General features: G+C 68.4%; 56 protein-coding genes and 1 pseudogene (2 of these 57 running past the window's edge). 32 read left to right on the top strand and 25 right to left on the bottom strand.

What is annotated here, in order from left to right; translation table 11 throughout:
• A protein-coding gene (locus JHD63_RS01120; RefSeq protein WP_198968813.1) for a helix-turn-helix domain-containing protein crosses the window boundary here: on the bottom strand, positions 1-91 show its 5' portion. Its footprint begins 320 nt before the window's first position; only the first 91 of its 411 coding nucleotides appear in the window; it begins with the start codon at positions 89-91; its stop codon lies beyond the left edge, outside the window.
• 191 nt (positions 92-282) lie between these two features.
• On the opposite strand from JHD63_RS01120, the gene JHD63_RS01115 reads away from it, so the two are divergent.
• The 4 genes from JHD63_RS01115 to JHD63_RS01100 are packed head-to-tail and all read left to right on the top strand — an operon-like array spanning position 283 to position 3,724.
• Positions 283-867, top strand: a complete 585-nt coding sequence (locus tag JHD63_RS01115; RefSeq protein WP_198968812.1) for a GGDEF domain-containing protein — start codon at positions 283-285, stop codon at positions 865-867.
• A 7-nt stretch (positions 868-874) separates the two neighbouring features.
• Positions 875-1,168: a DUF4212 domain-containing protein gene (locus JHD63_RS01110; protein WP_198968811.1), complete on the top strand. Its 294-nt coding sequence runs from the start codon at positions 875-877 to the stop codon at positions 1,166-1,168.
• A gap of 4 nt (positions 1,169-1,172) precedes the next feature.
• Complete coding sequence (locus tag JHD63_RS01105) at positions 1,173-3,227, top strand: VC_2705 family sodium/solute symporter (protein WP_198968810.1); 2,055 nt, start codon at positions 1,173-1,175, stop codon at positions 3,225-3,227.
• 32 nt (positions 3,228-3,259) lie between these two features.
• Positions 3,260-3,724 (top strand): hypothetical protein, encoded by a 465-nt coding sequence (locus tag JHD63_RS01100; protein ID WP_198968809.1) that lies wholly within the window; start codon positions 3,260-3,262, stop codon positions 3,722-3,724.
• A gap of 114 nt (positions 3,725-3,838) precedes the next feature.
• On the opposite strand, the gene JHD63_RS01095 is transcribed toward JHD63_RS01100, so the two are convergent.
• From JHD63_RS01095 to JHD63_RS01065, 7 genes and pseudogenes are all read right to left on the bottom strand, one after another.
• A complete protein-coding gene (locus JHD63_RS01095; protein ID WP_198968808.1) occupies positions 3,839-4,195 on the bottom strand; it encodes an FKBP-type peptidyl-prolyl cis-trans isomerase in 357 nt (118 codons plus the stop codon).
• A 139-nt stretch (positions 4,196-4,334) separates the two neighbouring features.
• Positions 4,335-4,643, bottom strand: a complete 309-nt coding sequence (locus tag JHD63_RS01090; protein WP_198968807.1) for a winged helix-turn-helix transcriptional regulator — start codon at positions 4,641-4,643, stop codon at positions 4,335-4,337.
• 120 nt (positions 4,644-4,763) lie between these two features.
• The gene (locus JHD63_RS01085) at positions 4,764-5,228 is read right to left on the bottom strand and encodes a MarR family winged helix-turn-helix transcriptional regulator (protein WP_198968806.1); all 465 of its coding nucleotides are present in this window, start codon (positions 5,226-5,228) and stop codon (positions 4,764-4,766) included.
• A gap of 110 nt (positions 5,229-5,338) precedes the next feature.
• Entirely contained in the window at positions 5,339-6,328 is a 990-nt protein-coding gene (locus JHD63_RS01080) for a Bug family tripartite tricarboxylate transporter substrate binding protein (RefSeq protein ID WP_198968805.1), read from the bottom strand.
• A 106-nt stretch (positions 6,329-6,434) separates the two neighbouring features.
• Positions 6,435-6,539: pseudogene (locus JHD63_RS01075) on the bottom strand (SDR family NAD(P)-dependent oxidoreductase); the annotation flags it as partial.
• 22 nt (positions 6,540-6,561) lie between these two features.
• Entirely contained in the window at positions 6,562-8,454 is a 1,893-nt protein-coding gene (locus tag JHD63_RS01070; RefSeq protein ID WP_198968804.1) for a feruloyl-CoA synthase, read from the bottom strand.
• A 337-nt stretch (positions 8,455-8,791) separates the two neighbouring features.
• On the bottom strand, positions 8,792-9,580 hold the full coding sequence (locus JHD63_RS01065) for a crotonase/enoyl-CoA hydratase family protein (protein ID WP_198968803.1): 789 nt from the start codon (positions 9,578-9,580) through the stop codon (positions 8,792-8,794).
• Between the two features lie 113 nt (positions 9,581-9,693).
• Here JHD63_RS01065 and JHD63_RS01060 point away from each other — a divergent pair, with 113 nt between their 5' ends.
• Positions 9,694-10,584: an amidohydrolase family protein gene (locus JHD63_RS01060; protein WP_198968802.1), complete on the top strand. Its 891-nt coding sequence runs from the start codon at positions 9,694-9,696 to the stop codon at positions 10,582-10,584.
• 114 nt (positions 10,585-10,698) lie between these two features.
• Here JHD63_RS01060 and JHD63_RS01055 read toward each other — a convergent pair whose 3' ends face one another.
• The 17 genes from JHD63_RS01055 to JHD63_RS00975 all read right to left on the bottom strand — a co-directional run bounded on the left by JHD63_RS01055 (position 10,699) and on the right by JHD63_RS00975 (position 27,854).
• Complete coding sequence (locus tag JHD63_RS01055; protein WP_198968801.1) at positions 10,699-11,715, bottom strand: porin; 1,017 nt, start codon at positions 11,713-11,715, stop codon at positions 10,699-10,701.
• A gap of 88 nt (positions 11,716-11,803) precedes the next feature.
• Complete coding sequence (locus JHD63_RS01050) at positions 11,804-12,775, bottom strand: PDR/VanB family oxidoreductase (RefSeq protein WP_198968800.1); 972 nt, start codon at positions 12,773-12,775, stop codon at positions 11,804-11,806.
• Between the two features lie 17 nt (positions 12,776-12,792).
• A complete protein-coding gene (locus JHD63_RS01045; protein ID WP_198968799.1) occupies positions 12,793-13,815 on the bottom strand; it encodes an aromatic ring-hydroxylating oxygenase subunit alpha in 1,023 nt (340 codons plus the stop codon).
• A 12-nt stretch (positions 13,816-13,827) separates the two neighbouring features.
• A complete protein-coding gene (locus tag JHD63_RS01040) occupies positions 13,828-14,049 on the bottom strand; it encodes a recombinase-like helix-turn-helix domain-containing protein (protein WP_198968798.1) in 222 nt (73 codons plus the stop codon).
• A 32-nt stretch (positions 14,050-14,081) separates the two neighbouring features.
• Positions 14,082-15,239: an FAD-dependent monooxygenase gene (locus JHD63_RS01035; RefSeq protein WP_198968797.1), complete on the bottom strand. Its 1,158-nt coding sequence runs from the start codon at positions 15,237-15,239 to the stop codon at positions 14,082-14,084.
• A gap of 31 nt (positions 15,240-15,270) precedes the next feature.
• Positions 15,271-16,272, bottom strand: coding sequence for a Bug family tripartite tricarboxylate transporter substrate binding protein (locus JHD63_RS01030; RefSeq protein ID WP_233167473.1), 1,002 nt, complete (start codon positions 16,270-16,272; stop codon positions 15,271-15,273).
• Positions 16,269-17,240: a VOC family protein gene (locus tag JHD63_RS01025; RefSeq protein ID WP_198968796.1), complete on the bottom strand. Its 972-nt coding sequence runs from the start codon at positions 17,238-17,240 to the stop codon at positions 16,269-16,271. Before JHD63_RS01025 ends, JHD63_RS01030 begins: the two co-directional genes overlap by 4 nt.
• A 178-nt stretch (positions 17,241-17,418) precedes the next feature.
• Complete coding sequence (locus JHD63_RS01020; RefSeq protein WP_198968795.1) at positions 17,419-18,897, bottom strand: aldehyde dehydrogenase; 1,479 nt, start codon at positions 18,895-18,897, stop codon at positions 17,419-17,421.
• 7 nt (positions 18,898-18,904) lie between these two features.
• A complete protein-coding gene (locus tag JHD63_RS01015) occupies positions 18,905-19,693 on the bottom strand; it encodes an aspartate dehydrogenase (protein WP_198968794.1) in 789 nt (262 codons plus the stop codon).
• An 11-nt stretch (positions 19,694-19,704) separates the two neighbouring features.
• Positions 19,705-21,408 (bottom strand): thiamine pyrophosphate-binding protein, encoded by a 1,704-nt coding sequence (locus JHD63_RS01010; protein WP_198968793.1) that lies wholly within the window; start codon positions 21,406-21,408, stop codon positions 19,705-19,707.
• 147 nt (positions 21,409-21,555) lie between these two features.
• Positions 21,556-22,389: an SDR family oxidoreductase gene (locus JHD63_RS01005; RefSeq protein ID WP_198968792.1), complete on the bottom strand. Its 834-nt coding sequence runs from the start codon at positions 22,387-22,389 to the stop codon at positions 21,556-21,558.
• A 5-nt stretch (positions 22,390-22,394) separates the two neighbouring features.
• Positions 22,395-23,228, bottom strand: coding sequence for an IclR family transcriptional regulator (locus JHD63_RS01000; RefSeq protein WP_198968791.1), 834 nt, complete (start codon positions 23,226-23,228; stop codon positions 22,395-22,397).
• A gap of 39 nt (positions 23,229-23,267) precedes the next feature.
• Positions 23,268-24,140 (bottom strand): alpha/beta fold hydrolase, encoded by an 873-nt coding sequence (locus tag JHD63_RS00995; protein WP_198968790.1) that lies wholly within the window; start codon positions 24,138-24,140, stop codon positions 23,268-23,270.
• A gap of 10 nt (positions 24,141-24,150) precedes the next feature.
• Positions 24,151-24,696, bottom strand: a complete 546-nt coding sequence (locus tag JHD63_RS00990; RefSeq protein WP_198968789.1) for a cupin domain-containing protein — start codon at positions 24,694-24,696, stop codon at positions 24,151-24,153.
• A gap of 24 nt (positions 24,697-24,720) precedes the next feature.
• Positions 24,721-25,536: an SDR family oxidoreductase gene (locus JHD63_RS00985; protein ID WP_198968788.1), complete on the bottom strand. Its 816-nt coding sequence runs from the start codon at positions 25,534-25,536 to the stop codon at positions 24,721-24,723.
• Between the two features lie 169 nt (positions 25,537-25,705).
• On the bottom strand, positions 25,706-26,692 hold the full coding sequence (locus tag JHD63_RS00980) for a Bug family tripartite tricarboxylate transporter substrate binding protein (protein ID WP_198968787.1): 987 nt from the start codon (positions 26,690-26,692) through the stop codon (positions 25,706-25,708).
• Positions 26,693-26,924: 232 nt separating this feature from the next.
• Positions 26,925-27,854 (bottom strand): LysR family transcriptional regulator, encoded by a 930-nt coding sequence (locus JHD63_RS00975; RefSeq protein WP_198968786.1) that lies wholly within the window; start codon positions 27,852-27,854, stop codon positions 26,925-26,927.
• A gap of 120 nt (positions 27,855-27,974) precedes the next feature.
• On the opposite strand from JHD63_RS00975, the gene JHD63_RS00970 reads away from it, so the two are divergent.
• The 27 genes from JHD63_RS00970 to JHD63_RS00840 form a co-directional block, all read left to right on the top strand.
• Positions 27,975-28,943, top strand: coding sequence for a Bug family tripartite tricarboxylate transporter substrate binding protein (locus tag JHD63_RS00970; RefSeq protein ID WP_198968785.1), 969 nt, complete (start codon positions 27,975-27,977; stop codon positions 28,941-28,943).
• Positions 28,944-28,948: 5 nt separating this feature from the next.
• A complete protein-coding gene (locus tag JHD63_RS00965; protein WP_198968784.1) occupies positions 28,949-29,995 on the top strand; it encodes a 4-hydroxythreonine-4-phosphate dehydrogenase PdxA in 1,047 nt (348 codons plus the stop codon).
• Positions 29,996-30,027: 32 nt separating this feature from the next.
• A complete protein-coding gene (locus JHD63_RS00960; RefSeq protein ID WP_198968783.1) occupies positions 30,028-31,200 on the top strand; it encodes an L-rhamnonate dehydratase in 1,173 nt (390 codons plus the stop codon).
• Positions 31,201-31,338: 138 nt separating this feature from the next.
• A complete protein-coding gene (locus JHD63_RS00955; RefSeq protein ID WP_198968782.1) occupies positions 31,339-32,271 on the top strand; it encodes a dihydrodipicolinate synthase family protein in 933 nt (310 codons plus the stop codon).
• Between the two features lie 69 nt (positions 32,272-32,340).
• A complete protein-coding gene (locus tag JHD63_RS00950) occupies positions 32,341-33,333 on the top strand; it encodes a Bug family tripartite tricarboxylate transporter substrate binding protein (RefSeq protein WP_233167472.1) in 993 nt (330 codons plus the stop codon).
• On the top strand, positions 33,333-34,784 hold the full coding sequence (locus tag JHD63_RS00945) for a sulfatase-like hydrolase/transferase (protein ID WP_370590360.1): 1,452 nt from the start codon (positions 33,333-33,335) through the stop codon (positions 34,782-34,784). The genes JHD63_RS00950 and JHD63_RS00945 overlap by 1 nt, the downstream gene beginning before the upstream one ends.
• 223 nt (positions 34,785-35,007) lie before the next feature.
• Positions 35,008-36,465: an aldehyde dehydrogenase family protein gene (locus JHD63_RS00940; RefSeq protein ID WP_198968781.1), complete on the top strand. Its 1,458-nt coding sequence runs from the start codon at positions 35,008-35,010 to the stop codon at positions 36,463-36,465.
• Between the two features lie 12 nt (positions 36,466-36,477).
• Positions 36,478-37,248 (top strand): cytochrome b561 domain-containing protein, encoded by a 771-nt coding sequence (locus JHD63_RS00935; RefSeq protein WP_233167471.1) that lies wholly within the window; start codon positions 36,478-36,480, stop codon positions 37,246-37,248.
• A gap of 22 nt (positions 37,249-37,270) precedes the next feature.
• On the top strand, positions 37,271-38,368 hold the full coding sequence (locus JHD63_RS00930; RefSeq protein ID WP_198968780.1) for an ABC transporter ATP-binding protein: 1,098 nt from the start codon (positions 37,271-37,273) through the stop codon (positions 38,366-38,368).
• Between the two features lie 53 nt (positions 38,369-38,421).
• The gene (locus JHD63_RS00925; protein ID WP_198968779.1) at positions 38,422-39,756 is read left to right on the top strand and encodes an ABC transporter substrate-binding protein; all 1,335 of its coding nucleotides are present in this window, start codon (positions 38,422-38,424) and stop codon (positions 39,754-39,756) included.
• A 10-nt stretch (positions 39,757-39,766) separates the two neighbouring features.
• Positions 39,767-40,660 (top strand): carbohydrate ABC transporter permease, encoded by an 894-nt coding sequence (locus JHD63_RS00920; protein WP_198968778.1) that lies wholly within the window; start codon positions 39,767-39,769, stop codon positions 40,658-40,660.
• A complete protein-coding gene (locus JHD63_RS00915) occupies positions 40,657-41,505 on the top strand; it encodes a carbohydrate ABC transporter permease (RefSeq protein ID WP_233167470.1) in 849 nt (282 codons plus the stop codon). The genes JHD63_RS00920 and JHD63_RS00915 overlap by 4 nt, the downstream gene beginning before the upstream one ends.
• Before the next feature lie 5 nt (positions 41,506-41,510).
• The gene (locus tag JHD63_RS00910) at positions 41,511-42,434 is read left to right on the top strand and encodes an SMP-30/gluconolactonase/LRE family protein (RefSeq protein ID WP_198968777.1); all 924 of its coding nucleotides are present in this window, start codon (positions 41,511-41,513) and stop codon (positions 42,432-42,434) included.
• Complete coding sequence (locus JHD63_RS00905) at positions 42,431-43,366, top strand: YncE family protein (RefSeq protein ID WP_198968776.1); 936 nt, start codon at positions 42,431-42,433, stop codon at positions 43,364-43,366. Before JHD63_RS00910 ends, JHD63_RS00905 begins: the two co-directional genes overlap by 4 nt.
• Before the next feature lie 209 nt (positions 43,367-43,575).
• A complete protein-coding gene (locus JHD63_RS00900; protein WP_198968775.1) occupies positions 43,576-44,190 on the top strand; it encodes a TetR/AcrR family transcriptional regulator in 615 nt (204 codons plus the stop codon).
• Between the two features lie 199 nt (positions 44,191-44,389).
• Entirely contained in the window at positions 44,390-45,277 is an 888-nt protein-coding gene (locus tag JHD63_RS00895) for an HpcH/HpaI aldolase/citrate lyase family protein (RefSeq protein ID WP_198968774.1), read from the top strand.
• Positions 45,278-45,303: 26 nt separating this feature from the next.
• Positions 45,304-45,765 (top strand): MaoC family dehydratase, encoded by a 462-nt coding sequence (locus JHD63_RS00890; protein WP_198968773.1) that lies wholly within the window; start codon positions 45,304-45,306, stop codon positions 45,763-45,765.
• Positions 45,766-45,775: 10 nt separating this feature from the next.
• Positions 45,776-46,942: an acyl-CoA dehydrogenase family protein gene (locus tag JHD63_RS00885; protein ID WP_198968772.1), complete on the top strand. Its 1,167-nt coding sequence runs from the start codon at positions 45,776-45,778 to the stop codon at positions 46,940-46,942.
• Between the two features lie 110 nt (positions 46,943-47,052).
• Positions 47,053-48,291, top strand: coding sequence for a CaiB/BaiF CoA transferase family protein (locus JHD63_RS00880; RefSeq protein WP_198968771.1), 1,239 nt, complete (start codon positions 47,053-47,055; stop codon positions 48,289-48,291).
• A 2-nt stretch (positions 48,292-48,293) separates the two neighbouring features.
• On the top strand, positions 48,294-49,460 hold the full coding sequence (locus JHD63_RS00875; RefSeq protein ID WP_198968770.1) for a CaiB/BaiF CoA transferase family protein: 1,167 nt from the start codon (positions 48,294-48,296) through the stop codon (positions 49,458-49,460).
• 14 nt (positions 49,461-49,474) lie between these two features.
• Complete coding sequence (locus JHD63_RS00870) at positions 49,475-50,437, top strand: Bug family tripartite tricarboxylate transporter substrate binding protein (protein WP_198968769.1); 963 nt, start codon at positions 49,475-49,477, stop codon at positions 50,435-50,437.
• Positions 50,437-50,856 (top strand): YybH family protein, encoded by a 420-nt coding sequence (locus JHD63_RS00865; RefSeq protein WP_198968768.1) that lies wholly within the window; start codon positions 50,437-50,439, stop codon positions 50,854-50,856. The genes JHD63_RS00870 and JHD63_RS00865 overlap by 1 nt, the downstream gene beginning before the upstream one ends.
• A gap of 4 nt (positions 50,857-50,860) precedes the next feature.
• Entirely contained in the window at positions 50,861-51,544 is a 684-nt protein-coding gene (locus tag JHD63_RS00860; protein ID WP_198968767.1) for a nitroreductase, read from the top strand.
• 4 nt (positions 51,545-51,548) lie between these two features.
• Positions 51,549-52,319 (top strand): enoyl-CoA hydratase/isomerase family protein, encoded by a 771-nt coding sequence (locus JHD63_RS00855; protein ID WP_198968766.1) that lies wholly within the window; start codon positions 51,549-51,551, stop codon positions 52,317-52,319.
• 144 nt (positions 52,320-52,463) lie between these two features.
• Entirely contained in the window at positions 52,464-53,633 is a 1,170-nt protein-coding gene (locus tag JHD63_RS00850) for an ABC transporter substrate-binding protein (protein ID WP_198968765.1), read from the top strand.
• A 6-nt stretch (positions 53,634-53,639) separates the two neighbouring features.
• Positions 53,640-54,515 carry a branched-chain amino acid ABC transporter permease gene (locus JHD63_RS00845; RefSeq protein WP_198968764.1) on the top strand — a complete coding sequence of 292 codons (876 nt, stop codon included), beginning with the start codon at positions 53,640-53,642 and terminating at the stop codon, positions 54,513-54,515.
• A protein-coding gene (locus JHD63_RS00840) for a branched-chain amino acid ABC transporter permease (RefSeq protein WP_198968763.1) crosses the window boundary here: on the top strand, positions 54,508-54,563 show its 5' end (the start). It continues 862 nt past the right edge of the window; only the first 56 of its 918 coding nucleotides appear in the window; it begins with the start codon at positions 54,508-54,510; its stop codon lies beyond the right edge, outside the window. Before JHD63_RS00845 ends, JHD63_RS00840 begins: the two co-directional genes overlap by 8 nt.

The raw sequence follows: 54,563 nt of genomic DNA, 5'->3' as shown, positions 1-54,563 counted from the left end.
TAGGTGAGAGCGGGATACCGGCGGAGGTGAGGGCTTGGCGCAGGCGCTTCGCAAAGACCTCTGCCTCCGGGTGCGGAGTCTTTTCGGGCATCTGGCGACCGTAGGTGGTCGGTACCTCCGGGTGTGATAGTCTGCATCACGTTTGAGTGATGGTGGGTAACGCATTGACCTGAAAACACGCCAGGGGAGGCGCCGGACATGGGACGAGTTCCAAGCGATGGGGTAACGGCGGACGCGGCATCGGCCATGCCGGCGGCGGCCCGGCTGCGCTGAGGCTGGGCCATGCGAGTGTCACACTCCTGCGGCCTCGAGCCGAACCTGCGCGCCTTCGAGGACACGCTGCCGCCATGCCTGCCGGAGGGACAAGGGCTCTGCGATCCGCTGACCGGCCTCTACCTGCGCGAACACTGGGAATGGCTGCTGCAGGCCAACTTCGCGCTCGCCCGCAAGACGGGCGGCGGCGCCACGCTGCTCTCGGCGGCGCTGGACCCTGCAGGCGCGGCAGGCGACGAGGCACTGCGGCACTTCGGGCACCTGCTGCGCACCCACCTGCGCGCAACCGACATCCGGGGACGCCGCGGCACGCACACCTTCGGCATCCTGCTGCCCGACGCCGGCATGGACGCGGCACTGCGCCTGGTCGAGCGCTTGCACTGGCTGCTGGACGTCCAGCCGCTGCACCCGGATCGCCGCCTGGGCGCGACTTTCGGCGCCTGCTCGCTCGGGCCGGGCATCCGCAGCCCCGACGCCTGGCTGCGGCGGGCCGACCAGCTCCTGCTGCAGGCGCGGCGCAGCGGCGGCGATTGTGTGCGCAGCGAACCGCTTGCTCGCAAACACCGAGGCGTCCAGGGGGCGGCACTGCGATGATCGGGGAATGGCCTTCCCCGCATTCCCGACCGCCCCGCCTCCCGAGGAAACCGCGCCGGCACCCGTCATGTTCAACCAGCCGCCGCCAGGCCACTGGCCGCTGCGCGCCGCGCTGCTGCTGGTCTGGGGCGCGGTGTCCTTCGGCGTCTGCTACCACGCGCGCACGCTGCAGTTCAGCGTCGCCGGCTGGCCCTTCGGCTACTGGATGGCGGCGCAGGGCGCGCTGCTGGTCTTCATCGTGCTGGTGGTCATCTACGCAGTGGTCCTGAACCGGGCCGAGCGCAAGGCCCAGGCGGCCTGAGCGCATGGCGGAGGAAGGGTATTCGCCCGCTGGCAAGCGGCGCCTGCACGGCATCTTCGTCGCCTACGTCTTCGGCGTGCTCGCGTTCCTGCTGCTGCTGGGCTGGGCAGAGAGCCTGGGGCTGTCGCGCCACTGGATCGGGCCGGTCTTTCTGTTCGTCACCGTGATGGCATATGCCGCGATCGGCATCTGGGGCCGCACCACCGACCCGGAGGAGTACTACGTCGCCGGCCGGCGCATCCCGCCGATGTACAACGGAATGGCCGCGGCGGCCGACTGGATGAGCGCCGCCTCCTTCCTGAGCCTGGCCGGGGCCCTGTATCTGCAGGGCTTCTCCGGCAGCCAGGGGCAGAGCGGGGGGCTGGCCTATCTGCTGGGCTGGACCGGCGGCTTCTGCCTGGTGGCCATGCTGATCGCGCCGCAACTGCGCGCCATGGGGCTCTATACCGTGCCGGATTTCTTCCTGGTGCGCTACGGCGGGCGCTGGCCCCGGCGCATCGCGGCGCTGTCGGCGGTGCTGTGCTCCTTCACCTACCTGGTGGCGCAGATCTACGGCGTGGGCCTGATCGCCTCGCGCCTGACCGGCGTGCAGTTCGAGATCGGCATCATGCTCGGCCTGGGCGGCGTGCTGCTGTGCTCTTTCCTGGGCGGCATGCGCGCCATCACCTGGACCCAGGTCGCGCAGTACGTGGTGCTGCTGCTGGCCTTCCTGATCCCGGTGTCCTGGCTGGCCTACAAGCAGGTGGGCAATCCGCTCGCGCCCCTGGTCTATGGCACCCAGCTGGAGAAGATCGGCGGTTTGGAAGACGCGCTGCGCGCATCGCCCGCCGAGCGCGAAGTGGCCGCGCTCTACCTGGGGCGAGCCCAGGACTACGAGGCCCGGCTGCGCGACGTCGACGCCGCGCTGGCGGCCGAGCGCGAGCGCCTGCAGCAGCGCCTGCACCTGCTGCGCCACGGCAATGCCGAGGTCGGCGAACTGATGGCCGCCAGCCGCGAGCTGTCGGCCTTGCCGGCCAACGCCGAACAGGCACGCGCGCGCTGGAGCCGCGCCATGCGCGAGGACTACGAGCGCGCACGCCCGCTCGCAGGGCTGCCGCCGCACCTGCAGCCCTTCGCGGGCGACCCGGACGGTACGCCCGCGGAGCGCGAGGCCTTCGAGGTCTCGCGGCGCAACTTCCTGGCGCTGATGTTCTGCCTGATGGTCGGTACCGCCGGCCTGCCGCACCTGCTCACGCGCTACTACACCGTGCCCTCGGTGGCCGCCGCGCGCACCTCGGTGGCCTGGTCGCTGTTCTTCATCACGCTGCTCTACATCAGCGCGCCGGCGCTGGCGGTGCTGGTGAAGTTCGAGGTCATGCAGAACCTGGTGGGCATACGCTTCGACGCGCTGCCGGGCTGGATCATGCAGTGGACGCGGCTCGACTCCTCGCTGCTGTCCATCGAGGACATCAACGGCGACGGCGTGCTGCAGTTCGGCGAGATCCGCCTGGGCGCTGACATGATCATGCTCGCCACGCCAGAACTGGGCGGCCTGCCCTACGTCGTGTCCGGGCTGGTGGCCGCCGGCGGCCTGGCGGCGGCGCTGTCCACCGCGGACGGCCTGCTGCTCACCATCAGCAATGCGCTGGTGCGCGACATGGCGCTGCAGGAAATCCGCCGCATGCCTTCGCCCGAGCAGCGCGTGATCCTGACCAAGTTCGTGCTGCTGGTCGTGGCCATGCTCGCGGCCTTCGTGGCGGCGCTCAAGTCTTCCGAGATCCTGTCGCTGGTGACGGCGTCGTTCTCGCTGGCGGCATCGGCCTTCGTGCCGGCGATGGTGCTGGGCATCTTCTGGCGCGGCGCCAGCCGCGCCGGCGCCGTGGCCGGCATGCTGGCCGGGCTGGCGACCACGCTCTACTACATGCTGGTGCATGCGCCCATGCTGCGTGGCTGGTTCGGCGTGGACGGGCTCGGTGCGCTGTGGTGGGACATCCAGCCTGGATTGGCCGGCGTGTTCGGCGTGCCCGTGGGCCTGTGCGTGACCTGGCTGGCAAGCCGGGTCCTGCCGCGGGATCGGTGAGTTCGGCCTGTTGCACGTTGAGGAGGCAACCGATGATTCTGGCCAAGACCGCACTCGGGCAACGCGTGCTCAAGGACCGCTCGGTACCGCTGGCGCCGCGCCAGCGCTCGGCCTTCATCCTGTTCGACGGCAAACGTTCGCTGGCCGACGTGCTGCAGGCCACGGCCAGCATGGGCGTGGTGGAGCAGGACGTGGTCTCCATGCTCGATGCCGGCCTGCTGGAGCACGTGGTCGCGGACCAGCCGGCCTCGCCCGCCCAGGCGGCGGCCGCGGCAACCGCAGAACCAGCGGCCAGCCGCACGCCCCAGCAGCGCTACCGCGATGCCTACGCGGTCGCCACGGCGCTCACCGCCGAACTGGGCTTGCGCGGGTTCCGCCTCAATCTGGCGGTGGAGGCCGCCAGCGGCCTGGAAGAGCTGCGCCAGCTCGCCCCCCGGATCCGTGACGCGGTCGGGGAGGCCAGGTACCAGTCCCTGGAGCAGGCGCTCAACGGCTGACGCAAGGCGCCGCCGGTCCGCGCCGGGAACACCGCGGAGCCGGCGCCGCCGGTCCGCAGGTGTTGCCCCCGGAAGGGGCTGGCGAAGACACGAAGTGCGCAGCCTGGGGGCGAACTAATTGACCCCGAGCAGTTCCACGTCGAACTTGAGCGTGGCATTGGGCGGAATCACGCCGCCGGCGCCGCGCGCGCCGTAGCCCAGGTTCGCCGGGATGATGAGCGTGCGCTTGCCGCCCACCTTCATGCCCTGCACGCCTTCGTCCCAGCCCTTGATCACCATGCCCGCGCCCAGCCCGAATCGGAAGGCGCTGTTGCGGTCGCGGCTGGAGTCGAACTTGGCGCCCTGCGCGCCATCCTGGTAGAGCCAGCCGGTGTAGTGCACGCTGACCTGCTGCCCGGCCGCGGCCTCGGCGCCGTCGCCCAACTGAGTGTCCTCGTACTGCAGGCCGGAGGCGGTGGTGGTGAGTGCCATGGGAGTTCCTTCGTGATGATTGCTATATAAATAATAGCAATAGACCTAGGCCAGGCATGGGCCTCGGCCATGAAATAGATGAAATCTGGGGGTGGCCGCCGGCAGGAGGCCAACTGGCCGCGTGGCCTGCTGTCGCCGCTCAGGCCTTCTTCGGCAGGGTCTGCACCCAGCGGCCGGCAAAGGCATGGAGGTCGCTCAGGCGCTTGAGCAGGTCCTTTCCGGCTTCGGTGGTGGCGTAGCCCTCACCGCCATGCTGTACCAGGCCGGCGTCGCGCAGTTCCTTCAGCCGGGTGTTGAGCGTGTTGGGCGTGATGCCGCCCACGCTGTCCTGCAGCAGGCGGAACGTCTGGTGGTGGCCATCTTTCAAGGCCCAGAGCACGCGCATCGCGTAGCGGGATTCGAGCAGGTCGAAAAGCTGGTAGACGGATGCGTTCTCTTTGGGGCTCATGCGCGGTTTCTCCTGTGGCGCGAAGGGACGTAACGTGAAGGGGCAATATAGCCCACATCGGCAAATGCTACAAGTTTAATAGCTGATGGCCGGCGTCCGGTATGGCGCTGCAACGCATGCTCAGCGGTAGATCTTCTGCAGCAGGCGGATCAGGGTCTTGCGCTCCGCGGCGCTGAGGTGCTGCGTGGCTTCGTCCTCCATCGCGTCGACCGTGGCCTCGGCCCGGGCTTGCAGCGCGGCGCCATCCTTGGTCAGGTGCAGGCCGACGGCGCGGCCGTCGGTAGGGTGCGGCAGGCGCTGCAGCAGGCCGCGCGCATCCAGCTCGTTGATGATGCCCACCAGATTGGGCGGCTGGATGGCGAGCGTTGCGCAGAGCTGGCGTGAGGTGATGCCCGGGTTGTGCGCGATCAGCGACAGCACTGAGTAGCTCGCGACCTTGAGATCGTGCTGCTGCATGTGCGTGGCGAAGCGGTCCATCACGGCGAGCGAGGCCCGCCGCACGTTGTAGCCCGCCAGCTTCTCGAGTTGCCGGGTGTCGACCTGCTCCACCGAGGGCGGGGGCGAATGGGTTGTGGGAGAGCGCATGCCGCCGATTGTGGCGTCTCAGGCCGCGGGCCTGGCGGCTCAACATCCAGCTGGAAACAGCGCCCGCACCCTGTGGCATGCGGACCCCGGAACGGTGCCCCGAGCGGCACTCACGATTCGGCGCTGAAGCCGATCTTCTTCACCAGCGGGCCCCAGCGCTCGTACTCGCTCTGCTGCGAGGCGGCCATGGCCTGCGGCGTGGAACCCTGCACGATCAGCCCGACCACGGCCAGGCTGTCCTGCACCGATCTCTCGCGCAGCGCCTGGTTGATCGCGGCGTTGGCCGCCTCCAGCGTGGCCGCCGGCGTGCGTGCCGGCGCGTAGAAGCCGAACCACTCCTCCGCCGTCAGGCCCGGCAGGCCCTGCTCGGCAAAGGTCTGCACGTCCGGCAGGAAGGGCGAGCGCTGGTGGCCCGAGGTGGCCAGAACGCGCAGCTTGCCGCCCTTGACGTGGGGCAGGTAGTCGCCGCTGGGCGTCACCATGGCGGCGATCTGCCCGCCCACGGCATCGGTCACGCCGGGAATCGAGCCACGGTAGGGCACGTGCTTGAGCTCGGTCTGCGTCTCGATGCCCAGCAGGGCCCCGAGGAAGTGCGGCAGCGATCCCGCGCCGGGTGAGCCGTAGCTTGCGTCCTTCGGGTTGGCCTTGGCCCAGCCGATGAAGTCCTGCACCGTGCGCACGTTGGCCGGCACCATGGGCCCTACCGCCAGGCCGTGGTGCATGACCGCGCCGATGGACACCGGCGCGAAGTCCTCGGCCTTGTAGGCCAGCCGGCCGTAGATGTGCGGATAGATCGATAGCGCCGACACCGGTGCCAGCGCCAGCGCCGAGCCGTCGGCGGGCGAGGCCTTGAGCGACTCCAGCGCGATGCGGCCGCCCGCGCCGGGCTTGTTGTCGACCACGGCCGCGTTGCGGGTGTAGGCGCTGCCTGCGAGCTTCTCGCCCACGCGGCGCGCCACGCTGTCGCCCGAGCTGCCGGGCGGGAAGCCGTAGAAAATGCGCACCTGCTCCAGCGCCTGGGCGCGCAGCGTGAGTGCAGACAGCGGGCCGAGCGCCGTGGCGGCGGCCAGTGCGCCAAGGGCATCACGGCGGGTGTTCATCTCTTGTCTCCTTGTCTTCGTTGCCCTAGCGTGGCGCCATGCGCAGCGCGCCATCGAGCCGGATCACCTCGCCATTGAGGTGTCCGTTCTGCACGATGTGCACGGCCAGCACCGCGACCCTGGCGCCCAGGCGGGCGAGTTCGCGCGCGGTGGCTTCCCCCAGGCCCGATGCCCCGCCGGTGACCAGGGCGGCTTGTCCTTGCAATTGCATGCTGCTTCCTTTCGTTGCGGATTCAGCGTGCCCCGGGCCGTGCGATGCCGGGCGCGGTGCCCTGGTGCAGTGCCTCGACCAGCGCGGCGCGGTGCCGGAGCACGGCGCGCTGGTTGATCGAGCCTTTGTCGGTGACCTCGCCCAGGTCGATGGAGGGCGGCGTGCTCAGGATCAGCGCGCGGGCGACGCGGTTGGCGCTGCCGGTGGCGCCGGCGGCCAGCGTGTCCAGCAGTTGCTGCAGCCATTGGCGCACCGGCGCGCTGGCGGCCACCTGCTCCATCGAGGCGCCGGCCGGCAGCCCCGACAGGGCGCGCAAGGCCGGCGTAGGGAACAGCAGGGCGCCGACCTCGTGCAGGTTGATGCCGGTCAGCACGGCGTCCTGTACGTAGGGCGCGCCGGCCGCGGCGATGCGCGCGCGCAGCGGGCCCACGCTCACGAAGGTGCCGCTGGCGAGTTTGAAGTCTTCCGCGATGCGGCCATCGAAGCGCAGCCCGCGGTGGTGATTGGCCGGGTCGATCCAGGCCACGGCGTCGCCGGTGCGGAAGAAGCCTTCCTCGTCGAAAGCCTCGCGCGTGGCCTCGTCGTTGCGCCAGTAGCCCGGGGTGATGTTGGGGCCGCTGTAGCGCACCTCGGTCTTGCCTCCCACCGCCGCCAGCTTGATGCGCATGCCGGCGGCGGGCAGGCCCAGGTCGCCCGAGCGGACCTCGGGCCCGGTCACGTAGAGCGCGAAGGGCGCGGACTCGGTCATGCCCAGGCCCGTGCCCATGACGATGCGCTCGCCCACCTCGGCCTCCTGGGTGCGGTGCAGGCTGTCCCACACCGGCTGCGCCAGCGCGGCGCCGGCATAGAAGAACATCTTCACGCGCGACAGCAGGGTGCGGCGCAGCAGCGCGTCGTCCTGCATGGCCTGCGCGATGGCCTCGAATCCGGTGGGCACGTTGAAGTACGCCGTGGGCGCGATCTCGCGCAGGTTGCGCAGCGTTTCGGCCATGCCGGCGGGCGTGGGCCGGCCGTCGTCGATGTAGAGCGTGCCGCCGTTGTAGAGCACGATGCCCACGTTGTGGTTGCCGCCGAAGGTGTGGTTCCATGGCAGCCAGTCGACCAGCACCGGCGGCTCCGCTGCCAGCGCGGGGATGGACTGCAGCAGCTGCTGCTGGTTGGCGCACCACATGCGGTGCGTGTTGATCACCGCCTTGGGGTTCTTGGTGGAGCCCGAGGTGAACAGGAACTTGGTGATGGTGCCGGGATGGGTCGCGTGCAGCGCCGCGTCCACCGCCGGCGTGGCGGGCGTGGCCAGCAGTTCGGCCCAGGGCGTGCTCGCGCGGCCGGGCAGGCTGCCGTCGGCCAGCACCACCTCCACGTCGGCGCCCACCACCGCCTCGATGGCGCGGCCGTAGCGGCGGGCGTCGCTCGCGAACACCAGGCCGGGGGTGAGCGTGCCCAGCACGTGGCGCAGCTTGTCGAAGTCCTGGCTCACGGTGGAGTAGGCCGGCGACACCGGGCAGTGCGCAATGCCCGCATACAGGCAGCCCAGCGCCAGCAGCGCATGCTCGATGCCGTTCTCGCTCAGGATGGCCACCGGCCGCTCGGCCGACAGGCCGCGCGCCAGCAGGGCCTGGCCGATGCTGCGCGCGTGCCGCAGCGCCTGTGCATAGCTGACGTGCTCCCAGTCGCCTGTGCTGCCGTCGGCATGGCGGCGGCGTGCCACGTAGGTGCGCTCCTGCGCGGTGGCGGCCCAGTGCAGCAGGCGCTCGGTCATGCGGTGCGGGTAGGGCGCCAGCGGCTGCTCGGCCTCCAGGTACTGCACGCCCGGGGCGCCCTGGTGCAGCCTGGCGCGCGTGATGCCGAACTCGACGTGGCGGTAGCGCGGGGCCGCTTGCGTGGCGGGGGGCTCCTGGGTGTTTGTCTCGCTCATGTTCCTCATTCTTCCGGTCGGTTATCCACGGCGCTGCGCGTCACCCGCGGCGCATGAAACCCAGAGGAGCAGGCCATGCGCAGACATCCGCGGAACCGGCTCTGCCAGGCCGCAGGATGTGCCCCCTCGCAGGGGGAAGGCGAAGACGCGAAGCGCGTAGCCTGGGGGTGGTCCCATTCCAGCAACACCCGCAGCGAATAAAACCCAAAGGCCCAGAAGGCCGCGGAGCAGGCCATGCGCAGACATCCGCGGAACCGGCTCTGCCGGGCCGCAGGATGTGCCCCCTCGCAGGGGGAAGGCGAAGACACGAAGCGCGTAGCCTGGGGGTGCTTTCATTTCATCTCTTGCCGACCTTGGCGGCCTTGCCGTCGAGGAAGGCACGCACGCGCTGCTTGGCCTCGGGGGCACTCTGGGCGATGGCGGCCATCAGCGCCTCGGTGAAGAAGCCCTGGTCGGCCGGCTGCTCGGCGATGCGCGGCAGGGCGTGCATCAGCGCGTAGTTGGTGAGCGGCGCGTTCTGCGCCACGCGCGCGGCCAGCTCCAGCGCCTTGTCCAGGGCGGTGCCTTCGGGTACCAGGTACTGCGCGAAGCCGGCGCGCTCGCCGTCTTCGGCGTTGTAGACGCGGCCGGTCAGCATCATGTCGGCCATGCGTGCCGCGCCGATCAGCTTCGGTATGCGCACCGAGCCGCCGCCGCCGACGAAGATGCCGCGCGAGCCTTCGGGCAGCGCATAGAAGGTGCTGCTGTCGGCCACGCGGATGTGGCAGGCGCTGGCCAGTTCCAGCCCGCCGCCGACCACCGCGCCATGCAGCGCCGCGATCACCGGTACCGGGCCGAACTGCACCCGCTCCAGCGCCGCATGCCACATGCGCGAGTGGTGCAGGCCGGCGCCGGCGTCGCGCTCCTGCAGCTCCGACAGGTCCAGCCCGGCGCAGAAGTGCGGGCCCTCGCCGTCGAGCACGGCCGCGCGCACCGTGTCCGGCAGGTTCTCGAAGGTGTCGCGCAGTGCCAGGACCACGGCGTCGGACAGCGCATTGCGCTTGGACGGCCGCGCCAGCCGCACGAGCGCGACCGGGCCGCGCAGCTCCAGCTGCACGAAGGAGGAAGAAGCCTTGGGAGATGCCATTTCGATGTTTGCCAAATGGGCGGATTATTGTTATAAAAAATAACCAATTCAATCGGGGCAAACCGCCTCGCCGCCCGGATTTACCCTGAGCAAGCCGCACGTCGGAAACCTCCATGGACCACGAGAACCTGATCGCCATCGACATCCACACCCATGCCGAGGTGAGCTGCTGGAACCCTTTCGACAACTACGGCGAGGAGTACGACCGCGCGGCCGACAGGTACTTCAAGAACGGCCGCCGCCCGACCATCCAGGAAACCATTGACTACTACCGCAGGATCAGGATCGGCCTGGTCATGTTCACCGTGGACAGCGAGTCCCGACTGGGCCGCCGCCGCATCCCGAACGAGGAAATCGCCGAGGCCGCGCAGAAGAACGGCGACATGATGATGGCCTTCGCCAGCATCGACCCGCACAAGGGCCGGATGGGCGCGCGCGAGGCCGAGCGGCTCATCGAGGAGCACGGCGTCAAGGGCTTCAAGTTCCACCCCACGGTGCAGGGCTACCACCCCTACGACCGCATGGCTTGGCCGATCTACGAGGTGATCAATGCGCACAAGCTGCCGGCCATCTTCCACACCGGCCACAGCGGCATCGGCAGCGGCATGCGCTGCGGCGGCGGCCTGCGGCTGGAGTACAGCAACCCGATGCACCTGGACGACGTGGCGATCGACTTTCCCGACATGCAGATCGTCATGGCGCACCCGAGCTTTCCGTGGCAGGACGAGGCCCTGAGCGTGGCCACGCACAAGCCCAACGTCTGGATCGACCTGTCGGGCTGGAGCCCCAGGTACTTCCCGAAGCAACTGGTGCAGTACGCCAACACGCTGCTGAAGGACCGCGTGCTGTTCGGCAGCGACTACCCGCTGATCACGCCCGAGCGCTGGATGAAGGACTTCGAGGACGCCGGCTTCAAGCCTGAGGTGATGCCCGGCATCCTCAAGGGCAACGCAGTGCGCCTGCTGGGCCTGGACCAGAAGCCGGCCGCGCCGGCAGCCGCGTGAATGCTATCCAAATGATAGCTTGAAGCCTTGGATTCATCTTGTTTTTAGATGGTTTATTACCTGAAATGAAGATGGTTCCATGGCTTGCTGCTACAGTTTTTGTATGGCGCAGGCTCAGAAGAAGTGGCGCACGCCCACTTCGTAGCCGTTGGAGTGGCCGCCCGGCACGTTGGTGGGCGCCGCCACGCCCAGCACGCCGATGGCGCGCTGCGAGCCGCCCGAGTTGTTCAGGCGCGCGTAGGTGGCGTAGAGCTGCGTGCGCTTGGACAGGTTGTGGCCATAGCCGATGGCGAACTTGCGCCAGTCGGCTTCGGTCCCGCGGGTGTCGTAGCGGCCGACCGAGGCACGGATCTCACCCGCGCCCACCGGCACCTTCACGCCCAGTTGCAGGCCGCGCACGTCCACGCTGCCGCGCTTGTGGCCGGCCCACAGCAGCATCGGCTGCGCCACGCCGAAGTCGTAGCTCACGCCGAGGTTGCGGAAACGCTCGTCCTGCGCCTGCGTGGTGCCCTTGAGGTTGGCTGCCGACACCGAGACGTGCAGGGCAGCCTGGCGATAGCCCAGGCGCGTCCCCGTGTACTCGCCACCTGACGATGGGTCGGTGCTCAGGCGCTCGCTGAAGGCATGCTGCACCTGGCCGTAGAAGCCGCCGAGCTTGGATGGCGCGAAGTAGCTGACGGCGTTGCTGATCTGGATCGTGGGCGGGCCATTCATCACGAAGGTGTTGGTGCCGCCCACGCCGTTGGTCAGGAAGGGGTCGAATACCAGCGTGTTGAGGAAGGTCGCCGAATCGTCGCGGCCCAGGCGCACCTCGCCCCAGCGCCCGGTCAGGCTGACGGTGGCGCGGCGGTTGAAGCCCGCGCCCATTTCGCCGGTGTCCGGCGAGAAGCCGGCTTCGAGCCAGAAGCCGGCCGACAGGCCGCCGCCCAGATCCTCCACGCCACGCAAGCCGTAGCGGCTGATGTTGGCGCCGCTGTTGGACAGCCCGGTGCGCGAGCCGCCCGCGCCCGTGACGCGGGCGACGCCGACGTCGACGGTGCCGAACAGCGTGACCGAGGACTGCGCCTGGGCGCCCGCCGCGGCGGCGGCCAGCGCGGCGGCGGCCATGAGGGAGGGGGTGAGGTTGTGCATGGCGTGGGTCTCCTTGTGAAAAAAACGAAGGGCTGCCCGTTCCGCACTCGCGGAACATGGTCGAAGAACCTGGGGGAGGGAGAGGGCGCTAGATGTCGAGCACCAGCCTCTTGCCGGTGCAGCGCGAGACGCAGATCATCATCGTCCTGCCCGACTGGCGTTCGATCTTGCTCAGGATGCCGTCCTGGTGGTCCAGCTCGCCGTCGAAGTCCAGCACCGCCGTCTCGCACGCGCCGCACACCCCTTCCTTGCAGCTGTGGCCCGGGTTCAGCCCGGCGTCGATCAGCGCATCCAGGATCGACTTGCCCGCCGGCACCTCCAGCGTCTGGCCGCTGCGCTCGCACGACACCTCGAAGCCGTGCCGCTCGCTGGCCGACTCCGCCACCACCGCCGCGAAGCGCTCGATGTGCGCATGGGCGTAGCCCCACTGCTCGCACGCCTTCTCGAAGGCATCGAGCATCGGAGCCGGGCCGCAGCAGTAGTAATGGCTGTCGGCGCCGCGCCCGGCCAGCAGGCGGGCCAGGGCGGGGGGCGCGCCCTGCTCATCGTCGAAGTGCCAGGTGATGGATGCGGTCTTGTCCGCGAGCGCCTCGATGCCCTCGATGAAGGCCGCCTCCCTGCGGGTTCGCGCGCAATACACCACTTCCACCGGCCGGCCCAGCGCCACCAGGCGCTGCAGCATGCACCAGATCGGCGTCACGCCGATGCCGCCGGCCACCAGCACCGAACGCGCGGCGTCCTCGTGCAGGCGGAAGTTGTTGCGCGGCGCGGAGATCGGCAGCGTCATGCCCACGCGCAACTGCTGGTGCACGTAGCGCGAGCCGCCGCGGCTCCTGCGGTCATGCAGCACGCCGACCACGTAGCGCTGGCGCTCGCCGGCCGGGTTGCACAGTGAATAGCTGCGCACCAGGCCGTTGGGCAGGTGCAGGTCGATGTGGGAGCCGGCCTCGAAGGCGGGGAAGTCCACGTCCGGCGTGGCCGGGCGCAACTCGACGCTCACGATGCCCTCGGCCTCGTAGCGCATGGTGTGCACGAGGGCGTTCAGTGTGGGAGAAGACATGGCGGGCAGGCCTGGGGTCAGCCAATCTGCGCCTGCGCCAGGTTGCGCATGTGGCGGCGCAGCCGGACGATGCCCAGGTCGTGCTGGTACAGGTTCTCGTGCTGGTTGGCGTCGGGCTCCATGTCTTCGAGCATCACGCGGTCCTGCTCCAGCACGTGCCAGTGGCGCGCCTCCAGCCGGTTCTTGTAGAGAAAGCGCCAGGTGTCGCGCTGCCAGCCCGGCGGCAGTTTGCGCACGCGCCAGAAGAAGGTGGCGGTCATGCCCTTCACGATGGGTGAGAACGCGCCGATGATGATGAAGTTGCCGCCGGGGCCGCCGGTCTTGGGGTAGGGGATCTCCAGCCGCATCCAGTGGATGCCGGTGTCGGCCCACTCGGTCCAGTCGAAGTTGACGTTGCGCTGGCCCTCCTTCTCGAACACGAAGCCGGTGTCGGTCGGGCGGATGACGAACCTGGCGCTGGAATCGCCTTCGGCCATCGAATGCGACTGCTTGTGCAGGAAGGTGCCGTGCATCGGGTCCATCACGTTGTCGAGCACGTAGCGGTAGTCGCCCTTCCACTCGGTGTAGCAGAGGAAGCTGCTGTACTCGGCCTCGTCGTTGAGTTGCTCGGGCAGCACCAGCGGCGGCGGCGTGTCGACCGGGTCCTTCGAGTTGTAGAGGAACACCGCGCCCGCGCGCTCCTGCACGTGGAAGTGGCGCGTGGCCCGCGAGCCTTCGAGCTTGCAGCCCGGGCTGCCGGGCACGCGCGTGACCACGCCGTCATGCCGGACTTCGACGCCGTGGTACGGGCAGGAGAGCCGGTCGCCCAGGATCACGCCCTGCGACAGCGGCGCGCCGCGGTGCGGGCAGCGGTCTTCCAGCGCATGCAGCACGCCATCGCCGTCGCGCCACAGCGCGAGCTTGCGGCCCAGGCGGCGCAGCGAGACGGGGTTCTCCTTGATGAAGTGCGAGGGGCAGATCGGGTACCAGAGGTCCTTCAGGCCGATTTCGAGCAGATGGTCGATCGGGTCGGCGGCGATGGGCTGGGTGGCGGCATTCATGGTGGACTCCTCTCAGGCGGCCAGCGCGGCCATTTCCTTGCGGTACAGCGCCTCGGTCCAGCGCTGGCCGCCGGGCGTGGCCAGGCCGCTGTCGTTCAGGTGCTGGACCAGGCCGGGCAGATCGTGGATGCCGTCGGCGAAGGCGCGCTCGATCGCATCGCCGAGCAGGTCTTCATAAGTGGTCGCCGGGCGCTGGCGCGCCTGGTGCGCTTGCAGGTAGCGGTCTTGTTGCATCGTGGGCCTCCGTGGGAGTGAGGGGAAATGAATCAGGCCGTGGCCGCGACGGGTTCGCCCAGCGGCACGGACCAGGCGTCGTAGCCGTAGACCCAGTCGGCGTTGCCGCCTTCGCGCAGCCAGTTGTTGCCGCGCGAGCCGAGCTGCACCTGGCTGGCGCGTGCGATGCGGGCCTTTTCGTAGCCTTGCAGCGCGCGCGCCACATCGGCCATGGCCACGCCGTCGAGGTGGCGGGCGAGCACCACCGCATCCTCGATCGCCATGCCCGCGCCCTGCGCCATGAAGGGCAGCATCGGGTGCGCCGCATCGCCGAGCAGCGCCATGCGGCCGGCCGCCCAGGCGGGCATCGGGTCGCGCTCGTACAGCGCGGTCTTGAGCACGGTGTCGCAGGCGTCGAGCAGGGCCCGCGCCTCGGGGTGGTAGGCCACGTACTGCTCGCGTAGTTCGTCCACGCTGCCGGGCGCGGTCCAGGATTCGAGGTGCCAGGTGTCCTGCGGCGTGGTGGCGAAGATGAAGACGTCCTTGCCGCGGTTCAGCGGGAAGGTGACGATCTGGCTCTGCGGGTTCGGGCCCCACCACTTGGTGAAGGCGCCGAGGTTGGGCACGCCGGCCACGCGCTCGGCCGGCACCACGGCGCGGTATGCGACGATGCCGGTGAAGCGCGGGCTCTCGGCACCGAACATGGCCGTGCGCACGCAGGAATGGATGCCGTCGGCGCCCAGCAGCGCGCCGACGCGGGCGCTGCTGCCGTCGGTGAACGCGAGGCTCACGCCCTCGCCGTCCGCGGCGATGGTCTCGGCGCGCTTGCCGAGCGCGACCTGCCCGATCGGAAACATGTCGGCCAGCGCCGCCAGCAGGTCGGCGCGGTGGATGGTGAGCTGCGGCGCGCCGTAGCGCTGCTCGGCGGTGTCGGCCATCTCCAGGCGCGAGGTCTCCTCGCCGGTGTCGTAGGTGCGGCTGATGCGGTGCGACGGGCGCGCGGCCGTCACCCGGACCGCATCGCCCACGCCCAGGCCGTCGAGTGCGCGCACCGCATTGGGCGTGAGGTTGATGTCGGCGCCGACGCGGGCGAACTGCCGGGCCTGCTCGAACACGACCACGTCGTGGCCGGCGCGCCGCAGCGCGATGGCCGCGACCAGGCCGCCGATGCCGGCACCGACGATGCCGATGGTGGATTCACTTGTCTTCATGGGCTGTCTCCCCTCTTGTTGCTGATGGTGCCTACTCGGCGACGATGTTGCGGGCCTTGATGATCCTGGCCCACACCGCCGTCTCGTCGCGGATGTAGGTGCTGAACTCGGCGGGCGTCATGGCCGCGTCGGTCATGCCCTGCACCTTGAGGCGTTCGCGCACCTCGGGCTGCGCGAGCACTTCCGCCGCGTCCTTGGCGAGCTGCTCGACCACCGCGGCCGGCGTGCCCTTGGGCGCCATCAGGCCGTACCACGAGGTCACGGTCACGCCCTGGATGCCCTGCTCTGCGAGCGTGGGGATGTCGGGTGCGGCGGCACTGCGCCTGGCTTCCGTCACGCCGATGGCGACCAGCTTGCCCTGCTTGAGGAACGGCAGCGTGGCGGGCAGGTTGCTGAACATCAGCGGCACCGCGCCGCCGAGCACGTCGTTGAGCGCCGGTGCCGTGCCCTTGTAGGGCACGTGCAGCAGGTCGATGCCGGCCTGCTGCTTGAACAGCTCGCCCGCCAGATGCAGGCCGCTGCCCACGCCCGGCGAGGCATAGGACAGCGTGCCCGGCCTGGCCTTGGCCATCGCCACCAGCTCCTGCGCGCTCTTGATGCCCGACGAGGGCGCGGCCACCAGCACGTTGGGCGCCTTGGCCAGCATGGTGACCGGCACGAAGTCGCGCTCGATGTCGAACGGGAAGTTGCGCATCAGCGTCGGATTGATCGTGAGGTTGCCGGCCGGCACCACCAGCAGCGTGTGGCCGTCGCCCTTGGCGCGCCGGACTTTGTCGATGCCGATGTTGCCGGCCGCGCCAACCAGGTTCTCGACCACGGCGGGCTGTCCGTAGCGCTTGGACAGTCCATCGGACAGCATGCGCGCCAGCGTGTCCACCGGTCCGCCGGGCGGGAAGGGCGAGACGATGGTGAAACGCTCGCTGGCCAGTTGCTTCTGGGCATCGCTCTGCGCATGTGCGGGCGCGCAGGCAATGGCCAGCGCGGCCAGGGCGGAGACGGCGTTACGGCGGTGCATGGTGCTTGGGCGATTCATTTCTTCTCGGTCAGGAAGGCAGCTTTCGGGCCTTCGGCGTTCTTCTGGCGGCGGGTGTTGCCGTCGAGGCCGCCATCGACCGCCCATTCCGCGAACACCGTCGGGCCGGGCTCGAACTCGCGCGGCTGCCAGTCGGCGGTGAGCTGGTCCTCGTCGGCGTAGTACTCGATCAGGCCGCCGGCCGGGTTCTTGAAGTACCAGAAGTAGGCCGAGGACACCGGGTGCCGGCCCGGGCCGAGCTGCGTTTCCCAGCCGCGGCGCGAGAAGTGCAGGCCGCCGCCGAAGACTTCATGGATGTCGCGCACCGTGAAGGCCACGTGGTTGAGCCCGCGCTTGCCCGAGGGAATCTGCAGCAGGAACAGGTCGTGGTGCCCGCCCTCGGCCGCGCAGCGCATGAAGGCGCCGCGGTTGGGGTAGCTGTCGGACGCGACGAAGCCCAAGCGCTGCGCATAGAACGCGCTCGTGGCCGCCACGTCGCTCACGAAGAACACGACATGGCCGACTTCGATCGGCGTGGCGCGCTCGTAGATCGGCGCGGCCTGGTTGACGCGCGGTTTGGCGTTCCAGGTGTTCATGGCGCCGCATTCGACCTCGACCGCGTGCTTGCGGCTGACCTGCAGGCGCACCGCGAGGCCGTTGGGGTCGATGCAGCCGATGCGGCGCGCGCCGTCTACGGTGGCGTCGAAGAAACCCGGCTCCTGGGCGATGGCAGCGGCATAGCGGTCCAGGTCGGCATCGCCGTCCACGCCCCAGACCACTTCGCGCAGCGTCGGGCCTTCTTCCATCGCGGGCGGCAGGCCGGGCTTGTCCAGCGCCGCGACCACCACCTTGCAGCCGTTGAGGCACTCGAAAACGAGTTCGTCCGCCGCTTGCGACTTGAGCGCGAGGCCCCAGTCTTCGAAGAAGCGGCGGCAGGTGGGCAGGTCGTCCGCGCCATAGGTGATCTGGTCGATGCCAAGTACGCTCATGTCAGTTTCTCGCCGTGGTGTTCATGGGGCTGTGGCCTTTTTCGCTCTTGGCGCTTGTTCGAGGCGCGTGCAGTCGGGGCGCGTGCACAGGGATTCGCGGAGCAGAGCACGCCGCAGGCGTGAGCGTGCCCTGAACGGCGGCGCTGAGAACCACACAGAAAATGGGTAGCAAGAAGCGTCATCCCAGCGCCCAAGGCAGAGGTTGTTCGTTCGTTCCCCAGTACATGCTCTTCTGCTCCATGTACTGGAAGATCCCTTCGCGGCCCTTCTCGCGGCCCAGGCCGCTGTCGCGCCAGCCGCCGAAGGGCGTGGACACCGAGAACTGCTTGTAGGTGTTGATCCAGACCGTGCCGGCCTGTACTGCGCGCCCGAGCTTCCAGGCGCGCTTGAAGTCTCGGCTCCAGATGCCGGCGGCCAGCGCGTAGACGCTGTCGTTGGCCTGCGCGATCAGCGACGCCTCGTCGTCGAAAGGCATGGCGACCAGCACCGGGCCGAAGATCTCTTCCTGGCTGATGCGCGCGCGGTTGTCCAGGCCTTCCAGAATGGTCGGCCGGTAGAAATAGCCGCGGTCATAGCCGGCGCCATGCGGGCGCACGCCGCCGGTGCGGATGCGGCCGCCTTCGGACACGCCAAGCTCCACGTAGCGCTCGATGCCCTCGCGGTGCCTGGCGGTGATCAGCGGGCCCATCTGCGTCTGCTCCGAGGCCGGGTCGCCCACGCGCAGCGCGTTGGCGCCATCGACCAGCCGTGTCAGGAACTCGTCGTAGAGACAGCGCGCCACGAACAGGCGCGAGCCGGCAATGCAGGATTCGCCCGAGGAGCTGAAGATGCCGTAGAGCACGCCGCTCACCGCATGGTCCAGGTCGGCATCCTCGAGCACCATGGTCGGCGACTTGCCGCCCAGTTCGAGCGACACCGGCATCATCTTGTCGGCCGCGATGTGGGCGATGTGCCGGCCGGTGGTGGTGCCGCCCGTGAAAGACACGCGCTTGACCAGCGGGTGCTGCGTGATCGCGTCGCCAATGACCGAGCCCTTGCCCGGCAGCACGCTGACCATGCCCCTGGGCACGCCCGCCTTCTCGCAGATGCGCGCCAGCTCCAGCGCCATCAGGGGCGTGACCTCGGCGGGCTTGACCACCACCGCGTTGCCCGCGGCCAGCGCGGGCGCGAGCTTCTGCGCCTCGCTGGCAATGGGCGAATTCCACGGCGTGATGGCGGCGACCACCCCCATGGGCTCGTGCACGCTCATGGTGACGAAGGCACCGCGCGAAGGGGTGATGGTTTCCTCCAGCGTTTCCAGCGCGGCCGCGAAGAACTGGAAGGTGCCGGCGGCGCTGGCGACGAGGTTGCGCGTCTCGGCGATCGGCTTGCCGTTGTCCAGGCGCTGCCTCTGCGCCAGCGACTCGCTTTCTTCGCGGATCAACTGCGCGACGCGGTTCAGCACCGCCGCGCGTTCGTGCGGCAGCTTCTGCGCCCAGCCGCTGGTGCGGAAGGCGTGGTCGGCGCGGGTGATGGCCTCGTCCACGTCGGCCAGGCTCGCCGCGCGCAGGCGCGCGATCGGCTCGCCGGTGGCGGGATAGAGGCTTTCGTAGACGTCGCCGCCACCCAGGCGCCATTCGCCGGCGACGCAGATCGGAAGGAGTTCGGAGGAGATCATGGAGGCCTCAGATGGCAAGGGCCGCAGCCCGGTTGCGCAGCGCGCGCACGGCGCTGTAGACGGTCAGCGCGGAGGTCTTGGGGTTGGCCGCGAGCGGCTTGTTGCGCATGCTCAGCGCGAAGCTGCCGAAAGCGCCTTCCGCTTCGACGGTGTGCACGTTCTCGGCCGTGGCCGGATCGGCGATCAGGCGCACCAGCGTCCGGTCGAGCCCGAGGCCGGCGAGCGAGACGGTGGCCGCGACGTTGGCGTTCTTGGGGTAGAGCCGGGCGGCTTCGCGCGCGCTGCCCTCGAAGATCACGCTGGCCTGCGTCAGCGCGCCGAGGTCGCGGCCCTGCTCGGCCGGCGTGCCCTTCCAGGCCTGCGGCGGCTTGCGGCCGGTGTAGCGCACGCTGTCCAGGCCGCCGAGCCGGGCGGCGGCCAGCGCGTCGATGGCGCCGATGGCGCCGGCGATCAGCTGCACCTGCGTCCTGCCGGCGAGGGCGGCGGCTTCTAGCTTGTCGGCGCATCCGCCGGCCGACAGCGCGCCGACCGAGGCGACGATGCAGGGCGTGCCGCGCGCCAGAGCCGGCAGCACGTGCTCCTCGATGGCCGCATGGCCCGCGGTCTCGAGCACCAGGTCGATGCCGCTCGCAGGCACGCTGCTTGCCACCTGCACTCCCGGCGCCAGCGCCTGCGCCGCGGCCACGCCTTCGGCCGGCACGACGATGGCCGTCACGGCCAGGCCTGCATCGCCCTTGAGCAGCTCGTATACCGAGCCGCCGATGGCGCCGAAGCCGATGAGTGCGACGCGCAGCATGCCGATGTCCTTCATTGCACCGATGCGGCGGACTCGCCGAGCGCCGGGATCTGGGTGACGGTGTTGGTCGGCGGGCCGGCGAAGGCGCTCTTGAAACCGCCGATGGCCAGCATGTCGATTTCGAGCAGGAACGGGCCGGGCTTGGCCAGCGCCTCGCCAAGCCTGGCCTTCAACTCGTCCAGGCGCTGCACCCGCGCATGCGGCAGCGCCAGCGAGGCGCAGAGCATGGCGTAGTCGGGCGTGTGCAGATCGGCATAGCAGCGGCGGCCGCCGTACTGCGCGTCCTGGATGTTCTTGATGACGCCGTAGCCCTTGTCGTTCATGAGCACGATCAGCATGTCGGCCTTTTCCTGCACCGCGGTCGCGAGTTCGCCCAGGTTCAGGATGAAGCCACCGTCGCCCGCCAGGCAGAAGGTCTTGCGGCCCGAGCCGGTCACCGCCGCGCCGATGGCCGCGCCAATGGCCATGGGCATGCCCTGGCCGATGCCGCCGCCGGTGGCGTGCACGCCGGCGCTGGGCTCGAAGATGCGCAGCTCGCGATTGCCCCAGGTGCTGTTGGACACGGTCACGTCGCGCACCCAGTTGAACCTGCGGCCGGCCGCGGCCTGCAGCTCCTTGACCAGCGCCGCGTAGGGGCCGAGGCCGTCGGTCAGCGAGGCGACTGCCTGCTCATGCGCGGCGCGCAGCTCGGTGAGCAGTGCCGGGTCGGCCTGGTAGTGGGCGGCCTCGAGGCGGTCGGCCAGCCCTTCGAGGGCGAGCGCGGAGTCGCCGCAGACGAACAGGTCGGTCACGTAGCCGCGGCCTTCGGCGGCGGCGTCCGCGTCGATGCGCAGCAGCGGGCGCGGCAGCTTCAGCTCGTACTTGAGCGTTTCGTTGCCGCGCAAGCGCGAGCCGACGACCAGCATCGCGTCGCAGCGCTGGTACAGCGCCTCGACCGGCTTGTGGATGTTGTAGGAGCCGAGCGAACCGGCATCGTCCTCGGGCACGGTGCCGCGGCCCTGCGTGGTCGTGACCACGCCGAAACCGAGCTTCTGCAGGCGCCGGATGGCCGCGCCGGCATGGCGTGCGCCGCCGCCGACCCACAGCATCGGGCGCCTGGCGGCCGACAGGCGCGCGGCCAGCGCATCGAGCGCCGCGGCCGAAGGCACCGGCCGCTCGATGGGCAGCGGCGACAGGTCGGCCGGCATGGTGGTCAGTGCCGACTGGATGTCGATCGGGATCTCCACGCTGACCGGGCCGGTCGGCGCGGTCAGTGCGAGCTGCACCGCGCGCTTGAGCGTGCCCAGCACCGTCTCGACGCTGCGCACGCGCAGGGCCGCCTTCGACACCGCCTTGAGCATGGTGAGCTGGTCGGGCGCCTCGTGGATGTAGGACATGCCCTTGTCCAAGTACGGCGTCTCGATCTGCCCGGTGATGTGCAGCAGAGGCGCGCCGGCGGTCAGCGCCTCGACCATGCTGCCGGCGATGTTGCCGGCCGCCGGGCCGGTGCTCGTGAGGCACACGCCCAGGCTGGCGGTGGAGCGCGCATAGGCGTCGGCCATGTTGCCGGCGCCGGCTTCGCCGCGCGCGGGCACGAAGCGGATCGCGCCGCGCTGCGCGAAGGCGTCCAGGATCGGCATGTTGTGGATCGAGATCACGCCGAAGGCCGCCTTGACGCCGCACTGTTCGAGGAAGGCTGCGACGACTGCGCCGACCGTGACTTGCTTGGTTTTCATCTCAGATGTCCCTGGAACTTGATTGAATGACGGATACCGGCGCTGCCAAGGCGCGAAACACCGCGGAACCGGCGTTGCCGGGCCGCTGGTGCTGCCCCCTTGAAGGGGTGCGGAAGCCACACCAAGTGGGCAAGGCTGGGAGTGCGCTCATGCATGGCGAGAGAGGCCTCCGGAAATGTCGATGTGACTGCCCGTCGTATACGACGCGAGGGGCGACGCGAGGAAGAGAATCGCGCGCGCGGCTTCGGCCGGAAGCCCCAGGCGACCCAGCGGGATGTGCTTGTTCTGCGCGAGCTGGCCGCTCCAGGCGGACCAGTCCTGCGACATGTCATCGCGCGCCTCGAAGCGGCGGCGCCACTGGCCCGACTCGACCAGGCCGATCAGGATGCCGTTGACCCGCACGCCCTGCGGTGCGAACTCGGTGGCCATCGAGCGCACCAGGTTCAGCAGGCCGGCGCGCGCGGCCGAGGTGGCGACCATGTGCGGCTCGGGCTGGCGCGCCAGCAGCGAGTTGGCGCAGACGATGGACGCATCGCCCAGCACCGCGCGCTGCGCCGCGAGCTGCGGCAGGAAGGCGCGCGTGGGGTGGATGACGGAGAAGAATTTCAGGTTCAGCTCCTCGGTCCAGGCCGCGTCCCCGGTGTTGGCGAATGTGGAGACGCGCCCCTGTCCCGCGTTGTTGACCAGCATCGAGGCGGGCCCGAGCGCGGCCTCGCTGGCCGCGGCAAAGGCCCTGACCGAGGCGCCGTCGAGCACGTCGCAGGCTTGTGCGAAGAGCTTCGCGTCGGGGAACTGCCCGCGCAATCCGGCCACCGCGCGGCCGAGCCGCCCGGCGTCGCGCCCGCACAGGGCCACGGCGGCGCCGCAGCCGAGCAGCAGCTCGACGGTCGCCAGCCCAATGCCCGAGGAGCCGCCCGTGACCACGGCCACGCGCCCGGCCAGTGCATCGGCGGCGAAAAAGGAGGTCGCCTGTGTCGTCATGGCATTCACGCGCCGCGCAGCGGAACCACCTTGCTGGCACGCGCGGGGGAGTAGTTCAGGAGGCCCGAGATTTCATCGGCCGTGCTGCGCACGCGCTGCACCATCTCGTCCATGCGGCTCTCCTCGATGTGGCCCGAGGTGATGGTCACGCCCAGGGCGGCGACGATGTGGCCGCTGTGGTCGCGCACCGGCGCGGCGATGGTGGAGATGTGGGCCTCGAAGAAGCCTTCGCCCAGCACGTAGCCGCGCGTGCGGTCGGCCTGCACCATGTCGAAGAGCTGGTTCACGGTCTTGGGCGTGCTCGGCGAGAAGGTCTCGAGCCTGTCCTCGGGGTAGAGCGCGCGCAGTTGCGGCAGCGTCAGGTCTTCGAGCAGCACGCGGCCGAGCACCGTGGCATGGGCCGGCAGGCGCGTGCCCACGGTGACCGCGCTGGCGAACGGCGTGGGCGGCGCGACCTTGGCGACGTAGACGATCGAGCGGCCGTCGCGCACCACCAGGTTGCAGGGCGTGCGCAGCTCATCGCACAGGCGCTGGAGCAGCGGCGTGCCGAGCTGCGTCAGCTCCAGCGAAGCGAGGTATTCGAAGCCCAGGCGCAGCACCGCAAGGCCCAGGCGGTAGTCGCGCCCGCCTTCGGCGCGTTCCAGGAAGCCCATGTTCTCCAGCGTGGTGAGCAGGCGGAACACGGTGGAGCGCGGCAGGTCGAAGCGGCGCGCCAGCTCGGGCGCGGAAAGGCTGCGGTTCTCGCGGTTAAATTCGCACAGCATGCGCAGGCCGCGCTCGAGCGCGGGCACGTTGTAGCGGTCGGCGCCCTTGTCCATATCTTCGTTGTCGTTGGCCATGGTCGTTGCTTGTTTCCGTTGGTGGTTCCGGTGGCCCCGTCAGGCGGCGAGTGCCTCGCGCAGCAGCGTGGAGACGGCCTGCGGCTGTTCCACGTAGCTGGCGTGCCCCGCGCCTTCGATGGGTTCGAGTGCCACCCCGCACTGGCGCGCGACTTCGGCGCAGGCCTGCGGCGGGGTGACGACGTCGAGCGTGCCACAGGCCACGCGCACCGGCATGGCGGGCGGCAGGTCGGCCAGGAGATTTCCGTTGCACAGCAGCTCGATGGCCTGGCGGTAGCCGTGTTCGTTGAGCCGCGCCATGTTCCAGCGCACCCATTGGCGCGCGGATGCGCTGGCCGTGTCGGACACGAGGCGGCCGGAGCGATGCGCGGCCATGCCGGCGATGCCGAGTGCATCGAGCGTGGCGAGGCGCTCGGTGCGTACCCTGGCGCGGGCTTCGGCGCGCGACGGCGCGCCATAGCCGGCGGCGGGACTGATCAGCACGAGGCGGCGGATGCGCGAGGCCAGCGCCGAACCGCCGCGCGCGGCGGCCGCCGCGGCGAGTGCGCCGAGCGAATGGCCGACCAGCACGCAGGACGGGATTTCGAGCGCATCGAGCACGGCATGCAGCCGCCGCGCGTAGTCCGCCGCGCCGGGCGCGGCAGGCGCCAGCGGTGTCGATGCACCGTATCCCGGCGCGTCCCAGGCGATGAGGCGGGCCTGCGGTGCGAGCGTCAGCGCAACCTGGAGCCACGAGGCCGCCCCGGAGCCGATGCCGTGCAGGCAGACGATGGCCGGCCCTTGCCCGTGTTCGCGCACCGACACCACCGCGCCGCCGCCGACCGGCACCGAGCGGGCCGGGAAGCGGGCGTCGAGCAGCGCCAGCTCCGAAGCCGGCAGCGTCAGTGCGTCGGTGGCAAGTGCTTCCTGCATGGCGGGCCTGTCAGCGCTTGATCTTGGCGAGCGGGTGATCGGCGGGGTAGGTCGGCGTGACCGGCTTCTTGGCGCCCAGCATCACGCACATCAGCGCGTCTTCGTCGCCGATGTTGATCTCTTCGCGGTAGACGCCCGGGGGCACCGAGATCAGGTCGCGGTCGGTCATGATGGTCTCGAAGCGCTCGCCGTCCTTCTCGATGATCACCTTGAGCTTGCCGCGGATCAGGAAGAACACTTCCTCCACGTCGGTGTGCAGGTGCGGCGGGCCTTCATGGCCGGCCGGGATCACCATGGTCGAGAAGGTGAAGTGCTCGGCCGGCACGGTGTTGGCGTCCTTGGCCACGCCGGTGCCGCCGGTGCCCACGTAGCGCATCTGCGCGCGGCGGTACTTGGGGTCGAAGTCGGCCTGGAACTTCAGCGCGTCCCAGTCGTACTTGCGGGTGGCGTAGCGCGCGATGCGGGTGTTCATCCAATCGGCAAGGCTGCTGCCCGCGGGCTGCTGCCAGCTCGGCGCTTCGGCGTTGATGTTGGTTTGTTCGGACAGATCGCTCATGGGGTCACTCCTTGGTCGGAAAAATCAGTTCATCACGAAGCCGCCGTTGACGGCCAACACCTGGCCGGTCACGAAACGCGAAAGGCCGGACAGCAGGTACAGCGCGGCGCCGCACACGTCGGCGGCCTGCTGCTCGCGCGGGATGGCGCGGCCTTCGAGGTACTTCTGGTGGCGCGCCAGCGGCACGTACTCGGTGGCCTCGACCAGCGTGAGGCCCGGCGCCACGGCGTTGACCGTGATCTGGTCGCCGCCCCATTCGCGCGCCAGCGAGCGCGTCATGGAGATGACAGCGCCCTTGCTGGAGGCATAGGCCAGCAGCTTGGGCGCGCCCCAGAGCGCGGTGTCGGAGGCCAGGTTGACGACCGCGCCACGGCCGCTTGCCGCAAGCGCGGCATGGCAGGCGCGGCCCATGAGCCATGTGCCGCGCACGTTGACGTTCATCACGCGATCCCACAGGTCGACGTCGAGCTGGTGCGCGTCGCGGCCGCCCGAGTTGGTGATGGCGGCGTTGTTGACCAGGCCGTCGAGGCCGCCGAGCAGGCGGATCGCCTCGCCCGCGCAGGCCTCGATGGCCGCGGGGTCCGCCAGGTCGACGCCGAGCGCATGCGCCGCGTGGCCGGCGGCACGCAGCGCCTCGGCCTCGGACTCGGCCAGCTCGCCCAGGATGTCGGCTAGCACCACGCGCGCGCCCGCGGCGGCGATGCACTGCGCAAAGGCCAGGCCCAGGCCGCGCGCGCCGCCGGTCACCAGGACGCGGCGGCCCGCGAGCAGCCCGGAGGGCAGTTCGGCCAGCAGGACCTGCAGGCTCGAGGGATCGGCAGTGGCTGTGAGTTCGGACATGGAGTGCTCAGTGTTCAGTTCTTACGGCGCTCACGCGTCGCCACCGCACACGAATCCGGGGCGGCCATGCGCAGGCGTCCGCGGAGCCGGCTTTGCCGGGCCGCAGGATGTGTCCCCTCGCGGGGGGGGGGGCGAAGACGCGAAGCGCGTAGCCTGGGGGTGCTTCATTTCAGTCTGCCTGGATGCCGAGGTCCTGGATGACCTTGCCGAAGCGGGTGAAGTCGGCCGCGTTGGTCTTGGCGAGCACGTCGGCAGCGCCGCCCACGGGCTCGGTGCCGAGCACCGCCATGCGCGCGACGATGTCGGGCATCTTGAGGATCTCGTTGAAATGGCCGTTGAGCGTCTTCACGATCTCCTGCGGCAGGTTGCGCGGACCAAAAAGGCCGTGCCATGCCGTCACCTCGACGTCCTTGTAGCCCAGTTCGGCGAACGTCGGCACCTTGGGCGCGAGCGGCGAGCGCTCGCGGGAAGCCACGGCCAGCGGCAGCAGCTTGCCGCTGGCGAGATAGGGCTCCACCGGGCCGAGGGTGATGAAGGTCAGCGGCACGTGGCCGCCCAGCACGTCGTTGACGGCGGGCGCCACGCCTTTGTACGGAATGTGCACGAGCTTGGTGCCCGAGGCGCGGGCGAACATCTCGCCCAGGATGTGCATCGGCGAGCCGCTGCCCGGGCTGGCATAGGACAGCGACTTGCCGGCGCCCCGGGCGGCGCCGACGGCGTCCTTCAGGCTGGCAAGGCCACCGCCGCTGCCCGCCACGAGGAACAGCGGCAGGCTTCCGGTCTGCACGATCGGCGTGAAGCCGTTGAGCACGTCGTAGCCCGAGGTGCCTTGGGTCTTCAACACCAGTTGCGCGATCGAGAAGGTGCTGGGCGCGAGCAGCAGCGTGTAGCCATCGGGCGCGGCCTTCGACACGAAGCTGCTGCCGATGATGCCGCTGGCGCCCGGCCGGTTTTCGACCACCACCGGTTGTCCCACGCGCGCCGACAGCTTTTCGGCAAACACCCGCGCCAGCGCATCGGTGTCGCCACCGGCCGGGTAGGCGACGACCAGCGTGATCGGCTTGCTCGGGTAGCTGTCGGCCCAGGCAAGTCCGGCGGCGCAGCTTGCGGCCACGGAAATGGCAGCGGCGATGGCATGGCGGCGGGTGAGTTTCATCGGGGTTCCTAAGGTCTGGTTTGTTTCACTAAAGAGACATTGATTGATTAATGGAACGTGACGAAGAATACCGGGCAAGAGGAATTCTTCGCTAGGTGAAAACCCTAGGGTTTGCAGACCAACGACAACGGGGCGGGCCTTTCGGACCGCCCCGTCACAGGCTGCATCTGGCTGATTGCTATTAAATATGTAGCAATAAGCCCAGGTTATTCCTGGGTTTCAGGCCTTTTCTCTATTGAACGGGTGTGTGCAGCAGTTCCAGGAAATGCTGCAGCGCCGCCGAGGCCGGCCGGTCGCGCCGCACGATGCTGCCGTAGGCGGCCAGCCGGTGGCGCATGGCGTAGGGGAGTATGCGCAGCAGGCCATGCTGCTCGTAGCGCCCGGCGATGGAGGCCGGTATCACGGCGATCATCTCGGTGCGCGCGATCAGGTTGGTGGTGGTCAGGATGGAGGCGGTCTCGACCAGTCCGGGCGGCAGCGGGGTGTGCCGGGCGGTGAATTCCTGCTCGATCACGTCGCGCATCGGGCTGCCGGCGGGCTGCAGGATCCACGGAAAGCTCTGCATGTCGGCAAAGCGCACGGTCTTGCGCTGCGCCAGCGGGTGATCCTGCGCCACCACCACCGACAGCGCCTCGTCGCCGATCGGACGGAACGTGCAGTCGCCCCCGGTGCGCCCCGGCATGCGGCCGATGACGAGGTCGAGCGCGCCTTCGCGCAGCAGTTCCATGAGGCGGTCGCTGGTGCCCACCGCGATTTCCACCGTGAGCAGCGGGTAGCGCGTCTTCAGGCGCACCAGGGCGTTGGTCAGGTCTTCCGGCGACGCCGCCATGATGCTGCCGATGAACAGCTTGCCGGCGCTGCCCAGGCGCAGTTCCTGCAGCTCGCGCCGCATGGTCTCCAGCCCGCCGCGCATGCCGCGGAAATGCTGGGTCACGCAGATGCCCGCCGGGTTCAGGCGCAGCCCGCGCCCGACCCGGTCGAACAGCCGGTTGCCCAGCGTTTCTTCCAGCTCGTGGAGCATCTTGGTGGCCGCGGGCTGGGTCATGCCGACTTCGGCCGCGGCGGCGCGCAGCGTGCCGCGGTCTTCTATGGCCAGCAGCAGCGCCACCTGGCGCATGCGCATGCGGTTGAGCAACTGGGGCACGGCGTCGGTATGGGACATGGTGGCGGCGAGCGATAGCCTACAGATATCAATAGATCAGAGAAAGTCATTTTACGGAAATCAATCATCTCTCTACGATGCGCTCCGACACGTGCACCAACGCACATTCAGGAGACAAAGATGATTCGTCGTTCCGCCATGGCGGCCATGGCGTTCGCCATGCTCGCCCCGCTGGGAGCGCTGGCGCAGCCGGGTGACTGGCCCACGCGCAATGTGCGCATCCTGGTCGGTTCGGCCCCCGGCGGCGGCACCGACGCCATGGCGCGCGCCGTGGCCGACCGGCTCGGGCCGCTGCTCAAGCAGCCGGTGATCGTGGAGAACCGCCCTGGCGTCTCCAACACGCTCGCCGCCGATGCCACGGCCAAGGCCACCGACGGCCACACCATGGTGATGGGCGTGGTCACGGCGCATGCGATCGCGCCGCACCTGCTCAAGCTCAACTACGACGGCAACCGCGATCTGGTGCCGGTGGACTTCGTCGGTGCCGTGCCCAATGTGCTGGTGGTCACCGGCGGCCTGCCGGCCGACTCGGTGCAGGCGCTGGTGGCGCTGGCGAAGAAGGAGCCCGGCAAGATCAACTACGCCAGCAGCGGCGCGGGCAGCACGCAGCACATCGCGGCCGAGATGTTCAGGGACGCGGCCGGCATCGACATCGTCCACGTGCCCTACAAGGGCAGCAGCGCCGCGCTGGTGGACCTGGTCGGCGGCCAGGTGCAGATGAGCTTCGACACCATGCCCTCGGTCATCGGCCAGATCAAGAACGGCAAGATCCGCGCGCTGGCGGTCACCAGCCCCAAGCGCAACCCGCAACTGCCCAACGTACCCACCATGGCCGAGGCCGGCCTGCCGGCGGTGGAGGTGAGCGCCTGGTACGGCATCTACATGCCGGCGTCCACGCCCAAGGCGGTGCAGGACAGGGTGCATGACGAGGTCAACAAGGTGCTCGCCATGCCCGAGACCAGGACGCGCCTGGAGGCCGTGGGCGCCGAGATCACGCCGACGTCGCAGGCGCAGTTCATCGCCTTCCAGAACGCGGAGTACAAGCGCTACGGCGACATCATTCGCAAGAACCAGATCCGCATCGACTAGAACCCATGAGCATGCAAGACAAACCCGTGGTGGCCCTGACGCTGGGCGACCCCGCCGGCATCGGCGCCGAACTGATCGCGCGCCTGCTGGCCAGGCCCGAGGCCGCGCAGCGCGCCAACATCGTGCTGGTGGGCGACCGCTGGCTGTGGGAGGAAGGCCAGCAGATCGCCGGGCTGAACGTCGCGACCGACGCCATAGCCTCCCTCGCGGCGGTGCGCGGGCGCGCCAGCAGCGCGCGCCCGGCCTTCCTGCCCATGGACACCGTGGCGCAGGCCGAGGTGCACCGCAGCCGCGCCGAGGCGCCCGGTGGCCGATCGGTGCTCAAGGTGCTCGACCGCTGCATGGACGCGGCCTTGGCCGGCGAGATCGACGCCATCTGCTTCGCCCCGCTGAACAAGCAGGCGATGAAGATCGGCGGCATGCGGCACGAGGACGAGCTGCACCACTTCGCCGACTACCTGGGCGTGAACGGCTACTTCTGCGAGTTCAACACCCTGGGGGATCTGTGGACCTCGCGCATCTCCTCGCATGTGCCGCTGAAGGACGTGGCGAGCTACCTGAGCGTGGAGCGCATCGGCCAGGCGGCCGAGCTGATCTACCGCTCGCTGCTGGCCAGCGGCGTGGCCGCGCCCAAGGTGGCGGTGGCGGCCTTCAACCCGCACGGCGGCGACGGCGGCGTCTGCGGGCGCGAAGAGATCGACATCATCGCGCCGGCCGTCAAGGCGCTGCGGGCGCGCAGTTGGCCGACCGACGCGCCTTTCCACGGCCCATTCCCGGCCGACACCATCTTCCTGAAGGCGCAGGCGGGCGAGTATCAGGCCGTCGTCACCATGTACCACGACCAGGGCCAGATCGCCATCAAGCTGCTGGGCTTCAGCCGCGGCGTGACGGTGCAGGGTGGGCTGCCGATTCCCATCACCACGCCGGCCCACGGCACCGCCTACGACATCGCGGGCCAGGGCAGGGCGAGTGTCGAAGCCACTTGGCAGGCCTTCCAGATCGCCTGCCGCATGGGACGCGCGCATCGCGCCACGGCGGCTGCAGCCGCCTGATTTCTCCTTCACATTTCCTTGTCGAGACCTTTATGAAGATCAAGTCCGTCCGTGCCCGCGTTTTCCAATGGAAGGGCAAGACCGTTCCGCCGCAGGGCAACTTCTGCTCCAACGCCATGGACCTGGTGTACTCCAACACCGAAAGCATGAGCACCTTCCGCTTCCATTCGTGGACGGTGGTGGAGGTGGAGACCGACGACGGCATCGTCGGCCTGGGCAACGTGGCGCTGGCGCCGGCCATCGCCAAGGCCATCATCGACCAGTACCTGGCGCCGCTGGTGATCGGCCAGGACCCGTGGGACTACGAATACCTGTGGCAGCGCATGTACCGCAGCACCCATGCCTGGGGCCGCAAGGGCGTGACCATGGCCGCCATCTCGGCGGTGGACCTGGCGATCTGGGACATCCTGGGCAAGAGCGTGAACAAGCCGGTGTTCAAGCTGCTGGGCGGGCGCACCAAGGAGAAGATCCCCTGCTACTACAGCAAGCTGTACCGCACCGACCTCAAGGCCATGCAGGAGGAGGCGCAGAAGTTCGTCGACCAGGGCTTCACCGCCTTCAAGATGCGCTTCGGCTACGGCCCGGCGCACCTGCAGAGGGGCGTGGTGGAGAACCTCAAGTCGGTCGAGGCCGTGCGTGAGGTGATCGGCTACGACAAGGACCTGATGCTCGAGTGCTACATGGGCTGGAACCTGGAGTACGCCAAGCGCATGCTGCCCAAGCTCGCAAAATTCGAGCCGCGCTGGCTCGAAGAGCCGGTGATCGCCGACGACATCGACGGCTACGCCGAACTCAACGCCATGAACATCATCCCGATCTCGGGCGGCGAACATGAATTCAGCCTCTACGGCTTCAAGCAACTGCTCGACAAGAAGGCCGTGAGCGTGGTGCAGTACGACACCAACCGCGTGGGCGGCATCACCGCGGCGCACAAGATCAATGCGCTGTGCGAGGCCTACAGCGTGCCGGTCATCCCGCACGCCGGCCAGATGCACAACTACCACCTGACCATGAGCACGCTGGCCTCGCCCATGGCCGAGTACTTCCCCATCTTCGACGTGGAGGTCGGCAACGAGCTGTTCTGGTACATCTTCAATGGCGAGCCGATTGCCGACAACGGCTTCCTGCAACTCAGGGACGATGTGCCCGGCCTGGGCCTCACGCTCAAGACCGAGTACCTCGACCAGTTCGACATCATCGAATGAATCACTAGCCCGCCCCCAGGCTTCGCGCACTTCGTGTCGCTGCGCCAACCCCCTGCCGGGGGCTGTACCAGCGGCCCGGCAAAGCCGGTTCCGCGGTGCTCCGCGAAGCGACATCCACCTCCCGCCACTGTTCAACCCATGACGCCCAGCCTCTCCCACCCACGCTACCGCGGCATCTTCCCCGTCGTGCCTACCACCTTCCACGAGGACGGCACGCTGGACCTGGCCAGCCAGAAGCGCTGCGTCGATTTCATGATCGACTCCGGCGTCGACGGCCTGTGCATCCTGGCCAACTTCTCCGAGCAGTTCCTGCTGGCCGACGACGAGCGCGAACTGCTCACGCGCGCCGTGCTCGAACACGTGGCCGGCCGCCTGCCCGTGATCGTGACCACCACGCACACCAGCACCGCCATCTGCGCCGCGCGCAGCCGCCGCGCGCAGGAGATGGGCGCGGCCATGGTGATGGTGATGCCGCCCTACCACGGCGCCACCTTCCGCTTCAGCGAGGCGCAGATCCGCGCGTTCTACCAGGGGGTGTCGGATGCCATCGACATCCCCATCATGGTCCAGGACGCACCCGCCGCCGGCACGCCCTTGTCGCCCGCCTTCCTCGCGCGCATGGCGCAGGAGATCGAGCAGGTCAGCTACTTCAAGATGGAGACCGCCGGCGCCGCCAGCAAGCTGCGCGAACTCATCGCCTTGGGCGGCGACGCCATCGAAGGCCCCTGGGACGGCGAGGAGGCCATCACCCTGCTGGCCGACCTCGAGGCCGGCGCCACCGGCGCCATGACCGGCGGCGCCTTTGCCGACGGCATACGGCCGATCATCGAAGCCCACCGCAGCGGCGACAAGGACACGGCCTTCGCCCAGTACCAGCGCTGGCTGCCGCTGATCAACCACGAGAACCGCCAGGCCGGCTTTCTCGCGGCCAAGGCGCTGATGAAGGAGGGCGGCGTGATCGCCTGCGAGGCGCCGCGCTCGCCCTGGCCGCCACTGCACCCCGAGGTGCGCCGCCAACTGATCGACATCGCTCGCCGGCTCGATCCGCTGGTGCTGCGCTGGGGTCGATAGCGCCATTGTCAGCGTAGACCCGACCCCGCGGCCCGGTGTGACGCCCATTCCAATCCCCAGGAGACATTCATGTACGCTTCCATCCGCCCAGGGACACGCAGAAGTACGCTGCTGTCGATCTTCCTGTCGCTGAGCGCGACTGCTACCGTGGCCGAGGACAAGTTTCCCACGCGGCCCGTGCGCATCATCGTCGGCTCGGAAGCCGGCAGTGCGCCGGACCTGCTTGCGCGCGTGGTCGCCAGCGAGATGGGACCTCTTCTGGGCCAGGCGATCATTGTCGAGAACCGGGCGGGCGCTGCCGGCACCATCGGCGCCGGCTTTGTCGCAAGCTCGCCTGCCGACGGTTACTCGCTGCTGATGGGGACCGTGTCCAACGTCGCGCTGGCGCCGTCCTTCTATCCGATCCGCTACAACCCCAACACCAGCTTCACGCCTATCGGCATGGTTGCATCGGTGCCACTGGTCCTGGTGGCAACACCCGCGCTGGGCGTGCACAGCTTTCTGGAACTGCAAGCCAAGGCCAGGCAACTGAGCGCTTCGGATCGGTACGCCTATTCTTCGCCGGGTGTCGGCGGGCCCCAGCATCTGGCCGGCGTGCTACTGCAAGCGCCACTTGGCGTGGCGTTGCTGCATATCCCTTACAAGAGCGGCGGCGCCGCGACGACGGCTGTGGCGGCGGGCGATGTGCAGCTCGCATTCGCGGGCATCCCGGCGGCGCAGAGCCTGGCCCTTGGCAAGAAGGTGGTGTCGCTGTTCGTTACGTCGCCCAGGCGCTCTTCCGCCATGCCTGAAGTTCCCTCGGCCACCGAGGCGGGCCTGCCGTCGTTCGACATCGATAACTGGCATGCCCTGTTCGCGCCGGCTAATACTCCACCGGCGGTCCGGGCCACGCTGGAGGCGGCGCTGATCAAGGCGCTGGCGGTGCCGGCGGTGAAGGAGCAGTTCCAGAAAGCTGGCGCCGATGTGGCCTCGAGTACCAGCAGCGAACTGGCTGCCAAGGTCGCTTCGGAGGCTGCGCGCTGGAGCAAGATCGTGGCGGACAACAAATTGAAGGCTGAATAGTGGACGCGCAAAACCTGCTGATCATCATGGACGACGAGCACAACAAGAAGGTGCTCGGCTACAACGGACATTCCGTGGTGAAGACCCCCAACCTCGACCGCTTTGCGACCGGGGGCACGGTCTTCGACAACGCCTACTCCAGTTCGCCGATCTGTGTGCCCGCGCGGGCAGCATTCGCCACCGGGCAGTACGTGCACGACAACAGCTGCTGGGACAACGCGATTGCCTACGACGGCAGCACGCCGAGCTGGGCGCATGTGCTGCGGGATGCCGGGCACCTGGTCACCTCGATCGGCAAGCTGCACTACACCAACGAAGAGATCGACGGCGGGTTTTCCGAGCAGATCATTCCCATGCACATCGAGGCAGGCGTGGGCGATCTCTATGGCCTGATCCGGGAACCACTACCCACGCGCCACCAGTCCAAGGACCTGGCCCAGAGCATCGGCCCGGGTGAGAGCAGTTACACCCGCTACGACCGCGACATCACCGCCAAGACGGTCGAGTGGCTGCGCGGCACCGGTCGCGCGCAGCACGGCAAGCCCTGGGTACTGTATTCCTCCTTCATCGCGCCGCATTCGCCGCTGATTGCCCCGCCGGAGTTCTACGAGCTGTACTCCGCTCGCGAGATCGCGCTGCCGACGAAGCGGGTGCAGTACCACCCCTGGATCAAGGCCTGGAACGACTGCTACCAGTTCGATTCGTACTTCGAGAGCGACGAGCAGCGCCGCATCGCCATTGCCTCGTACTACGGGCTGTGCTCCTTCCTGGATTCGAACGTCGGCAAGATTCTTTCCGCGCTGGAGGAGACCGGGCTGGCGCACAACACCCGCGTGCTGTTTCTCTCGGACCACGGTGACAACCTGGGCGCCCGGGCGCTTTGGGGTAAGTCGACCATGTACGAGGAGTCGGTGGGCGTGCCGATGGTTGCGTCCGGCCCCGGCGTTGCGCGCGGGCGGCGTGTGCGCACGCCGGTGTCCCATGTCGATTGCTTCCCCTCGGTGATGCAGGCGGCGGGAGCGGAAGAGCTGACCCCTGCGGGGCTGCCGGGCCGTTCGCTGTTCGACGTCGCCGAGGAAGCCTATGACCCGGAACGGGCAGTGTTCAGCGAGTACCATGCCGCGGGTGCCGTCAGCGCAGCCTACATGCTGCGCAAGGGCCGCTATAAGTACATCCACTACACCGGCATGACCCCCGAGCTGTTCGACCTCGAATCCGACCCGGAGGAGGTCCAGGACCTCGCGGCTCGGCCGGCGATGAGCGACGTGCTCGAGGACTTCGGGCAGATTCTGGCCTCCATCTGCGATCCGGTCGCCACCGACCTGGCCGCCAAAAAGGACCAGCAGGCCCTGATTGCAGCGCATGGAGGCGTCGAGAAGATCCTTGCCCGTGGTGGAAGCAGCTACACACCGATCCCCGGCGAAGAAGTCAAGTTGCTGGGCAACGCTTGAACGGAGCCGCTTGCCGTGCTGTACGAGCTCATCGCTTCGCTTGCGAAGCCCACGGTGGCGGATCTTCTGGCCGCCTCTTCAAGGGCAGGCTGGGCCAGCGTCGGCTCGCCGAAAAAGCAGTGGTAGCCCCGTGTGTGCCATGCCGTTGTGCTCCAACGGCCTGCGGCTGCGGTGCAGAGGACACCGGGCATCGCAGCGATTTTCTGATTGCCCAGGAGACACCATGACGCACAGTGCGCCGCATCTGAACTTCATCAACGGCGAGTGGTTGGCCGGCTACGCGATGGGCCCGAACCGCAACCCGAGCCATCTGGCCGAAGTGATCGCCGAATACGCCCAGGGCGACGCGGCCCAGGTCGATGCAGCGGTGCAGGCCGCGCTCGCCGCCTTCCCAGCGTGGTCCACCAGCGGCATCCAGTCGCGCAGCGAGGCGCTGGACAAAATCGGCACCGAAATCCTCGCGCGCAAGGAAGAACTGGGCACGCTGCTCTCGCGCGAAGAGGGCAAGACCAAACCCGAAGGCATTGGCGAAGTCACGCGCGCGGGCCAGATCTTCAAGTTCTTCGCCGGCGAATGCCTGCGCCTGGCTGGCGAGGTGCTGCCCTCGGTGCGCCCGGGCATCGGCGTGGAGATCACGCGCGAGCCGATCGGGGTGGTGGGACTGATCACCCCGTGGAACTTCCCCATCGCGATCCCGGCCTGGAAGATCGCGCCGGCATTGGCCTTCGGCAACTGCGTGGTCCTGAAGCCCGCCGACCTGGTGCCGGGCAGCGCCTGGGCACTGGCCGAGATCATCAGCCGCTCGGGCACCCCGGCCGGCGTGTTCAACCTGGTCATGGGCCGCGGCAGCGTGATCGGCGATGCGCTGGTCAGGCACCCCGGCATTGCCGGTATCAGCTTCACCGGCTCCACCGGCGTGGGCAGGCGCATCGCCCAGGCCTGCGTCGAAAGCCACAAGAAGGTGCAGCTGGAGATGGGCGGCAAGAACCCGCAGATCATCCTGGACGACGCCGACCTGGCCCAGGCGGTGGAATTGAGCGTGCAAAGCGCCTTCTACTCCACCGGCCAGCGCTGCACCGCCTCCAGCCGTCTGATCGTCACCCAGGGCATCTATCCGAGATTCGTCGAGGCCATCAAGGCGCGCATGGACGGGATCAAGGTGGGCGACGCTCTCGCCGCCGGCACCGACGTCGGCCCGGTCGTGAGCCAGGCGCAACTGGAGCAGGACCTGAGCTATGTCGAGATCGGCAAGGCCGAAGGCGCCGCCGTCTACGCCGGTGGCGGCCGCGTGGCCTGCCACACCGGAAGCGGCAACGAAGGCTTCTTCATGGCGCCCACGCTGTTCACCGACACCACCAGAGGCATGCGCGTGAACCGCGAGGAGATCTTCGGCCCGGTCGCCAGCGTGATCCGCGTGAAGGATTACGAAGAGGCCCTGGCCACCGCCAACGACACCGAGTTCGGCCTGTCCGCCGGCATCGCCACCACCAGCCTGAAGTACGCCACTCACTTCAAGCGCCACAGCCAGGCCGGCATGGTCATGGTCAACCTGCCGACCGCGGGCGTGGACTACCACGTGCCCTTCGGCGGGCGCAAGGCCAGCAGCTACGGCCCGAGGGAGCAGGGCCGGTATGCACAGGAGTTCTTCACCATGGTCAAGACCGCCTATACGCTGGCCTGAGCCGTCAGACCCATGTCCGCTTTGCCCGCCGCTCTGATCGACTGGTTGCTGCTGCCGCTCAGCGGCGCGACCGACCATCGGATCGCGCCATGGGCTTCATGGCATGGCAGGCTGATGGTGCTCGCCTGGGCGGTCCTGCTGCCGCTGGGTGTGATGGCGGCGCGCTTCTTCAAGGTGATGCCCGGCCAGGACTGGCCACGCCGCCTGGACCACAAGGCGTGGTGGCACGCCCACCGTGCGCTGCAGTATGCCGGCGTGGCGGTGATGAGCCTGGGCATCGTGCTCGCATGGGGGCACGCCGCTGGCGCGACGGCGCTGGCGCGTTGGCATGGCTGGCTGGGCTGGATACTGCTCGCGCTGGGCTGGCTGCAGGTGGTTGGCGGCTGGCTGCGGGGCAGCAAGGGCGGCCCGAGCGATGCCACGCTGCGGGGCGACCACTACGACATGAGCCTGCGCCGGCGGGTTTTCGAGCGTTTGCACAAGGCTCTGGGCTACCTGGCGCTTGCGCTCGCCATGCTCACCATCACGTTGGGCCTGGCCGTGGCGGACGCGCCGCGCTGGATGTGGCTGGGCATCGCGGCGTGGTGGATGCTATGGCTCGCGGGCTTCGTCCGGCTCCAGCGCAGGGGCCGGTGCATCGACACTTACCAGGCGATCTGGGGCCCTGGCGACGAACACCCGGGCAACCGGATGCCCGTCATCGGCTGGGGCGTGCGGCGTTACAGCGCCGAGGCATGGGCTCGGCGCATGCGCGAGCTGCGGCGGACGCCCCCCATCCATTGAATTCTCAACCGACTAGAACAACATGCACGAGACAAACCACACTCATACGACGGCCGGTCTGGAACTCCAGGGCGTCGTCAAGCGTTTTGGCGATGCCACGGTCGTGCAGCAGATGGATCTGCGGGTCGATCCGGGGGAGTTCGTCGTGCTGCTCGGCGAGTCGGGCTGCGGAAAATCGACCACGCTGCGCATGATCGCAGGGCTCGAAACCGTCACCGAGGGCAGCATCCGGATTGAAGGCCGCGACGTGACCCATCTGCAGCCGATGGCACGGGACATCGCGATGGTGTTCCAGAACTACGCGCTCTACCCGCACATGGACGTGGCGCAGAACATGAGCTTCGCGCTCGAACTCGCCGGCGCCCCGAAGGCCGAGATCACGCGCCGGGTCGGCGACGCCGCGCGCATCCTGGGCATTGAGCCCCTGCTCGGCCGCAAGCCCAAGGAGCTGTCGGGCGGGCAGCGGCAGCGTGTGGCCATCGGCCGCGCCATCGTGCGCGAGCCCAAGGTGTTCCTGTTCGACGAGCCGCTGTCCAACCTCGATGCCAAGCTGCGCGGCCACATGCGGACCGAGCTGGCCGTGCTGCATGAGCGGCTGGGCAAGACCACGGTCTATGTCACGCACGATCAGGTCGAGGCCATGACGCTGGCCTCGCGCATCGTGATCTTCGACAGGGGCCGCATCCAGCAGGTCGGTACGCCGGCTGAGGTGTTCAACCACCCCGCCAATCTGTTCGTGGCCGCCTTCATCGGCATGCCGGGCATGAACCTGCTGGACGCCACGCTGCGGTCCGACGGGCGCATCGAGGGCGGCGGGTTCGCACTGCGGATCCCGCAGCCTTCCGGCAGCACCGTGGGCGAAGTGGTGGTCGGGATCCGCCCGCAGACGTTGCGGATTGCACCGGGCGGCGGCACGCTGGAGATGGAGGTCAAGGTGGTCGAGTACCTGGGCACGGAGAGCGTGCTGGTCGGCTGCCTGGCGGGCCGGCCCGGCGCGCGCCTGACCGCCATGATGCCAGGGCAGCGCACGGACTTGCTGCACCAGCGCGTCAGCCTCGAGGTCGATCCGGCCAGCCTTCATCTGTTCGCCAAGTCCAGCGGACTGCGACTTGCCCGGTGAGCCCCCGGGCCCGATTCTTCCCTGCGCGTTGATATTTTCAAGGAGACAACACCATGCAACGTCGAGACTTACTGAAGACCACCGGCCTGTCCCTGTTCGGGGCCGCGCTGCCCATTGCCAGCAGCCATGCGCAGGACCGCTACGCCAAGTACAAAGGCCAGACGCTGGTGGTCAGCATACCGGCGCATCCGCACTACGACGCGATGCAGAAGCTGCTGCCCGATTTCACGCGGGAAACCGGCATCAAGGTCGAGGTCGACAAGCTGCAGATCCTGCGCATGAAGGACAAGCAGTTGCTGGAGATGGCAAAGCGGCAGGGCGACTACGACCTGGTGTGCTACGTCGTGATGTGGAAGGGCGAGTACGTCAAGAAGGGGCTGATCCGCGAGCTCGAGCCCTTCCTGAAAAACACGGCGCTGGCCGATCCGGACTTCGACCTCAAGGACATCGTGCCGGCCTACCTGGAGAACATCGGCCTGGTCGGCGGGCCCAAGGGCTATTTGCCCGGCCCCGGCGCCAGGCTCTACGGCCTGCCCTACGGTGCCGAGACGTCGATCATGGCCTACCGACGCGACATCTTCGCCAAGCACGACCTGAACCCGCCGCAGAACTATGCCGAGTTCCAGGCCCTGCTGCGCACGCTCAAGGACAAGGAGGGCATCGGCGCGCTGACCTCGCGCGGACAGGCTGGCCACCAGTGCGTGCATGCCTGGCTGCTGCACCTCAACCCGATGGGCGGCAAGATCTTCGATGCCAACTGGCAGCCTCGCTTCAACGACGAGATCGGCGTCAAGGCGCTCACCTTCCTCAAGGAAGTGTCCGACACCGGGCCGGCGGGCATTCCGAGCTATGGACAAGGCGAAATGATGACGGCGTTCCTGCAGGGGCAGTCGGCCATGTACCTCGACTCCACCGTGATCTTCGGGCCGGTGAAGGACCCGGCCAGTTCGAAGATCAACGGCAAGGTCAGCTATGCGCTGCACCCCAAGGGAGTGCGCTACTCCTCGCAGTCGGGCGGCCTCGGGCTGGCGATCCCGAAGAATGCGAAGAACGCCGATGCCGCCTTCCTGCTGATGCAATGGCTCACCAGCAAGCGGCAGGACGTCGCTGTCGCCAGAGCCGGCGGCGTGCCCACGCGCCTGAGCACCATCGCCAACGCCGATCTGGTGCGCCAGTACCCGGAGTACATCACGCTGCGAGACCAACTGCAGTATTCCGACCCTGACTGGCGTCCGATCATTCCCGAGTGGGACGAGATCAACGTGCAGGCCTTGGGTGTCGTCATCTCCGAAGCGCTGACCGGCAAGAAGTCGCCGAAGGAGGCGCTCGATGGCGCGGTGCCCAAGGTCATGGACATCATGAAGCGTGGCGGCTACCTCAAGACCTGAGCGAGGCGACATGAAATCCCCCTCCTGGGCGCCGTTGCTGTACGTCGGCCCGGCCGCCGCCGTGATGGCCGCGGCCTGCCTGTACCCGGTGCTGTCCGCCATGCAGCTGGGTTTCTACGACTGGAGCATCGGTACGCCCTGGGCTGACGCCAAGTGGGTTGGCCTCGACACCTTCGCGCGCGTGCTGCAGGACCTGGCGGTCTGGCGTTCCTTGTGGACCACGCTGGTGTTCGCCTTCGTCTGCGTCGCGGCGGAGATGGTGCTGGGCATCGCCCTGGCCCTGGCGCTGGAAGAGCGGGCGGGCCGGCGGCTGCGCGGCATGGCGTTCTTTCGTACGCTCTTCATCCTGCCGATGATGATCGCGCCGATTGCCGTGGGCCTGACCTGGCGCTACCTGTTCGATGCGCAGTTCGGCCTGCTCAACGCGCTGCTCGGGGTGGTCGGCATCGCGCCGCTGGGATGGCTGGCCGATGAACGGCTGGCCTTCGCGGCCATCGTCATCGCCGACATCTGGCAGTGGACGCCCTTCGTCTTCGTCATGATGATCGCGGCGCTGGCCAACATCGACGGCGCCGTGCTGGAGGCGGCGCGGATGGACGGCGCCAACTGGCGCCAGACCACCTTCCGGGTCAAGCTGCCGATGGTGATGCACGTGATCATGATCACCCTGCTGATGCGCCTCATCGACGCCTTCCGGGTGCTGGAGGTGATCTACATCCTGACCTTCGGCGGCCCGGGCGACTCGACCGAGATCCTTGCGCTGCACATCTACAAGACCGCGTTCGTCGGCCAGCAGCTCGGCGCCGCCGCGGCGATCTCGGTGCTGTTGCTGGTGGTGGTGGCGCTGTTGTCCTGGGCGGCGCTGCGCCTGTCCGATCCATTGAAAGAGGAGCAGCACGCATGACGTCCTCGGTTTCGCGCGCGCATGCCTCCATCGACCCGATGCGCGTGCTTCACTACGCAGCCCTGGTCGTCCTGGCGGTCTTCTGCGTGGCGCCCATCGTCGTCATGTTCTCGACCTCGTTGAAGGTGCAGACGCAGATATTCTCCGGCGGCATCCACCTCCTGTTCGCGCCGACGCTGGACAACTACCGCGATGTGCTCGGCGCCAGCGGCTTCGACCGTTACCTGGTCAACAGCCTGGTGGTGGGCATCGCTTCGACGCTGCTCACGCTGGCGCTGGGCTGCATGGCGGCGTACGGCCTGGTGCGGCTGCGCTTCCGGGGCAGGCGTGCCGTGGCCTACACGACACTGCTGCTGCGCACCGTGCCGCTGGCGGTGCTGGCGGTGCCGGCGTTCATGATCTGGGACCACTTCGGGCTCATCAATTCGCTGTCCGGACTGATCCTGCTCTACGTGGCGGTGAACCTGCCCTTCACCATCTGGCTTCTGTATGGATTCATCCAGCAGGTGCCGATCGAGCTGGAGGAAGCTGCCGCGATCGACGGCTGTGGTTCGGTCAGGATCTTCTGGAAGATCGTGCTGCCCCTGATCAAGCCGGGCCTGGCAGCCGCGGCGATCTTCACCTTTCGCATTGCCTGGAACGAATTCATCCTGGCCCTGGTGCTGACCGACCGCGCCACGCGCACGCTGCCGGTGGCGGCGTCGCTCTACGTCACTGACATCGGTGTGGACTGGGGCAAGATCATGGCCCTTGGCAGCCTCATCGCGATCCCGCCGCTGATCTTCACCTTCATCGCGGCGCGGCAGATCATCACCGGACTGACGGCTGGCGCCGTCAAGGGGTAGGCGCCATGGCACGCGACATCGAGGTCTTCGACGAACGCCTGCGGCCGGTCGTGCAGGGCGCCCGGCTGGAGAAGCTGTGCAGCGGCGCCCTCTGGAGCGAGGGGCCTGTCTGGCTGCGCGAGGACGACGCCGTGCTCTGGAGCGACATTCCCAACAACCGCATGCTGCGCTGGTCGGCGGCCGGAGGCCTGAGCGTGTGGCGCGAGCGCGTGGAGTACACCAACGGCCACGCGCTGGACCTCAACGGCGACCTGCTGCATTGCTCGCATGGCCTGCGCGCCATCATGCGCACGCCGCGCCGGGAAGGCCGCATCCTGGCCGAAACGCCTGACGAGCTGGTGGTGAACCGCTATCAGGGAAAGCGCCTCAATTCGCCCAACGACATCGTGGTCAAGCGCGACGGCACAGTCTGGTTCACCGATCCGCCCTATGGCATCCTGAGTGAGCGCGAAGGCCACAAGGCGCCTCGCGAGCAACTCGCCAACCATGTGTTCTGCTTCGATCCCCGCACCGGCACCCTGCATGCGGCGACCGATGCGGTGGAGGAGCCCAACGGCCTGGCATTCTCCCCGGACGAATCCGTGCTCTACGTCAGCGACACGTCGGCCGCGCTCCGCCAGGGCGGCCATCACCGCATCGTGGCCTTCGATGTGTCCGGCCACATCCTCGTCAACATGCGTCTGGTCGCCAGCATCAGTCCTGGCCTGCCCGACGGGTTTCGACTCGATCGCCAGGGTTGGATCTATACCAGCAGCGAGGATGCCGTGCAGGTGCTCTCTCCCGAGGGAGCTTTGCTCGGCCGGATTCCGGTCCCGGAAAAGGTGGGCAACCTGACGTTCGGCGGGCCGGGCCGCAACCAGCTCTACATCGTGGCGAGTACCTCGCTCTATCGCATCATCCTGAATACCCAAGGAATACAACAGCCATGAACCGCGAAATCCTGCTGCTGGTGGAGAAGTGCAGCCACTGCTTCAGCTACTACGACGTCGCCACGGGGGAGCGACTGCACAGCATTGCGCTGGACGACTATCCTCACGAGTTCGTGGTCGACCGCGACAAGCGCTTCGCCTACGTCGGCCATTACGGTGTGGAAACCTCGGGGCACCTCGGGCACGGCGGAACGCAGATTTTCCAGATCGACATCCCGGGGCGACGACTGGTGCGCAAGATCGACATTGCGCCCTTCAACCGCCTGCACGGCATGCAGATGGACCAGGACGGTAGGCTGTATGCCCTCAGCGAGGACCGTGCGCAACTGGTGGTCATCGACAAGCCCGCCACCGACAGCGCCCCGCGCCGCGCCGTGCCCACCGGCGGCATCAAGAGCCACCTCTTCGCGCTGACCCGGGATGGCCGCACGGCGTTTTCCATGAACCTGCTGTCGCATACGGTAACCAAGTTCAAGCCCTACGACGCGACCTTCACACCCGTGCCCTGCGCTCCCGGGGAGAAGCCCGAGGGCTATGCCCTGAGCGCGGACGAGAAGACCTTGCTCGTCACGAACCGCTGGAGCAACACCGTCTGCGCCATCGACGTCGCCACCATGCAGGTCACGCGCTCTGCACCGACGCGCGACGACGCCACGCGGCTCTATCTGTACCGTGACGGCCGCTTGGTGGCGACGAACTACGGCGACCGCAGCCTGTCGGTCATCGACCCCGCCACACTCCAGGAACTGGCGCACATACCGATGGAAGCTCGCGCCATCGCACTGAGCTACCACCCCGAAGAACCTCTGGCATTCGTCAGCCAGGACAACGACAGGATCGGCATCTTCAACATGGAGACCCTGAGATTCGACCGCTTCTTCTCCACCCAGCGCGAACCCGATGTCTCGCAGCTCGTCTTGATGGATTGGTGAAACTGTCCAAGCGCTTCCCTTCGGCAGGCCGGGGCGCATCAACGGGGTTGCGTCCGCCGCATAGAGGGCTCCAGCCACTCGAACACCCCTACGCTCCGCGGCGCCGGCAGCGCACCCCAGCAGCAGGCCGCTCTGGTGAGCGGCCGTAACCATCCACCTTCGGCCTGTTAGGATTGCTGCACTCCACTACCGACTCGAATGCAGCATACATGGCAAGAAGGCCGACGAGCGCCAATGGCGCCAGCGACACCCGGGAAAATCTGCTGAAGCTTGCAGCGCGCACGTTCGGCATGCAGGGCTATTCCGCCACCACGATGCGCAACATCGCCGAGCAGGCGGGTATCGAGGCTGCCAGCATCTACTACCACTTCCCGTCGAAGGAAGACCTGGTCGACGAGGTGATGGAGCAGGGCGCCGACCGCATCCTCCACCACCTGAACGAGCAGCTCGATGCGCTCGGGCCTGGCGCGACCGCGGAGCAGCGCTTTCGGGCCGCCGTGCTGGGGCAGATGTCTGGTCTGGTCAAGCATGGCGACTTCGCCCTGGCCAACAGCCGGCTGCTGGGGCAGTTGCCCGACAAGGTGCGGGAGCGCCAGATCAAGCGGCGCGAGCGCCACCAGAAGTTCTGGAACGGCCTGCTGGAGGCCCTGCGCTCGGAGGGTCGGCTGCGTGAGGACGTGGACATCCATCTGGCGCGCATCTTCATCCTGGGCAGCATTAACTCCATCCAGTCGTGGTTCAACCCGCGCAAGGGGGCGCTGGGCAAGGTCGCGGATCAGCTCTGCGACATGTTCTTCTCAGGGGTGAGCCCGCCGGCTTCCTGATCCTTCTTCGCCGGACTACGCGCACCGTTCCGATGGCGCGCCTGCTTTCACAGAGAGGCAGGCGCGCCATTTTCTTTTGCGCGGCCCGATCGGGGACCGTGTAAACCCTAATAGGAAAAACACGGCGCTTTCGTCAAGCTAACTATCAGTTGTTAGGTAAATAGAACATCCGAAAAATGAACCACATGCCGAGATGCTCATGACGTCGCCAATGAAACCCATTCGATCCTTTCTCTTCGTTCCAGGCAACAAGGAGTCGATGCTCGACAAGGCGGCCGCTGCCCGCGCCGACGCGCTGATCCTCGACCTCGAAGACAGCGTGCCGCCCGCGGAGAAGCTCGCCGCGCGCGCCCTGGTCGCCCGGAAGATCCCGGAACTCATCGCGCGGGGCCAGCGCATCTGGGTGCGCGTCAACCGCACGGCGCACATCTATGACCTGGATGACATCCTGGCCGTGGTGCAGCCCGGCCTGGAAGGCATCTACATCTCCAAGCCCTGGGGTCCGGAAGACGTGCACATGGCCTCCTGCATGATCGCGGAGGCCGAGACGCGCGCCAACCTGCCGCTGGGCTCCGTCGGCCTGATTCCGCTGCTGGAGACCGCGCGCTCGATGCAGCTGTGCTATGAGATCGCGCAGATTGCGCGCGTCACCGGCATCGTCGGCGCCACGGCCAAGAACGCCGACGTGGGCCGCGCGCTGAAGTACGTGTGGACGGCGGAAGGCCGCGAATCGGAATACATGAAGTCGCGCGTGGTCATGGCCGCGCGCGCGGCCGGCAAGCAGCCGATCGGCGGCATCTGGCAGCAGATCAAGGACCTGGAGGGGCTGGCCAGGGCATCCGCGTTCGACCGGCAGCTCGGCATGTCCGGCGAGCTCGCGCTGCACCCGATGCAGGTGGAAACCATCAACCGCACCTACACGCCCACGGCGGAGGAGGTGGCGTTCTACCAGGGAATGATCGACGCGCTCGAAGCCGCGCAGAAGCAGGGCCGCGCGTCGGTCATGTACGACGGCGAGCACATCGACATCGCCCACGTCAAGACCGCGCGCGACGTGATCGCGCTCGCCCAATCGCTCAACGGCTGACTCGCACCCCGCAAGGAGATTCTCAAATGGCAGGCCTTTACTTCGAAGAATTCAAGCCCGGCATGGTGGTCGAGCACGCCATCCGCCGCACCGTGACCGAGACCGACAACGTGCTGTTCTCGGCCATGACCTACAACTGCGCGCCGCTGCACATCGACGCCGAGTACAGCGCCAAGACCTTCTACGGCCAGCGCCTGGTCAACAGCATGTTCCTGCTGGCGCTGGTGGCCGGCATCACGGTGTACGAGACCACGCTGGGCACCACGCTGGGCAACCTGGGCTTTGGCGAGATCGCTTTCCCCAAGCCCACCTTCCACGGCGACACCATCCGCGTGGAGACCGAGATCCTGGAAACGCGCCTGTCGAAGAGCCGCAAGGATTCGGGCATCGTCACCTTCAAGCACGTCGCAAGAAACCAGCGCGACGAGATCGTCTGCACGGCCGTGCGCACCGGCCTGATGATGCTCAAGCCCACCGCGCAGGCGTAAAGGCGCCGCGATGGACTACCAGCTCAGCGCCGACCAGCAGGCGATCATCGACGCGGCGCAGCAGATCTGCGCCGACTTCCCGCTCGACTACTGGCGCAACAAGGACAAGCACCACGAGTTCCCGCACGAGTTCTTCCAGGCCGTCGCCGGCGCCGGCTGGCTCGGCATCTGCACGCCGGAGGCGTTCGGCGGCTCCAACCTCGGCGTGACCGAGGCGGCGCTGTTTCTGCGCACCGTGGCCGAGTGCGGCGGGCAGGCGGCCGCGTCCACCATCCACATGAACATCTTCGGCCTGCAGCCGGTGATCCACTTCGGCACCGAGGCGCAGAAGCAGGCCTGGCTGCCGCCCTTTGCGCGCGGCGAGCACAAGACGGTGTTCGCGGTGACCGAGCCGGACACGGGCCTGGACACCACCAGGCTCAAGGTGGTGGCGAAGAAGCAGGCCGATGGCAACTACCTGATCTCGGGCAAGAAGGTCTGGATCTCGACCGCGCAGGTGGCCGACCACATGCTGATCCTTGCGCGCACCACGCCGCTCGAGCAGGTCAAGAAGCACGGCGATGGGCTGAGCCTGTTCTACACCCCGCTGGACCGCCGGTACGTCGACATCCGCGAGATCGACAAGCTCGGCCGCGCCGCCGTGGACACCAACGAATTCTTCATCGACCAGTTGCCGGTGTCCAAGGACGCGCTGATCGGCGAGGAGGGCAAGGGCCTGAAGTACATCTTCCACGGCATGAACGCGGAGCGCGTCTTCGTCGCAGCCGAGCAGGTCGGCATCGGCCGCGCCGTGCTCAGGCTGGCCACGCAGTACGCCAAGGAGCGCGTGGTGTTCGGCCGCCCCGTCGGCCAGAACCAGGGCGTGCAGCATCCGCTGGCGCGCAACTGGGCGGAGCTGGAAGCGGCCAACCACATGCTGCTGGCCGCCGCCGATCTCTACGACAAGGGCTTGCCCTGTGGCTCCGAGGCCAACGCGGCCAAGCTGCTGGCGTCCGAGGCCTGCATGAAAGCCTGCCAGACCTCGATGCTCACGCACGGCGGCTTCGGCTACGCGAAGGAGTACCACGTGGAGCGCTTCATGCGCGAGGCCTGGATCGGCTACATCGCGCCGGTCACGCCGCAGCTCATCCTGTCGAACATCGCCGAGCGCAAGCTCGGACTGCCGAAATCGTACTAATGGGCATGAAAATGGCCTATAGCCCAGGCAATACCTGGGCTGATAGCTATTATTTTTGTAGCAAGCGGCGATCGCGCAAGCCGTCCGCGCGCAGATTTCAGGAGACAAGCATGTCAGCCACCAAGCCCCTGGAGGGCATCCGGGTCCTCGACCTGACCGTTGCGCTCGCGGGGCCGTATGGCTCGCTGCTGCTCGGCGGCCTGGGTGCGGAGGTGATCCGCGTCGAGTCCCCCGGCGGCGGCGACATCGCGCGCAACAACCCGCCCTACGTCAACCAGGAGGGCATCCACTTCGGAGTGCGGCAGGCGGACGACGTGTCGCTCTCCATCCTCAACCGCGCCCGCAACAAGAAGAGCATCACGCTGGATCTGAAGTCGCCGCAGGGCAAGGCGCTGTTCCTGGAACTGGTCAAGGCATGCGATGTGCTCATCGAAAACGCCAGCGAGGGCGTCATGGCCCGCCTGGGCACGGACTACGAGAGCGTGCGCAAGGCCAATCCGAGGATCGTCTACGCCTCGATCAAGGCGTTTGGTGAACCCAGCCCGTATCCGCAGCTCAAAGGCATGGACATCATCGTGCAGGCGCTGTCGGGCATGATGGACGTGACCGGCTTCGCCGACGGCCCGCCCACACGCAGCGGCTTGCCCATGGCCGACTTGATCGCGCCGCTGTTCGCTGTCAACGGCATCCTGTCCGCTCTCATCCACCGCGGCAGGACCGGCGTGGGCCAGCAGGTGCAGGTCTCCATGCTCGACTGCCTGGCCTCGCTGGTGGCCGAGGAGCACTTCGACGTTTTCCTGGCGCACGGCTATCCCAAGCGCTCGGGCAATTTCCACGACCGGCTGGTTCCCTTCGGGGTCTACGCTACGCGCGATGGGAATGTCGCCATGGTGGCCTTCCAGCCCGACTGGTTCCGCAATCTCATGGAAGCCGTGGGCAGGCCCGAGTTGGCCAAGGATCCACGCTACGCCACGCGTGGCCCGCGCATGAGGTACGCCGCAGAGATCAACGCGCTGATCGGGGCCTGGACGCAGGAGCGCACCACGCAGGAGGTCATCCGCGAACTGCAGGAAAAGCGCGGCATCCCCGCCGCCGCCGTGCGCTCTCCGCTCGAAGTGCTGCAAGATCCGGTGCTGCATCAGCGCGGCGCCGTGGTCAGGCTGGAGCACCCGGGCCTGGCCGACGTGGATGCGATGGGCATGGGGCTGCCGATCAAGTTCTCCGAGACGCCTGTCCAGTTCGACCAGCCCGCGCAGGAGCTGGGGGCCTCCAACGACGAGGTCTACCGCGGCCTGCTCAACCTGTCGCAGGAGCAATTGCAGCAGTTGCGCGACCAGGGAGTGATCTGACCATGACCGCCGCGCCGACCCGTTCCGGCCCCCTGGCGGGCATCAAGGTGGTGGAAGTCGCCGGCATCGGCCCCGGCCCGCTCGCGGCGATGTTCCTGGCCGACCTGGGCGCCACCGTGATCCGCGTGGACCGCAAGCAGCCATCGGACCTGGGCGCGCCGCGGCCCGTGCAGTTCGACCTGGGGCTGCGCAACCGCCAGTCCATCCGCGTGGACCTGAAAGACCCCGCGGCGGTAGAGATGGTGATGGACCTCATTGCCCAGGCCGATGCGTTGATCGAGGGCTTCCGCCCCGGCGTGATGGAGCGTCTGGGCCTGGGGCCCGATCCATGCCTGGCCCGCAACCCGCGCCTGGTCTACGGCCGCGTCACGGGCTGGGGCCAGGAAGGGCCGCTTGCGCAGGTCGCCGGGCACGACCTCAACTACATCGCCATCACCGGCGCGCTCAGTGCCATGGGTCGTGCGGGGCAGGCGCCCACGCCGCCGCTCAACCTGCTCGGCGACTACGCGGGCGGCTCGCTCTACCTCGCGTTCGGCCTGCTCGCGGGCATCCTCGAAGCACGCGCCTCCGGCAAGGGGCAGGTGGTGGATGCGGCCATGGTCGATGGCGTGGCCAGCCTCATGACGGTGACCCTGAGCCTGCACGCGGCCGGCATGCTGGGCAAGGAGCGCGGCACCAACCTGCTCGACACCGGCGCGCATTTCTACGAGGTCTACGAATGCGCCGATGGCAGGTACCTCAGCGTGGCGCCCATCGAGGGCAGGTTCTACCGGCTGCTGCTCGAAAAGCTCGAGCTGCAGGCGCACCCGCTGCTGCAGAAGCAGATGGACCGCGCCACGTGGCCCGAGGCCAAGCAGGTGCTGGCCGCCACGTTCAGGCGGCGCACGCGCGACGAGTGGACGGCTCTGCTCGGCGAACTGGACGTGTGCGTGGCTCCCGTTCTCGATTTCGACGAGGCGCCGGGCCACCCGCACATCCGCGCGCGCGGCACGCTGACCGAGATCGACGGCGTGGTGCAGCCCGCTCCCGGCCCGCGCTTCTCGCGCACCCCCGCCGCGCGGCCCGTGCCGCCCGCGCCGCTGTCCACCGACAACGCCGTCGCCGCGCTGCAAGGCTGGCTGCCCGATGAGCGCATCGCCGCCTGCCGCGCGCGATCCACTTTCATTTGAAGGAGATGAGCATCATGCAAAGACGCACTTTGACGCTGGCCCTGGCGCTGGCGGCGCTGGCACCCACTGCCTTCGCGGCGGACTTCCCGGACGGCAAGCCGATCCGCATCGTCGTCGCCACGGGCGTGGGCTCGGGCTCGGACCTCACCGCGCGGCAGATCGCCGTCGGGCTTGGCAAGGAACTGAACACGCCCGTCATCATCGAGAACAAGACCGGCGCGGGCGGCGTGATCGGCACCGACTACGTCGCCAAGGCCGCGCCGGACGGGACCACGCTGCTGGGCACCTACGCGCAGCACTACACCAACCAGCTCGTGCAGAAGACGCCCTACGACGCGGTGAAGGACTTCGAGCCCATCGCGCGCATCGCCAACTCGGCGCTGGTGATCTCGGTGGCCGGCAGCTCGCCCTACAGGACCCTGAAGGACGTGATCGAGGCCGCCAAGCAGAAGCCCGGCATCATCACCTATGGCTCGTCGGGCAACGGCACCACCTCGCACATGGCCGCGGCGCTGTTCGAGCACATGGCGGGCATCAGGCTCAACCACGTGCCCTACAAGGCGCCGGGCCAGGTGGCGCTGGACGCGGCGGCCGGGCAGATCGACCTGAGCTTCAACGGCATGTCCTCCGTACTGCCCCTCATCAAGGGTGGCCGCCTGCGCGCGCTGGCCGTCACCACCCCGCAGCGCTCGCAAAGCCTGCCCGACGTGCCCACCGTGGCGGAACTGGGCTACCCCGGCTACGAGGCCGCTTCACCGATCTGGATCTTCGCGCCGCGCGGCACGCCGCAGGCCATCGTCAGCAAGCTGTCCGAAGCCGTGGTGCGCCAGGCGCAGTCGCAGGGCTTCAGGGAGCTGTGCCTGAACCAGGGCCTGGAGGTGGACATCCAGGACGCCGCCACCGCCAAGGCCGCCGGCCCGGGCGAGCTGGAGAAGTGGCGCAAGCTCATGAGCGTGGCCGGTGCCAAGGCCGAATGATGGCCGCGCAGCCCGACGCCCAGGCGGCGCTGGACCAGGCCGTCGCCGCCTGGAACCGCGCCGGCGCAAGCTGGGATGCGCAGGCGCTGGCCGCCATCTATGCCGAGGACGCGCTGCTGTTCGGCGGCCGCCCCGGCCATTCGGTGGGGCGCGCGGCCATCCAGGGCTACTTCGCGTCCTATGACGGAGTCATTTTTTCGGGTGCCATGCAGATGTTCGGGACCGAACTGCGCATGCTCGCGCCCGGATGCGTGCTCGCGCAGGGCATCGTCGAATTTGCCTTCACGCTCGCGGGCGGCGAGCGCACCCGCTCCACGCTGCGCGCCACGCTGGTGCTGCGACGCGAGGCCGGGGACTGGCGCATCGCCGACCACCATTTCTCCACGGTTCCCCCGGCGCCGCCGCTGGGCAAAGACTGACTTCATGACCGCACCGAATGCCGACGTCCAGGCGCTGCGGCGCCTGATCTCCGGGCGCGCCACCTGCCGCGCCTACCTGCCCGCGCCGGTGCCGGCCGAGGCGATCCGCAGCATCGTGGACCTGGCGCGGGGCACCGCCTCGTGGTGCAACACCCAGCCCTGGGACCTCGTGGTCACCTCCGGCGCAAGCACCGACCGGTTCCGCGATGCTCTGATGGAGCAGGCGCGGCAGCATCCCGAACTGGATTCGGACTTTCCCTTCCCGGACGCATACAAGGGCGTGTACCTGGAGCGCCGCCGCCGCGCGGGCTTCCAGCTCTACGAAGCGCTGGGCATAGACCGCGGCGACAGGGCAGGGCGCGAGAGCCAGTCCTTCGAGAACTTCCGCCTGTTCGGCGCACCGCACGTGGCCATCGTCACCGTGCCGCAGGAACTGGGCACCTACGGCGCGGTGGACGCGGGCGGCTTCGTCTGCGCCTTCCTGCTCTCGGCCCAGGCCCACGGCGTGGCCACCACGCCGCAGGCGGCGCTGGCCATGCAGTCGACGTTCATCCGCCGCTACTTCGGCATGCCCGAGGATCGCCGCCTGGTGTGCGGCATCTCCTTCGGCTATGCCGACACCGCGCACCCGGCCAACGGCTACCGCACCGAGCGCGCAGAGGTGGACGACATCCTGCGGCTGGTGTGACGCCATGGGCACCTTGCTGATAGACGACCCCGCGCCCCACGTCCGGCGCCTCACGCTCCACCGTCCCGAGCGCATGAATGCGCTGGACGGCCCCACGCTGCAGGCGCTGAACCAGGCGGTGCGCGATTGCGTGGCGGCAGGCGATGCCGTCAAGGTGCTCGTCATTCGCGGCAGCGGCCGCGCCTTCTGCGCAGGCAACGACCTGGAGTGGCTCGCCAGCGGCGTGCTGGACGATCGCGCGGCGCACATGCGGCACCAGGATCTGATGCAGGACACTTTCGCGCGCCTGGAGAGCGCGCCGCAGATCGTGATCGCCAGCGTCAATGGCTTTGCCGTGGCGGGCGGCTTCGAACTGGCGCTGGCCTGCGACCTGATCGTGGCCCACGAGGCCGCGCTGCTGGGTGACGAGCACATCCGCCGCAACCTGCTGCCCAGCGGCGGCAGTTCGCAGCGGCTGCCGCGCCGGCTGGGACTGCAGCGCGCGATCTACTACCTCGTCACCGGCCGCCGCATGACCGGCCGCGAGGCGGTGGCGCTGGGGCTGGCCGCTCAAGCCGTGTCCGCGGCCGAACTGGAGGCCGCCACGCTGCAACTGGCGCAGGAGATCGCCCGGGCCGACGCGCTGGCCCTGGCCTCGATGAAAGAGATGGCGCGCAAGGCCCTGGAGCTGCCCCTGCAGGACGGGCTGCGCCACGAGCGCTGGATGCAGCACCGCTACCGCACGCAGTCCCCCGCGCTGGAGGCGGGCGTGCAGGGCTTTGCCCACAAGGCCTGAGCCATCGGATCGCTCTTCGTCCGATGTACGGAACGGATGGCGCTGGCGCGTTGACCTGCGCCCGTCCGGGGCCATCCAATGCCTGCACCGCGCGGGCCGTACCGCACCGGGCCGGCGCATCCATTCCCACTTGAAGGAGACTCCATGCAAGCCACGTTTCACCTGCCGGCAGTGCTGAAGATCGCCGGCGCCGCTGCGGTTCTTGCCGCCGCGAACCTCAGCGCGGCCGACACCATCAGGCTGGGCCTGTCCGTGCCGCTGTCGGGCTCAGGCGCCAATTGGGGCAAGGGCTCCGAATGGATGTGCGCCAAGGCCGCGCAGGAGGTCAACGCCCAGGGCGGCGTCAAGGTCAAGGGCCAGGCCCATCAATTCGAGTGCGTGGCCTACGACAACAAGTACAACGCGGCCGAGGGCGCCAAGGTGGCGCAGGCGCTGGTCGCGCGAGACGGGGTTAGGTTCGTGGCCGGCAGCATCGGTGTGGCGCCGGCACGCGCGCTGCAGTCGCTCACCGAGCGCCGGGGCGTGCTCATGTTCACGGCCGCCTGGGGCAACAGCATGAAGGGGCCGAAGTTCCCGCTGACCTTCTCGCAGATGAATTCGCCCAACGAGATCTCCGAGCCGCTGGTCACCGAGATCATGAAGCTGCACCCCGGGGTGAAGACGGTGGCCTTGCTCAACCCCAACGACGCCACCGGCCAGGAGACCGAGAAGGTCGCCAAGGCCGCGTGGGAGAAGAATGGCGTGAAGGTGCTGGTGAGCGACTGGTATGAGCGCGGCACCAGCGAGTTCCAGCCCATCGCCGCCAAGCTGCACGCGGCCAAGCCCGACGTGGTGGACCTGGCGTCCACTCCGCCGGCGGACGCTGGCCTGATCTTCAAGGAGCTGAAGTCCCTGGGCTGGAGCGGCGTGAAGGTGGTCGAGGTGGGAACCGGCGCCGACGGCCTGCTGGCGACCGGCAAGGATGCGGTGGAAGGCACCTACCTGGGCGCCGCCGTGAGCGTGGACGGCATGACGCCGCAGCAAAAAGCCCTGGACGAGGGCGTGCGCAAGGCCACCGGCGAGAGCACCAACGCCATCCAGATCGGCTTCTACGACGCGGTCTGGGCCATCAAGGCGGCCATGGAGCAGGCGCAGAGCATAGAGCCGGCCGACGTCGCCAGGGCCATGCCGACGGTCAGCTTCAAGTCCTTCTACGGCCAGACCGGCTTCGGCGGCAAGGACGTCTACGGCAGCGACCAGCAGATGCGCCTGCCCGTCATCGTCACCAGGCTGGTGGGCGCCAGCTTGCAGGAAGTCGGCCGGGTGCAGAAGTAAGGTTCCATGCAGGACGTCTTCCAACTGCTGCTCACGGCGCTGCAGATCAGCTCGGTGTACATCCTGTTCTCGCTGGGGCTGACCATCATCTTCGGCGTGCTGAAGGTGGTGAACTTCGCGCACGGGCAGTTCTTCACTTTCGGCGCGCTGGTGCTGTCGATGGTGCTCGGTGCGCTGGCGCCCCGCCTGGGACACGGCTGGGCCGCCTACCTGCTGGCGGGACTGGCAGGGCTGGCGGCCTGCCTCGCGGCGGGGCTGGTGGTGTACCAGTTCGGCTTCAAGCGGCTGGAACGCGACATGATCGGCTCCTTCATCCTCTCGGCCGGCCTGGTGCTGCTGTTCGAGGGGATCATGCTCGAGGTCTTCGGCGGCGCGGTGCGGCCCGTGCCGGCGCTGCTCGAAGGCAACGTGCAGGTGCTGGGCCTGAACCTGTCGGCCCAGCGGCTGGCGCTGTTGGTCTTCGCCGTGCTGCTGACGGCATCCATCATCGTGCTGCTGAACCGCACCCGGTTCGGCAAGGCGCTGCGCGCCGTCTCCATCGACCACGAGGCCGCGATGCTGCAGGGCATCGCCTACCGGCAGATCGCGCTGTACGGCTTCCTGATGGCCACCGGCGTCGCCGCCATCGCGGGCATGCTGATCGCGCCCATGGCCGCGGTGACGCCCACGCTGGGCGACTCCTACCTCGTCAAGGGCTTCATCGCCGTGGTGGTGGGGGGCATGGGCAGCATCATGGGGGCCATCGTGGGCAGCCTGCTGATCGCGCTGCTGGAGTCCTTCGTCGGCTTCTACGTAGACCCTTCGATGGCGAACCTGGCGATCTTCGTGATCGTGATGGTGGTGCTGCTGGTCAGGCCGAAAGGGTTCTTTGGAAATGACTGAGAAGAACTTCGACCTGCCGGGCATCGTTGCCGTCGCCGCCGTTCTGCT

This window comes from Xylophilus sp. ASV27, from assembly GCF_016428875.1.
In the GTDB taxonomy this organism is placed as follows: domain Bacteria; phylum Pseudomonadota; class Gammaproteobacteria; order Burkholderiales; family Burkholderiaceae_C; genus Xylophilus.
This window is presented reverse-complemented; position numbering and strand designations above follow the sequence as displayed.

What these genes read in the sequence shown, in the direction of transcription:
- JHD63_RS01115 (WP_198968812.1), top strand. Translation starts at nt 283, where the DNA reads ATGCGAGTGTCACACTCCTGCGGCCTCGAGCCGAACCTGCGCGCCTTC.
- JHD63_RS01110 (WP_198968811.1), top strand. Translation starts at nt 875, where the DNA reads ATGGCCTTCCCCGCATTCCCGACCGCCCCGCCTCCCGAGGAAACCGCG.
- JHD63_RS01105 (WP_198968810.1), top strand. Translation starts at nt 1,173, where the DNA reads ATGGCGGAGGAAGGGTATTCGCCCGCTGGCAAGCGGCGCCTGCACGGC.
- JHD63_RS01100 (WP_198968809.1), top strand. Translation starts at nt 3,260, where the DNA reads ATGATTCTGGCCAAGACCGCACTCGGGCAACGCGTGCTCAAGGACCGC.
- JHD63_RS01095 (WP_198968808.1), bottom strand. Translation starts at nt 4,195, where the DNA reads ATGGCACTCACCACCACCGCCTCCGGCCTGCAGTACGAGGACACTCAG.
- JHD63_RS01090 (WP_198968807.1), bottom strand. Translation starts at nt 4,643, where the DNA reads ATGAGCCCCAAAGAGAACGCATCCGTCTACCAGCTTTTCGACCTGCTC.
- JHD63_RS01085 (WP_198968806.1), bottom strand. Translation starts at nt 5,228, where the DNA reads ATGCGCTCTCCCACAACCCATTCGCCCCCGCCCTCGGTGGAGCAGGTC.
- JHD63_RS01080 (WP_198968805.1), bottom strand. Translation starts at nt 6,328, where the DNA reads ATGAACACCCGCCGTGATGCCCTTGGCGCACTGGCCGCCGCCACGGCG.
- JHD63_RS01070 (WP_198968804.1), bottom strand. Translation starts at nt 8,454, where the DNA reads ATGAGCGAGACAAACACCCAGGAGCCCCCCGCCACGCAAGCGGCCCCG.
- JHD63_RS01065 (WP_198968803.1), bottom strand. Translation starts at nt 9,580, where the DNA reads ATGGCATCTCCCAAGGCTTCTTCCTCCTTCGTGCAGCTGGAGCTGCGC.
- JHD63_RS01060 (WP_198968802.1), top strand. Translation starts at nt 9,694, where the DNA reads ATGGACCACGAGAACCTGATCGCCATCGACATCCACACCCATGCCGAG.
- JHD63_RS01055 (WP_198968801.1), bottom strand. Translation starts at nt 11,715, where the DNA reads ATGCACAACCTCACCCCCTCCCTCATGGCCGCCGCCGCGCTGGCCGCC.
- JHD63_RS01050 (WP_198968800.1), bottom strand. Translation starts at nt 12,775, where the DNA reads ATGTCTTCTCCCACACTGAACGCCCTCGTGCACACCATGCGCTACGAG.
- JHD63_RS01045 (WP_198968799.1), bottom strand. Translation starts at nt 13,815, where the DNA reads ATGAATGCCGCCACCCAGCCCATCGCCGCCGACCCGATCGACCATCTG.
- JHD63_RS01040 (WP_198968798.1), bottom strand. Translation starts at nt 14,049, where the DNA reads ATGCAACAAGACCGCTACCTGCAAGCGCACCAGGCGCGCCAGCGCCCG.
- JHD63_RS01035 (WP_198968797.1), bottom strand. Translation starts at nt 15,239, where the DNA reads ATGAAGACAAGTGAATCCACCATCGGCATCGTCGGTGCCGGCATCGGC.
- JHD63_RS01030 (WP_233167473.1), bottom strand. Translation starts at nt 16,272, where the DNA reads ATGAATCGCCCAAGCACCATGCACCGCCGTAACGCCGTCTCCGCCCTG.
- JHD63_RS01025 (WP_198968796.1), bottom strand. Translation starts at nt 17,240, where the DNA reads ATGAGCGTACTTGGCATCGACCAGATCACCTATGGCGCGGACGACCTG.
- JHD63_RS01020 (WP_198968795.1), bottom strand. Translation starts at nt 18,897, where the DNA reads ATGATCTCCTCCGAACTCCTTCCGATCTGCGTCGCCGGCGAATGGCGC.
- JHD63_RS01015 (WP_198968794.1), bottom strand. Translation starts at nt 19,693, where the DNA reads ATGCTGCGCGTCGCACTCATCGGCTTCGGCGCCATCGGCGGCTCGGTA.
- JHD63_RS01010 (WP_198968793.1), bottom strand. Translation starts at nt 21,408, where the DNA reads ATGAAAACCAAGCAAGTCACGGTCGGCGCAGTCGTCGCAGCCTTCCTC.
- JHD63_RS01005 (WP_198968792.1), bottom strand. Translation starts at nt 22,389, where the DNA reads ATGACGACACAGGCGACCTCCTTTTTCGCCGCCGATGCACTGGCCGGG.
- JHD63_RS01000 (WP_198968791.1), bottom strand. Translation starts at nt 23,228, where the DNA reads ATGGCCAACGACAACGAAGATATGGACAAGGGCGCCGACCGCTACAAC.
- JHD63_RS00995 (WP_198968790.1), bottom strand. Translation starts at nt 24,140, where the DNA reads ATGCAGGAAGCACTTGCCACCGACGCACTGACGCTGCCGGCTTCGGAG.
- JHD63_RS00990 (WP_198968789.1), bottom strand. Translation starts at nt 24,696, where the DNA reads ATGAGCGATCTGTCCGAACAAACCAACATCAACGCCGAAGCGCCGAGC.
- JHD63_RS00985 (WP_198968788.1), bottom strand. Translation starts at nt 25,536, where the DNA reads ATGTCCGAACTCACAGCCACTGCCGATCCCTCGAGCCTGCAGGTCCTG.
- JHD63_RS00980 (WP_198968787.1), bottom strand. Translation starts at nt 26,692, where the DNA reads ATGAAACTCACCCGCCGCCATGCCATCGCCGCTGCCATTTCCGTGGCC.
- JHD63_RS00975 (WP_198968786.1), bottom strand. Translation starts at nt 27,854, where the DNA reads ATGTCCCATACCGACGCCGTGCCCCAGTTGCTCAACCGCATGCGCATG.
- JHD63_RS00970 (WP_198968785.1), top strand. Translation starts at nt 27,975, where the DNA reads ATGATTCGTCGTTCCGCCATGGCGGCCATGGCGTTCGCCATGCTCGCC.
- JHD63_RS00965 (WP_198968784.1), top strand. Translation starts at nt 28,949, where the DNA reads ATGAGCATGCAAGACAAACCCGTGGTGGCCCTGACGCTGGGCGACCCC.
- JHD63_RS00960 (WP_198968783.1), top strand. Translation starts at nt 30,028, where the DNA reads ATGAAGATCAAGTCCGTCCGTGCCCGCGTTTTCCAATGGAAGGGCAAG.
- JHD63_RS00955 (WP_198968782.1), top strand. Translation starts at nt 31,339, where the DNA reads ATGACGCCCAGCCTCTCCCACCCACGCTACCGCGGCATCTTCCCCGTC.
- JHD63_RS00950 (WP_233167472.1), top strand. Translation starts at nt 32,341, where the DNA reads ATGTACGCTTCCATCCGCCCAGGGACACGCAGAAGTACGCTGCTGTCG.
- JHD63_RS00940 (WP_198968781.1), top strand. Translation starts at nt 35,008, where the DNA reads ATGACGCACAGTGCGCCGCATCTGAACTTCATCAACGGCGAGTGGTTG.
- JHD63_RS00935 (WP_233167471.1), top strand. Translation starts at nt 36,478, where the DNA reads ATGTCCGCTTTGCCCGCCGCTCTGATCGACTGGTTGCTGCTGCCGCTC.
- JHD63_RS00930 (WP_198968780.1), top strand. Translation starts at nt 37,271, where the DNA reads ATGCACGAGACAAACCACACTCATACGACGGCCGGTCTGGAACTCCAG.
- JHD63_RS00925 (WP_198968779.1), top strand. Translation starts at nt 38,422, where the DNA reads ATGCAACGTCGAGACTTACTGAAGACCACCGGCCTGTCCCTGTTCGGG.
- JHD63_RS00920 (WP_198968778.1), top strand. Translation starts at nt 39,767, where the DNA reads ATGAAATCCCCCTCCTGGGCGCCGTTGCTGTACGTCGGCCCGGCCGCC.
- JHD63_RS00915 (WP_233167470.1), top strand. Translation starts at nt 40,657, where the DNA reads ATGACGTCCTCGGTTTCGCGCGCGCATGCCTCCATCGACCCGATGCGC.
- JHD63_RS00910 (WP_198968777.1), top strand. Translation starts at nt 41,511, where the DNA reads ATGGCACGCGACATCGAGGTCTTCGACGAACGCCTGCGGCCGGTCGTG.
- JHD63_RS00905 (WP_198968776.1), top strand. Translation starts at nt 42,431, where the DNA reads ATGAACCGCGAAATCCTGCTGCTGGTGGAGAAGTGCAGCCACTGCTTC.
- JHD63_RS00900 (WP_198968775.1), top strand. Translation starts at nt 43,576, where the DNA reads ATGGCAAGAAGGCCGACGAGCGCCAATGGCGCCAGCGACACCCGGGAA.
- JHD63_RS00895 (WP_198968774.1), top strand. Translation starts at nt 44,390, where the DNA reads ATGACGTCGCCAATGAAACCCATTCGATCCTTTCTCTTCGTTCCAGGC.
- JHD63_RS00890 (WP_198968773.1), top strand. Translation starts at nt 45,304, where the DNA reads ATGGCAGGCCTTTACTTCGAAGAATTCAAGCCCGGCATGGTGGTCGAG.
- JHD63_RS00885 (WP_198968772.1), top strand. Translation starts at nt 45,776, where the DNA reads ATGGACTACCAGCTCAGCGCCGACCAGCAGGCGATCATCGACGCGGCG.
- JHD63_RS00880 (WP_198968771.1), top strand. Translation starts at nt 47,053, where the DNA reads ATGTCAGCCACCAAGCCCCTGGAGGGCATCCGGGTCCTCGACCTGACC.
- JHD63_RS00875 (WP_198968770.1), top strand. Translation starts at nt 48,294, where the DNA reads ATGACCGCCGCGCCGACCCGTTCCGGCCCCCTGGCGGGCATCAAGGTG.
- JHD63_RS00870 (WP_198968769.1), top strand. Translation starts at nt 49,475, where the DNA reads ATGCAAAGACGCACTTTGACGCTGGCCCTGGCGCTGGCGGCGCTGGCA.
- JHD63_RS00865 (WP_198968768.1), top strand. Translation starts at nt 50,437, where the DNA reads ATGGCCGCGCAGCCCGACGCCCAGGCGGCGCTGGACCAGGCCGTCGCC.
- JHD63_RS00860 (WP_198968767.1), top strand. Translation starts at nt 50,861, where the DNA reads ATGACCGCACCGAATGCCGACGTCCAGGCGCTGCGGCGCCTGATCTCC.
- JHD63_RS00855 (WP_198968766.1), top strand. Translation starts at nt 51,549, where the DNA reads ATGGGCACCTTGCTGATAGACGACCCCGCGCCCCACGTCCGGCGCCTC.
- JHD63_RS00850 (WP_198968765.1), top strand. Translation starts at nt 52,464, where the DNA reads ATGCAAGCCACGTTTCACCTGCCGGCAGTGCTGAAGATCGCCGGCGCC.
- JHD63_RS00845 (WP_198968764.1), top strand. Translation starts at nt 53,640, where the DNA reads ATGCAGGACGTCTTCCAACTGCTGCTCACGGCGCTGCAGATCAGCTCG.